The 54,936-nt window shown below is 47.4% G+C and carries 53 protein-coding genes and 13 tRNA genes (1 of these 66 running past the window's edge); 51 read left to right on the top strand and 15 right to left on the bottom strand.

From position 1 onward, the window contains the following. The first annotated feature begins 11 nt into the window (after positions 1–11). The 19 genes from PJK55_RS07230 to PJK55_RS07140 all read left to right on the top strand — a co-directional run bounded on the left by PJK55_RS07230 (position 12) and on the right by PJK55_RS07140 (position 6,247). Positions 12–102, top strand: a tRNA-Ser gene (locus PJK55_RS07230). A 20-nt stretch (positions 103–122) separates the two neighbouring features. After that, positions 123–197 (top strand) — tRNA-Glu (locus PJK55_RS07225). Positions 198–213: 16 nt separating this feature from the next. Continuing rightward, positions 214–287, top strand: a tRNA-Met gene (locus PJK55_RS07220). A gap of 9 nt (positions 288–296) precedes the next feature. After that, positions 297–372: transfer RNA gene (locus PJK55_RS07215), tRNA-Asp, on the top strand. 31 nt (positions 373–403) lie between these two features. After that, a tRNA-Phe gene (locus PJK55_RS07210) sits at positions 404–479 on the top strand. Positions 480–484: 5 nt separating this feature from the next. After that, positions 485–568 (top strand) — tRNA-Tyr (locus PJK55_RS07205). Between the two features lie 3 nt (positions 569–571). Next, positions 572–642, top strand: a tRNA-Trp gene (locus tag PJK55_RS07200). Between the two features lie 16 nt (positions 643–658). Further along, positions 659–734: transfer RNA gene (locus tag PJK55_RS07195), tRNA-His, on the top strand. 7 nt (positions 735–741) lie between these two features. After that, positions 742–816 (top strand) — tRNA-Gln (locus PJK55_RS07190). Positions 817–820: 4 nt separating this feature from the next. Then, positions 821–895 (top strand) — tRNA-Gly (locus PJK55_RS07185). Between the two features lie 10 nt (positions 896–905). Next, a tRNA-Cys gene (locus tag PJK55_RS07180) sits at positions 906–979 on the top strand. Between the two features lie 9 nt (positions 980–988). Then, positions 989–1,069 (top strand) — tRNA-Leu (locus PJK55_RS07175). A 66-nt stretch (positions 1,070–1,135) separates the two neighbouring features. Next, on the top strand, positions 1,136–2,059 hold the full coding sequence (locus PJK55_RS07170) for a HEAT repeat domain-containing protein (RefSeq protein ID WP_271305250.1): 924 nt from the start codon (positions 1,136–1,138) through the stop codon (positions 2,057–2,059). Between the two features lie 336 nt (positions 2,060–2,395). Further along, a tRNA-Gly gene (locus tag PJK55_RS07165) sits at positions 2,396–2,466 on the top strand. A 67-nt stretch (positions 2,467–2,533) separates the two neighbouring features. Beyond that, positions 2,534–3,682, top strand: coding sequence for a tRNA epoxyqueuosine(34) reductase QueG (gene queG, locus PJK55_RS07160; RefSeq protein WP_271305249.1), 1,149 nt, complete (start codon positions 2,534–2,536; stop codon positions 3,680–3,682). Then, positions 3,663–4,103 carry a methylated-DNA--[protein]-cysteine S-methyltransferase gene (locus PJK55_RS07155; RefSeq protein ID WP_271305248.1) on the top strand — a complete coding sequence of 147 codons (441 nt, stop codon included), beginning with the start codon at positions 3,663–3,665 and terminating at the stop codon, positions 4,101–4,103. The genes queG and PJK55_RS07155 overlap by 20 nt, the downstream gene beginning before the upstream one ends. 12 nt (positions 4,104–4,115) lie before the next feature. After that, positions 4,116–4,589, top strand: coding sequence for a tRNA (uridine(34)/cytosine(34)/5-carboxymethylaminomethyluridine(34)-2'-O)-methyltransferase TrmL (gene trmL, locus PJK55_RS07150; RefSeq protein WP_026826698.1), 474 nt, complete (start codon positions 4,116–4,118; stop codon positions 4,587–4,589). Between the two features lie 228 nt (positions 4,590–4,817). Then, the gene (locus PJK55_RS07145; protein WP_074032604.1) at positions 4,818–5,375 is read left to right on the top strand and encodes a DUF5366 family protein; all 558 of its coding nucleotides are present in this window, start codon (positions 4,818–4,820) and stop codon (positions 5,373–5,375) included. Beyond that, positions 5,372–6,247, top strand: a complete 876-nt coding sequence (locus tag PJK55_RS07140) for a hypothetical protein (protein ID WP_271305247.1) — start codon at positions 5,372–5,374, stop codon at positions 6,245–6,247. The genes PJK55_RS07145 and PJK55_RS07140 overlap by 4 nt, the downstream gene beginning before the upstream one ends. Positions 6,248–6,295: 48 nt before the next feature. On the opposite strand, the gene PJK55_RS07135 is transcribed toward PJK55_RS07140, so the two are convergent. Beyond that, the gene (locus tag PJK55_RS07135) at positions 6,296–8,083 is read right to left on the bottom strand and encodes a transglycosylase domain-containing protein (protein WP_271305246.1); all 1,788 of its coding nucleotides are present in this window, start codon (positions 8,081–8,083) and stop codon (positions 6,296–6,298) included. A 154-nt stretch (positions 8,084–8,237) separates the two neighbouring features. Between PJK55_RS07135 and PJK55_RS07130 the strand changes: the two genes are divergently transcribed. The 4 genes from PJK55_RS07130 to PJK55_RS07115 are packed head-to-tail and all read left to right on the top strand — an operon-like array spanning position 8,238 to position 14,426. Then, positions 8,238–9,392, top strand: coding sequence for a glucose-1-phosphate adenylyltransferase (locus tag PJK55_RS07130; RefSeq protein WP_271305245.1), 1,155 nt, complete (start codon positions 8,238–8,240; stop codon positions 9,390–9,392). Continuing rightward, complete coding sequence (glgD, locus tag PJK55_RS07125; RefSeq protein WP_271305244.1) at positions 9,334–10,527, top strand: glucose-1-phosphate adenylyltransferase subunit GlgD; 1,194 nt, start codon at positions 9,334–9,336, stop codon at positions 10,525–10,527. Before PJK55_RS07130 ends, glgD begins: the two co-directional genes overlap by 59 nt. Before the next feature lie 10 nt (positions 10,528–10,537). Continuing rightward, a complete protein-coding gene (gene glgA, locus PJK55_RS07120) occupies positions 10,538–11,971 on the top strand; it encodes a glycogen synthase GlgA (RefSeq protein ID WP_271305243.1) in 1,434 nt (477 codons plus the stop codon). Between the two features lie 22 nt (positions 11,972–11,993). Next, positions 11,994–14,426 carry a glycogen/starch/alpha-glucan phosphorylase gene (locus PJK55_RS07115; protein ID WP_271305242.1) on the top strand — a complete coding sequence of 811 codons (2,433 nt, stop codon included), beginning with the start codon at positions 11,994–11,996 and terminating at the stop codon, positions 14,424–14,426. 53 nt (positions 14,427–14,479) lie between these two features. On the opposite strand, the gene PJK55_RS07110 is transcribed toward PJK55_RS07115, so the two are convergent. Continuing rightward, on the bottom strand, positions 14,480–15,295 hold the full coding sequence (locus PJK55_RS07110; RefSeq protein ID WP_271305241.1) for a sulfurtransferase: 816 nt from the start codon (positions 15,293–15,295) through the stop codon (positions 14,480–14,482). A 100-nt stretch (positions 15,296–15,395) separates the two neighbouring features. Between PJK55_RS07110 and PJK55_RS07105 the strand changes: the two genes are divergently transcribed. The 3 genes from PJK55_RS07105 (at position 15,396) to PJK55_RS07095 (ending at position 18,655) form a co-directional block, all read left to right on the top strand. Further along, complete coding sequence (locus tag PJK55_RS07105) at positions 15,396–17,123, top strand: phospho-sugar mutase (protein ID WP_271305240.1); 1,728 nt, start codon at positions 15,396–15,398, stop codon at positions 17,121–17,123. Positions 17,124–17,249: 126 nt separating this feature from the next. After that, complete coding sequence (locus tag PJK55_RS07100) at positions 17,250–18,008, top strand: transporter substrate-binding domain-containing protein (protein WP_214696234.1); 759 nt, start codon at positions 17,250–17,252, stop codon at positions 18,006–18,008. Further along, positions 18,005–18,655, top strand: coding sequence for an amino acid ABC transporter permease (locus PJK55_RS07095; protein WP_015880920.1), 651 nt, complete (start codon positions 18,005–18,007; stop codon positions 18,653–18,655). The genes PJK55_RS07100 and PJK55_RS07095 overlap by 4 nt, the downstream gene beginning before the upstream one ends. Positions 18,656–18,697: 42 nt before the next feature. On the opposite strand, the gene PJK55_RS07090 is transcribed toward PJK55_RS07095, so the two are convergent. Together PJK55_RS07090 and PJK55_RS07085 are read right to left on the bottom strand one after the other, a co-directional pair. Continuing rightward, a complete protein-coding gene (locus tag PJK55_RS07090; RefSeq protein ID WP_271305239.1) occupies positions 18,698–19,795 on the bottom strand; it encodes an ABC transporter ATP-binding protein in 1,098 nt (365 codons plus the stop codon). 104 nt (positions 19,796–19,899) lie between these two features. Further along, on the bottom strand, positions 19,900–20,751 hold the full coding sequence (locus tag PJK55_RS07085) for a PucR family transcriptional regulator (protein ID WP_271305238.1): 852 nt from the start codon (positions 20,749–20,751) through the stop codon (positions 19,900–19,902). 69 nt (positions 20,752–20,820) lie between these two features. Between PJK55_RS07085 and PJK55_RS07080 the strand changes: the two genes are divergently transcribed. The 3 genes from PJK55_RS07080 (at position 20,821) to PJK55_RS07070 (ending at position 24,226) form a co-directional block, all read left to right on the top strand. After that, positions 20,821–21,912: a DUF445 domain-containing protein gene (locus PJK55_RS07080; protein WP_442899496.1), complete on the top strand. Its 1,092-nt coding sequence runs from the start codon at positions 20,821–20,823 to the stop codon at positions 21,910–21,912. Between the two features lie 36 nt (positions 21,913–21,948). Further along, complete coding sequence (locus tag PJK55_RS07075) at positions 21,949–22,320, top strand: YlbF family regulator (RefSeq protein ID WP_074032614.1); 372 nt, start codon at positions 21,949–21,951, stop codon at positions 22,318–22,320. Positions 22,321–22,447: 127 nt separating this feature from the next. Continuing rightward, entirely contained in the window at positions 22,448–24,226 is a 1,779-nt protein-coding gene (locus PJK55_RS07070) for an SLC13 family permease (RefSeq protein ID WP_271305236.1), read from the top strand. A 50-nt stretch (positions 24,227–24,276) separates the two neighbouring features. On the opposite strand, the gene PJK55_RS07065 is transcribed toward PJK55_RS07070, so the two are convergent. Genes PJK55_RS07065 through PJK55_RS07055 form a run of 3 tightly spaced genes read right to left on the bottom strand, consistent with a single transcriptional unit; the run spans position 24,277 to position 26,586 of the window. Continuing rightward, positions 24,277–24,495: a YhzD family protein gene (locus PJK55_RS07065; RefSeq protein ID WP_074032616.1), complete on the bottom strand. Its 219-nt coding sequence runs from the start codon at positions 24,493–24,495 to the stop codon at positions 24,277–24,279. Between the two features lie 40 nt (positions 24,496–24,535). Then, complete coding sequence (gene dinB, locus PJK55_RS07060) at positions 24,536–25,627, bottom strand: DNA polymerase IV (RefSeq protein ID WP_271305235.1); 1,092 nt, start codon at positions 25,625–25,627, stop codon at positions 24,536–24,538. 35 nt (positions 25,628–25,662) lie between these two features. Further along, positions 25,663–26,586, bottom strand: a complete 924-nt coding sequence (locus PJK55_RS07055) for a magnesium transporter CorA family protein (RefSeq protein WP_271305234.1) — start codon at positions 26,584–26,586, stop codon at positions 25,663–25,665. A gap of 81 nt (positions 26,587–26,667) precedes the next feature. Between PJK55_RS07055 and PJK55_RS07050 the strand changes: the two genes are divergently transcribed. Beyond that, complete coding sequence (locus tag PJK55_RS07050) at positions 26,668–27,627, top strand: HD domain-containing protein (protein WP_271305233.1); 960 nt, start codon at positions 26,668–26,670, stop codon at positions 27,625–27,627. A gap of 54 nt (positions 27,628–27,681) precedes the next feature. On the opposite strand, the gene PJK55_RS07045 is transcribed toward PJK55_RS07050, so the two are convergent. Continuing rightward, positions 27,682–28,671 (bottom strand): peptidylprolyl isomerase, encoded by a 990-nt coding sequence (locus PJK55_RS07045; RefSeq protein WP_271305232.1) that lies wholly within the window; start codon positions 28,669–28,671, stop codon positions 27,682–27,684. 153 nt (positions 28,672–28,824) lie between these two features. Between PJK55_RS07045 and PJK55_RS07040 the strand changes: the two genes are divergently transcribed. Further along, on the top strand, positions 28,825–29,163 hold the full coding sequence (locus tag PJK55_RS07040) for a DUF1878 family protein (protein WP_271305231.1): 339 nt from the start codon (positions 28,825–28,827) through the stop codon (positions 29,161–29,163). Here the strand turns inward: PJK55_RS07040 and PJK55_RS07035 are convergent. Next, entirely contained in the window at positions 29,147–29,710 is a 564-nt protein-coding gene (locus tag PJK55_RS07035; RefSeq protein WP_015880933.1) for an HTH-type transcriptional regulator Hpr, read from the bottom strand. The genes PJK55_RS07040 and PJK55_RS07035 overlap by 17 nt on opposite strands. 61 nt (positions 29,711–29,771) lie before the next feature. Further along, complete coding sequence (locus PJK55_RS07030) at positions 29,772–30,128, bottom strand: hypothetical protein (protein ID WP_074032623.1); 357 nt, start codon at positions 30,126–30,128, stop codon at positions 29,772–29,774. A 168-nt stretch (positions 30,129–30,296) separates the two neighbouring features. Between PJK55_RS07030 and PJK55_RS07025 the strand changes: the two genes are divergently transcribed. Further along, entirely contained in the window at positions 30,297–30,632 is a 336-nt protein-coding gene (locus PJK55_RS07025; RefSeq protein WP_214819204.1) for a hypothetical protein, read from the top strand. Between the two features lie 38 nt (positions 30,633–30,670). On the opposite strand, the gene PJK55_RS07020 is transcribed toward PJK55_RS07025, so the two are convergent. After that, on the bottom strand, positions 30,671–31,099 hold the full coding sequence (locus PJK55_RS07020; RefSeq protein ID WP_271305230.1) for an HIT family protein: 429 nt from the start codon (positions 31,097–31,099) through the stop codon (positions 30,671–30,673). A gap of 128 nt (positions 31,100–31,227) precedes the next feature. Between PJK55_RS07020 and PJK55_RS07015 the strand changes: the two genes are divergently transcribed. Further along, the gene (locus PJK55_RS07015) at positions 31,228–32,277 is read left to right on the top strand and encodes a hypothetical protein (protein ID WP_271305229.1); all 1,050 of its coding nucleotides are present in this window, start codon (positions 31,228–31,230) and stop codon (positions 32,275–32,277) included. A gap of 49 nt (positions 32,278–32,326) precedes the next feature. On the opposite strand, the gene PJK55_RS07010 is transcribed toward PJK55_RS07015, so the two are convergent. Further along, complete coding sequence (locus PJK55_RS07010) at positions 32,327–32,578, bottom strand: GlsB/YeaQ/YmgE family stress response membrane protein (protein ID WP_214789707.1); 252 nt, start codon at positions 32,576–32,578, stop codon at positions 32,327–32,329. 170 nt (positions 32,579–32,748) lie between these two features. On the opposite strand from PJK55_RS07010, the gene PJK55_RS07005 reads away from it, so the two are divergent. Continuing rightward, positions 32,749–33,486 (top strand): ABC transporter ATP-binding protein, encoded by a 738-nt coding sequence (locus PJK55_RS07005; RefSeq protein ID WP_271305228.1) that lies wholly within the window; start codon positions 32,749–32,751, stop codon positions 33,484–33,486. Further along, positions 33,483–34,616 carry an ABC transporter permease gene (locus PJK55_RS07000; RefSeq protein WP_271305227.1) on the top strand — a complete coding sequence of 378 codons (1,134 nt, stop codon included), beginning with the start codon at positions 33,483–33,485 and terminating at the stop codon, positions 34,614–34,616. The genes PJK55_RS07005 and PJK55_RS07000 overlap by 4 nt, the downstream gene beginning before the upstream one ends. Before the next feature lie 351 nt (positions 34,617–34,967). Here PJK55_RS07000 and PJK55_RS06995 read toward each other — a convergent pair whose 3' ends face one another. Further along, the gene (locus PJK55_RS06995; RefSeq protein ID WP_224860203.1) at positions 34,968–36,272 is read right to left on the bottom strand and encodes an ammonium transporter; all 1,305 of its coding nucleotides are present in this window, start codon (positions 36,270–36,272) and stop codon (positions 34,968–34,970) included. A 121-nt stretch (positions 36,273–36,393) separates the two neighbouring features. On the opposite strand from PJK55_RS06995, the gene PJK55_RS06990 reads away from it, so the two are divergent. From PJK55_RS06990 to PJK55_RS06965, 6 genes are all read left to right on the top strand, one after another. Further along, a complete protein-coding gene (locus PJK55_RS06990; protein ID WP_074032630.1) occupies positions 36,394–36,699 on the top strand; it encodes a MerR family transcriptional regulator in 306 nt (101 codons plus the stop codon). 116 nt (positions 36,700–36,815) lie between these two features. After that, a complete protein-coding gene (hemE, locus tag PJK55_RS06985; protein WP_074032631.1) occupies positions 36,816–37,865 on the top strand; it encodes a uroporphyrinogen decarboxylase in 1,050 nt (349 codons plus the stop codon). Next, the gene (hemH, locus tag PJK55_RS06980) at positions 37,862–38,791 is read left to right on the top strand and encodes a ferrochelatase (protein ID WP_214696193.1); all 930 of its coding nucleotides are present in this window, start codon (positions 37,862–37,864) and stop codon (positions 38,789–38,791) included. Before hemE ends, hemH begins: the two co-directional genes overlap by 4 nt. Next, positions 38,784–40,169: a protoporphyrinogen oxidase gene (gene hemG, locus PJK55_RS06975; protein WP_271305226.1), complete on the top strand. Its 1,386-nt coding sequence runs from the start codon at positions 38,784–38,786 to the stop codon at positions 40,167–40,169. The genes hemH and hemG overlap by 8 nt, the downstream gene beginning before the upstream one ends. An 87-nt stretch (positions 40,170–40,256) precedes the next feature. After that, entirely contained in the window at positions 40,257–41,144 is an 888-nt protein-coding gene (locus PJK55_RS06970; RefSeq protein WP_271305225.1) for a Cof-type HAD-IIB family hydrolase, read from the top strand. Positions 41,145–41,215: 71 nt separating this feature from the next. After that, entirely contained in the window at positions 41,216–42,205 is a 990-nt protein-coding gene (locus PJK55_RS06965) for a lipoate--protein ligase (protein WP_074037667.1), read from the top strand. Positions 42,206–42,266: 61 nt separating this feature from the next. Here the strand turns inward: PJK55_RS06965 and PJK55_RS06960 are convergent, their stop codons facing one another. Then, positions 42,267–43,130 (bottom strand): aminoglycoside phosphotransferase family protein, encoded by an 864-nt coding sequence (locus PJK55_RS06960; RefSeq protein WP_271305224.1) that lies wholly within the window; start codon positions 43,128–43,130, stop codon positions 42,267–42,269. A 190-nt stretch (positions 43,131–43,320) separates the two neighbouring features. On the opposite strand from PJK55_RS06960, the gene PJK55_RS06955 reads away from it, so the two are divergent. The 10 genes from PJK55_RS06955 (at position 43,321) to PJK55_RS06910 (ending at position 54,791) form a co-directional block, all read left to right on the top strand. After that, positions 43,321–43,794, top strand: a complete 474-nt coding sequence (locus PJK55_RS06955; RefSeq protein WP_214696184.1) for a PTS sugar transporter subunit IIA — start codon at positions 43,321–43,323, stop codon at positions 43,792–43,794. Between the two features lie 100 nt (positions 43,795–43,894). After that, the gene (locus PJK55_RS06950) at positions 43,895–45,442 is read left to right on the top strand and encodes a long-chain-fatty-acid--CoA ligase (protein ID WP_271305223.1); all 1,548 of its coding nucleotides are present in this window, start codon (positions 43,895–43,897) and stop codon (positions 45,440–45,442) included. A 91-nt stretch (positions 45,443–45,533) separates the two neighbouring features. Then, entirely contained in the window at positions 45,534–45,836 is a 303-nt protein-coding gene (locus PJK55_RS06945; protein WP_214739359.1) for a metal-sensitive transcriptional regulator, read from the top strand. An 11-nt stretch (positions 45,837–45,847) separates the two neighbouring features. Continuing rightward, positions 45,848–47,959 (top strand): heavy metal translocating P-type ATPase, encoded by a 2,112-nt coding sequence (locus tag PJK55_RS06940; RefSeq protein WP_271305222.1) that lies wholly within the window; start codon positions 45,848–45,850, stop codon positions 47,957–47,959. Next, complete coding sequence (copZ, locus tag PJK55_RS06935; RefSeq protein WP_074032640.1) at positions 47,956–48,162, top strand: copper chaperone CopZ; 207 nt, start codon at positions 47,956–47,958, stop codon at positions 48,160–48,162. Before PJK55_RS06940 ends, copZ begins: the two co-directional genes overlap by 4 nt. Positions 48,163–48,470: 308 nt before the next feature. Continuing rightward, positions 48,471–49,133, top strand: coding sequence for a response regulator transcription factor (locus PJK55_RS06930; protein WP_015880954.1), 663 nt, complete (start codon positions 48,471–48,473; stop codon positions 49,131–49,133). Further along, positions 49,133–50,500, top strand: a complete 1,368-nt coding sequence (locus tag PJK55_RS06925; protein ID WP_271305221.1) for a sensor histidine kinase — start codon at positions 49,133–49,135, stop codon at positions 50,498–50,500. Before PJK55_RS06930 ends, PJK55_RS06925 begins: the two co-directional genes overlap by 1 nt. A 127-nt stretch (positions 50,501–50,627) precedes the next feature. Then, positions 50,628–51,098 (top strand): competence protein ComK, encoded by a 471-nt coding sequence (locus tag PJK55_RS06920; RefSeq protein WP_224860218.1) that lies wholly within the window; start codon positions 50,628–50,630, stop codon positions 51,096–51,098. Positions 51,099–51,184: 86 nt separating this feature from the next. Next, on the top strand, positions 51,185–54,253 hold the full coding sequence (locus PJK55_RS06915) for an efflux RND transporter permease subunit (RefSeq protein ID WP_271305220.1): 3,069 nt from the start codon (positions 51,185–51,187) through the stop codon (positions 54,251–54,253). A 127-nt stretch (positions 54,254–54,380) separates the two neighbouring features. Further along, positions 54,381–54,791, top strand: coding sequence for a hypothetical protein (locus tag PJK55_RS06910; protein ID WP_015880958.1), 411 nt, complete (start codon positions 54,381–54,383; stop codon positions 54,789–54,791). A gap of 32 nt (positions 54,792–54,823) precedes the next feature. Here PJK55_RS06910 and PJK55_RS06905 read toward each other — a convergent pair whose 3' ends face one another. Next, positions 54,824–54,936, bottom strand: partial view of a hypothetical protein gene (locus PJK55_RS06905; protein WP_214761089.1) — the 3' portion only. Its footprint extends 277 nt past the window's final position; the window shows 113 of its 390 coding nt (coding positions 278–390); its start codon lies beyond the right edge, outside the window; it ends in the stop codon at positions 54,824–54,826.

Raw genomic sequence — 54,936 nt, 5'->3', positions numbered from 1 at the left:
CTTTCTCTTTTGGAGAGCTGTCCGAGTGGCCGAAGGAGCACGATTGGAATTCGTGTAGGCGGCAAAACCGTCTCAAGGGTTCGAATCCCTTGCTCTCCGCCAGTTTTTCAAAATTCAAAAATGGCCCGTTGGTCAAGCGGTTAAGACACCGCCCTTTCACGGCGGTAACACGGGTTCGAATCCCGTACGGGTCACCATTTAATTTTATATCGTCGCGGGGTGGAGCAGTCTGGTAGCTCGTCGGGCTCATAACCCGAAGGTCGTCGGTTCAAATCCGGCCCCCGCAATTAATGTCCGGTCTCGTGGTGTAGGGGTTAACATGCCTGCCTGTCACGCAGGAGATCGCGGGTTCGAATCCCGTCGAGACCGCCATTTTTATTTTTAGAAAATCAAGACTACATATGGCTTTGTAGCTCAGTTGGTAGAGCAAAGGACTGAAAATCCTTGTGTCGGCGGTTCGATTCCGTCCAAAGCCACCATATGTGGGGGGGTAGCGAAGTGGCTAAACGCGGCGGACTGTAAATCCGCTCCCTCGGGTTCGGCGGTTCGAATCCGCCCCCCCCCACCACTTAGGGGCATAGTTTAGCGGTAGAACTACGGTCTCCAAAACCGTCAGCGCGGGTTCGATTCCTGCTGCCCCTGTTTTAATTTAATCATGGCGATTGTGGCGAAGTGGTTAACGCACCGGATTGTGATTCCGGCATTCGAGGGTTCAATTCCCTTCAGTCGCCCCATTATTATTGGGCTGTAGCCAAGTGGTAAGGCATCGGATTTTGATTCCGACATGCGAAGGTTCGATCCCTTCCAGCCCAGCCATTTTGCGGAAGTAGTTCAGTGGTAGAATACGACCTTGCCAAGGTCGGGGTCGCGGGTTCGAATCCCGTCTTCCGCTCCAATGACTTTTTGGCGCCATAGCCAAGTGGTAAGGCAGAGGACTGCAACTCCTCTATCGTCGGTTCGATTCCGACTGGCGCCTCCAACATAATATGCCGGTGTGGCGGAATTGGTAGACGCGCACGACTCAAAATCGTGTTCCTCTGGAGTGTCGGTTCGACTCCGACCACCGGTATCCGTATGACTCTAACTGAGGTTAGGGTCTTTTTTGTATATAAAAATGTATTGAGGTGATCTTGATATGACGGAGCAACAATTACTCGATTTAATCGAACGAATGAATCACCAAGGTGATACAGATACGAGTGATGACTCCATCTCGTGGCATGCATTTCGTTATGCCGAGACGCTACGAGACCGGACTATCATTCCTCTCGCAATCGATTTGGTCGAGCGATTAGAATCGCATGAACAACGTGACTCACTATATTTTATCCTCTACCATATTGGGCGACACCTAGGTGATCGTGATGTCTTTTTATTTCTCGTTGATCGGTTAGGTCTTGAATCGAACAAATATGTACTGTCGAGTTTATTAGGGCATCTCGCAACACTAGACGATGGGTATCAAGGGATTGTATCTGTAAAACAATTGGTTCCGTATGCGACACACTCCGCTTGGCAGGTTAAATATGATGCTATTCAGGTATTTCATCTTTGTGATCCAATTGAAGCCGAATGTTTCTTACGTACCCAATTAACGGTTCAAGCTCATGATGCAATGGCTCTTCAATATCTTGTTGGAGAACTGTCGTACGTAGGAAACAAGGAAACGATTCCGTCTCTTATCAAGCTAGCAGAACATCAGAACGGAGGCGTAGCATCATCTGCGATTCGAACACTTACACAACTCAGCGATGAGTCGCTATTACCTCTATTTATTGAATGTATGAGTCGTCGGTCGATTGAAGTGAAGTATGAAGCAATGTATGCGATTAGTGTTCATGGGAATGAAAGTGCTATCCCGGTCATCATCCAACGTGTCCGGCAACTGATTAGTCGAAAGCGAATCGTTAAGGATGATGCTTTAATTGTGGCGATGACTTTTCTTTCTCGCTATCCTGATCACGTAGACGTGATTCGAATATTTGACTGGACGATTAAGAAAAAGTGGGATTTCTTGTTTTCTTATGAACAAGAGTGGCTGCGGCGACAGAATATTTGATCTTAGAAAGAGCATCCTGAAACTTACTTGAATGAATCTCCATTGTGAGAAGGAGTGAGGGCAAAATAACCATACCTAAGATTCCTTCCTTTAGATCAATATGTATCAATCAGGACGCTTGATGGAGTTGACATATGCCGAGACAGAAGGGCATGGACGAACATTTCGTGTAATCAGACCACTTGAATCGTTATTTGTACAGGCATAATATTAGTGATTAAGGTATATTGAAATATTTTTTTCGGTGATTCCAGAAAAACTTACGAATACTTGTTGACAGTTTAATGGTATAGGTGTATATTAACTGTAGTCGCTTGAACGACAACAATATTTCATGCGGGTGTAGTTTAATGGTAAAACCTCAGCCTTCCAAGCTGATGACGAGAGTTCGATTCTCTTCACCCGCTTCATATCTCTCTGCCGAGTGGCGGAGAGATTTTTTGTATGCGAAAATATATAAAGGAGGTGAACGGAATGGACCCGTACACAATAAAACAACAAATCCTTGAGTATGCCGAAACCATCGGAATCGACGAGTTGAAAGTGACGACGGCTGATCCGTTCATCGTCATGAAACAGCGACTCATTCGACAGCAAGAGAAAGGGTTTGCCTCTGGGTTTGAAGAGCCCGACCTAGAGAAGCGTACAAACCCGGAACTCTTACTCGAAGAAGCCCAGTCAATCATTGCGATTGCGATTGCCTATCCAAGTAAGTTGAAGGACGCACCCCGTAGTGTCGCTGGAGAGAGGCGAGGGCTATTTGCCCGAGCCTCATGGGGTCTAGATTACCATCGCGCCGTCGGTAATCGATTAGAGCAGCTTCAAACGTATATTGAAGAGCTGGTTCCTGGAGTGCGTACGCGCTCGATGGTCGACACGGGTGAGCTCGTAGACCGGGCCGTCGCTGAACGAGCCGGAATCGGCTTCAGCGGAAAAAACTGCTCCATCATCTCACCTGAGAAGGGATCGTACTTATATTTGGGGGAAATGATTTTAGACGTTTACTTGCCACCGGATGAAGCGATTGAAGATGGGTGTGGCGACTGTAATAAATGTATGACGGCCTGCCCGACGACAGCACTCGTTGAACCGGGCGTACTAGATGCGAAACGCTGCATCGCCTATTTAACTCAAATGAAAACGTTGATGCCACGAGAGTTTCGTTCGAAACTTGGAGGGCGCCTATACGGATGTGATACGTGCCAGCAAGTCTGCCCGTACAACCGTAAAAAGGATTGGCGTCACCATGAAGAACTGTTACCGGAAGCAGAAATCGTCAAACCGCTCTTAGAGCCGCTCTTGACATTGAGTAACCGAGAGTTCAAACAAAAATTCGGACATTTATCTGGCGCATGGCGTGGAAAGAAACCGATTCAGCGAAATGCGATTTTGGCACTAGCACATTATCGTGAACCATCTGCGATTCCGATTTTACGTGAATTTATTAGGAATGATGAACGAGAGGACATGCGAGCGACTGCGGTATGGGCGATCGGTGCAATTCTTGGTCCTGATGCCGAATCGATTTTTGAAGAAATTGAACGTAAAGAAGTGTCTGACATGGTACATGAAGAGATTCGTATCTATCGAGAGGAGTGGACACATGAAGATCGTGTCGTCTAAATGGGGACCGTTAGCGTATGAATTAAACGCAGCAGGCAAACTGACAGCTCTTGAGTTCACCACACATGAACCGTCAGAAGAAGCTCCTGACTGGTTACAACATCTTATGATGCGCGTCGAGCAGCATGGGTTCCATGAATCAGATCGTGCCTACATTGAAATGAAGGGAACACCATTTCAACAGGAAGTATGGGATGCGTTGTTGACGATTCCATACGGTGAGACACGGACATATAAACAAATTGCAGAACAAATCGGTCGACCGAAAGCTGTTCGTGCCGTCGGCCAAGCGCTCAACCGAAATCCGTTACCGATTTTATTTCCGTGTCATCGGGTGATTGGAAGCAGTGGAAAGCTTGTCGGCTTTGCAGGAGGGTTGTCTGAAAAGCAACGCCTACTTGAATTTGAAATGAAAAAGTGAGGGAAATGAACTATGGCGATTCATGTCGTAATGTTTCAACCAGAAATACCAGCAAATACAGGAAACGTCTCACGTACGTGTGCGGCGACAAACTCGGTTCTTCATTTGATTCGTCCGCTCGGCTTCTCGACGGATGATAAAATGTTGAAGCGTGCAGGGTTAGATTACTGGCAATTTGTCGATGTACGCTACCATGACTCGTTAGAGGAATTGTGGGAGAAGCATCCGGACGGACAGTTCTTCTATATCACGAAGTACGGAGAACAATATCCGAGCGATTTAGACGTTTCGGACGTAGAAGGCGACTACTTCTTTGTGTTCGGTCGTGAAACGAAAGGATTACCGATGGAAGTGATTGAGAACAACTTAGACCGTTGTATCCGTCTTCCACAATCGAACCTCGTCCGTTCATTGAACGTGTCGAATACAGCTGCCATTATTGTATATGAGGCTCTACGCCAACAGGGATATGCAGGGTTGAAATAAAAAAAGAGCCGGATTCTTACGAATCCCGGCTCTTATTCGTTACCCTCAGGTTTACGGTTATATCCAGCTGTCAAAATCGCTGCGAGGAAGACGACGCTGATTCCAACCATCAATAATAGGCCCATCCAAAAATCCCCCTTTTAATCTCCATAACTATAAATAGTATAATATACTTGGTAGTAGAATTGCACTGAATATAAGAAATTACTGTGAAATTGGAGAAGGAACATGAAAACGAATGTGTACTTACTGAGCTATGCACCACTCATCGGAATTATTTTGTTTTCCATGTCACTTGCGATTGCGACGTCCGAGTATGTGATCCAGTGGCTGAATCAAATTGGCGTATATAGTGAAATCATTGAACTGTTATCCGTGCAAGAAACGAAAGTATTCGTACTCGTCGTGTTCTTCACCATCTTCTTTATGTTGTTTAGTGCACTCAAACTGGTCGCCGATACGTTCAATCAACTCGGCTTCGCTTTTTTTGCGCGAGAAACAAACGGGACGTCACTCCATCGACTTAAGCCTGGAGCGATTATCTTCCTCATCGGTTCTGGGATCAGTTTTCTGTTTCTGAATACATTACTTGCTGTCATGGCCGTCCTTGTCTGTACGTTATTGATGTATCTCTTTTACTACGTCTGGCAAGTGAGTCAATCGATGTCCGTTCCCCGTGCAATCGGCTTGTTGCTCATGCAAGGTGTCATGTGGGCGACATTGATCAGTGGATTAGGGTGGTCGATTCTGCGGCTGTTTAACTCTGTCGGAGATATCATCTTATGAGAGAAAAATTTGAGCCGACGTTTGATGAAATAGAGGCGTGGTGTCAGACGTTTGTTCCAAAAGAAACGTTGTACTGGATCGATGCTACTTTCTTTGAAGATTTGCCGAGTAGTGTCCTCATTTTACCGAGAGAAGAGTTTTCCCGTCACCCCGCTTATAAAAATCCGCATCTTTCGAATGCCTATCTGACATGGATGATGGGAGAAGGCGTCACACATGTTGTGCATGCCCAGTCAAACGCGATTGATGGTTTACGTCAGGACGTCAAGTCCCGTATTCTTGAATATCAGGTGAAGGCGAATCGTGGGCTTGTTTTACCTCTTACGGTTGAGCAGCGGAATGAGGTATCCGATGACGCGGTCGTGGAGAGGGATGGGCAATCTTTCATTGTCTTACATGAATCGAATTGGAATGAACTTTCATCGAAAACTCGTCATTCCCTTGTATTCAGTTATGCGAAAGAATGGGATGCATGGGAAGGGGAACGATGTGATGAACGGACACCAGCTCATCTTGCTACATATGCGAACACATTTCCGATACATGAGGGGAGTAACTGTCTGGCTGCGACATTATATGCAACCACACAAAGCGAGTGGATGATTCATCAATGGGTTCATCCAGAGACGTTTCTTCAAACGATTTTACAGAGCAGTTTTGAAACGGTGACGGATGCTGTGCCGGAAGCAGGTGACGTCCTTACTTTTTGGAACGAACAAGAGCAACTAGTTCACGCCAGTTACTGTGTTCGAGAAAACCTATATTTCAACAAGCACGGTCAAGTTCGTTTTAACCCATGGAAACTCATAAATCACGATGAATTATTGAAACACTGGGGGAATTATCATATGCGAATCGAACGCAGAGTGTGAGTCATCAAAAAAAGAGTCAGCTGATAAAATTCGGCTGACTCTTTTTAATCAATGTGCCTCTGTCCAGACGATTGCCGGGTAAGCACGGTTGGCAAGTTCGGGGAACGGTCGAGGCGTGTCGGCCCCAAGCCAAATGGCGGTGATCGTTTGATCTGTAAGTCCGACGTACCACATATCTTTATTATCGTTCGTCGTCCCTGTCTTTCCTCCGAGGTACTCATAATCACGTTTCACCTTACTCGCGTAACGTCCCGTCCCGTATGTCGTGACGGTCGTTAAAGCCTTCTTCATCGTAGTCATCGTATCGGGAGACCAGACTGCCTCCTCGGTCAAGATAGGAGTCAATGCGGGCTCGCCAGACTTGAATGTAATTTCTTTGATCGTATGACCGGATGTATAGACGCCTTTGTTTAAGAACGGTGTGTAGGCGGCAGCAAGCTCTTTCGGGGAGACCCCTTGCGTGAGACCGCCGAGCGCGCTCGCCAAGTTCTCGTCCTGTTCATCCCATTGACTGAACATCATATCGGCGGTCTCATAGGCGCGTGGTTGATCAACGACAGAGAAAGCAGCCAAGGCCGGCGTGTTGTAGGAATAGGCGACCGCATCTTTCAATAACACATCGCCTAACACACGATTATGACTGTTACCTGGACAATAAGAACCATAGCAAGCTGGTCGTCCATCGAGAACCGTCTCAAGCGTCGCCCCCGTCTCTTCAATGAATGGGGCGAACACAAGAATCGGTTTGATTGCGGACCCCGGTTGACGATAGGCTTGCGTTGCGCGGTTGAATTCACCGACTTGTGTCATTTCCGAATCAACCATCGCCACGATTCGTCCTTGTGGTGTCACTTCCGTATATCCTCCGTTTAACCCGGATGGAAGCTGACTCATCACGCGCTTCGCATTCGTCTGTTTGGCTGTCGATAAATACGTCTCGATCGTTGCTTCATGCGTCGATAAATAATCTCGTGCTTCGGCATCATCCAAATCGTATCGAGAGCGTACTAACTGAATCGCTTCACGAACGACCGTATCCATATAGTCCGGATATTGAATCGTTTGACTTCGATAAGCGGCTTGCAGTTTCACACCATGATATTGATCGTAGGCGCTTTTTGAGATGGCGCCCGCCTCGAATAGTTGTGTCAAAATCCGGTCTTTTCGCTCGAAATAAGCATCTGACGGATTGAGCGGATCATAGAGTGACGGATTGTTCGGTACCGTCAACAAATACGCGAGTTGATTCCAGTTGAGGTCGGCGAGCGGTCTCGAGAAGTATGTATCGGCCGCAGATTGAATGCCATATACGTTATGTCCGAAGAAAATGACGTTGCTATAAGCAGTTAAAATTTCTTTCTTGCTATAGTTTTCTTCCAATGCTCGTGCAATCAATAATTCCTTCACTTTTCGTTCATATGTCCGTTCATGCGTGAGATAAACATTTCGTGCGAGCTGTTGGGTGATTGTACTTCCACCTTGAACAGATGTCTCGTTCGCGTTATTAATAAATGCCCGGGCAATCCCGCTCAAATCGTAGCCGGGATGGGCATTAAATTTTCGGTCTTCAATGATCATGATGGCTTCTTGAATGTGCTCAGGTAATGCCTTTGGGGAGACATCATTTCGGCGACCTGCCAAGTAAATCTGCTGTTCGCCACCGTTGTACGCGAGCGTGATCGCATGCTTCGACGAGAGTGGTTGTTCTGACACTAGTTCTTGTCCCCAAGATAAAATTTCATCTGTCTTTTCGATTTCTTCTTTCAATGCATTCGCAAGCGTCAAAGAAGTTGCTAATAGTCCTGCAAAAAACAAGATTCCAATCCAAGCTCTCATCGTTTCACCTCTTTCTATTCATTATATCGTCAAATTTACAAAAAAATAAAAATGTAAACGTTATCATATAATAATTCGAGAAGGAATACTTTAGGAAAGAGCGAAAAAGGGTAAAAGGGATTGTATATTACGATTTTGAGGAGGCTTATTATTTATGAAGCAAGAAATGGTTGCGATGCTCCTTGCGGGAGGAGAAGGGAAGCGATTGGGGCCTCTCACGCGAAAAACGGCTAAACCAGCCGTTAACTTTGGCGGAAAGTACCGAATCATCGATTTCCCATTGTCAAACTGTACGAACTCGGGAATTACAACAGTCGGGGTGTTGACACAATACGAGCCACTTGAATTGAATCGTTACTTAGGAATTGGGACGGCATGGGATTTAGATCGTCGTAACGGGGGCTTAGCCATTCTCCCACCTTACCAAGCACAGTCGGGGAAAAATTGGTATGAAGGGACAGCGAACGCGATCTATCGTAACTTGAGCTACATCGACGATTACGAACCGGATTACGTCTTGATCCTTTCAGGAGACCACATCTACAAGATGGACTACGAGAAGATGCTCGAAGCCCACAAAGAAAAACAAGCTGATGTGACAATCTCCGTCATGGAAGTTCCATGGGACGAAGCGCCGCGTTTCGGGATTTTGAACACGGCGGATGATCTTCGCATCAATGAATTTGAAGAGAAACCTGAAGAGCCGAAGAGCAACTTGGCATCGATGGGGATTTATATCTTCAACTGGAGCGTCTTGCGCGAGCATTTGATTAAAGACGCTGAGGATGAGACGTCAAGCTTTGACTTCGGAAAGAACATCATTCCAAACACGCTTCTCCAAGGACTTGATGTTTTCGCCTATAAATTTAAAGGCTACTGGAAGGACGTTGGAACGATTCAATCGCTTTGGGAGGCGAATATGGACCTTCTTGAGGAAGATCCACCATTCGATTTGTATGACCCGAACTGGAAAATCTATTCGGTCAACCCGAATCAGACGCCGCAATATATCGGTAAAGATGCCTGCGTCGAACAGTCTGTGATCAATGAGGGTTGTCATATCGAAGGAGAAGTCCAACATTCGGTCTTGTTCTATGACGTTCGTGTCGGAGAAGGGTCGCTCGTGAAAGACTCGGTCATCATGCCCGGGGCTAGAATCGGGAAAGATGTAACAATTCACAGAGCCATTGTCGCAAGCTGTGCAGTCATTGAAGACGGCGCGACAGTCGGTGAGCCAGGTGGTGAAATCGTTGTTATTGAACCACACGAAAATATTGAAAGCGGAACCGTCTTCAAACAACGAGTTTGAAACGAGTAAAGATCGACGCAAGGAGGCGTTACTGTTGACGAACGATTTATTAGGAGTCATTAACTTAGGAACGGAGCAAGGTCTGTTTCCGGAATTTACAGGACATCGTAATATGGCATCGGTCCCATTCTCAGGGCGTTATCGTCTGATTGATTTCACATTGACGAATATGATCACACAAAACATCAGTCAAGTCGGAATCTTCACGTTAGATAATTATAGCTCTTTAATGGATCATCTCGGCTCGGGTAAAGATTGGGATTTGGACCGTTCACAGGGGGGGCTTCACATTTTCCCTCCTGCCTTAAAACCTGACGGAGAGGCATATCTTGGCGATTTAGCGAACTTCTCGATACACCGAGAACACTTCGTTCGCAGCAAACAACCGTATGTCGTCATTACAGGATCGAACGTGTTGACAACGATTGACTATAACGACATGCTCGAACATCATAAATCGATTGGTGCGGACATCACGCTCGCCTATACGACGCACGAACAGAAGTGTGGCTACTGTCGTCCGATTCGCCTTGGTGAGAACGACCGTGTCGTCGGCGTGTCAGAACGTGGCTTTTCACCAGATGATGAGTACGCTTATACCGAAACCATCATCATGTCGAAAAATCTCTTTATGCGTCTCGTCGACGAAGCGACGTCAAAAGGAGAATATGATTTATTAGATGGTGTTATTCGTCCGCAGCTCCATCGGTTGCATGTTCACGGTTACCATTATGTCGGGAAAATGCAAGTCATTCACTCGGTGCTCTCTTACTATAACGAAAGCATGCGATTGCTTCGTGGGGAAGGAATCATCTATGATTTCCCACATATTTATACAAAGATTAAACATGAACCACCGACTCGTTATTTGAAAGGTGCGAAAGTGAATGAAGCACTCGTGGCGAACGGGTGTAAGATTCATGGTGAAGTTCAAAACAGTATTCTCTTCCGTGGTGTTCAAGTGAGTAAGCACGCACGCGTGAAAAACTCAATTATTTCGTCGAAGTCGATCATTGAAGAAGGAGCTGTCGTCGAAAATGCGATCCTTGATAAGGAAGTCGTCGTAAAACGAGGGCAGGTCATCCGAGGTACAATCGACGAACCGATTGTCATCGCGAAACGAACAGTGGTGTGAGGAGGATTTTATGAAAATTTGGTATGTTGCTTCAGAAGCGGCACCGTTCATGAAAACGGGGGGGCTCGCCGACGTTGTCGGTTCGCTCCCTCAAGCGGTGGCGGATTTAGGAGAAGAAGTGAGTGTCGTCATGCCGAAATATGGCTCGATTGCTGCTGAATATGTGGACGAGATGGAGTATTTATTTGACCTCATCGTTCCGGTCGGTTGGCGGAAGCAATTCGGCGCGGTCTTGAGATTAGAGCGAGATGGCATCACATATTACTTCATCGATAACGAATACTACTTTAAACGTGACGGTGTCTTATATGGGCACTTTGATGATGCGGAACGCTTCGCCTTCTTCTCACGGGCGGTCCTTGAGATGATTGGAAAGATGGAAGAAGTGCCTGATGTTCTTCATTGCCACGACTGGCAGACCGGCATTTTACCGGCCTTTCTACGAATTCACTATCAACATATTGAAGCGTATCAACACATTCGCACGGTTTATACCATCCATAACCTGCAATACCAAGGGATTTTCCCGGAAGAGATTCTCGGCGAACTATTACAGTTCGGTCATGAACATTTTACGGCCGAAGGGATTCAACATAACGGTCTCGTCAACTATATGAAAGCTGGAATTGTGCATTCCGATCAAATTACGACCGTCAGCCCGTCTTATCGGGATGAAATCATGGAACCGTATTATGGGGAAGGTTTAGACGGGGCACTCCGTCATCGCGCGGTTGACGTGCGAGGGATTTTAAATGGCATCGATTTAGCGACGAATGATCCAAACACAGATGCGCGAATCGAACAGACGTATAACCTCGATACGTACAAAGAAGGAAAGCTCGCGAATAAACGAGTGTTGCAAGAACGACTCGGTCTAGAAGTGCGAGATGATGTCATGCTCATCGGGTTTGTCAGCCGCCTTGTCGACCAAAAAGGGCTCGATTTAATTAATGGTGTATTTGAAGAACTTGGTCAACTGCCATGCCAATTTGCATTCCTTGGTTCAGGACAACCAGAATATGAAGGAATCGTTCACGAGATGACAGCAGCACATCCAGGTAAAGTGGGCTCTTATATCGGTTTTGACATCGAACTCGCTCACTTGATTTACGCTGGATCGGATGCTTTTTTAATGCCGTCACGTTTTGAGCCGTGTGGACTCAGTCAATTGATTTCCATGCGCTACGGAACATTGCCGATTGTCCGTGAGACGGGTGGACTTCGTGACACGGTGAAGCCGTATAACGAATTCACACAGGAAGGGACCGGATTCGGGTTCATGAACTATAATGCTCATGAGATGCTAGCAACGATCGAAAAAGCGATTCGTGTCTTCTATGAGAAAGAAAATTGGCATGCCCTCGTCCATCAGGCGATGACCGCGGACTTTAGCTGGAAACAATCCGCCAAGCAATATCGTGAGTTATATCATTTATTCGCATGAGTGGAAGGAGCTAACTTGATTTATGTTCACAGATAAACAGAGCTTTGTCGACGCGTTTAAAGAACGATTCATCGCATTAAATGGGAAGTCGATTGAGGATGGGACAGAGCAGGAAGTGTATCAAACCTTGGCAACGATGGTACGCGAACAAGCCATGCCAAAATGGATTCACACGCGAGACCGTCAAGAAGAAAAACATAGTAAACAAGTCATCTACTTCTCGCTTGAGTTTTTATTAGGCCGTTTCTTGTACAACAATTTGTTGAGTCTAGACGTGTTAGAACTCGTCAAAGAAGGACTTGAGGATCTCGGATACGACTTCACGGACATCACGGAGTTAGAACCAGAACCGGGACTTGGGAATGGGGGACTTGGTCGCTTAGCAGCCTGCTTCCTCGATTCATTGGCTGCGCTCAGTCTGCCTGGGCACGGAAACGGCATCCGTTACCGCTATGGTCTTTTCAAACAAAAGATTGTCGATGGATATCAAGTCGAGTTACCGGACAACTGGCTCCGTGACGGAAATATGTGGGAGACGAGACGTCAGGATAAAGCAGTTGATATCAACTTCGGTGGATGGATTGAGATGAAGCAAATCGGAGACCGATTACGCGTCGTCCATCATCCGGATGAAGTCGTAAGAGCGGTACCGTACGATATGCCGATCATCGGCTACCAAAATGACGTCGTGAATACGTTACGTCTTTGGAACGCGGAGTCACCGCTTGATGATGAGACATATTTGGAGAAAACGAAGGGCACGTACAAAGACTTGTTGCGACACAAACAATCGATTGCGACCATTTCGGAATTTTTGTATCCAGATGATACGACGTATGAAGGAAAAGTACTACGTTTGAAACAACAGTACTTCTTTGTGTCTGCGGGGATTCAATCGATGCTTGCTTCCTATGTGAAGCGCAATAAGTCGCTTAAACAATTAGGCGATCACTATGCGATTCATATTAACGATACACACCCGGTTGTCGCGATTCCTGAATTGATGCGAATCTTGATGGATGAGCATGGGTATGGTTGGGATGAGGCGTGGCGCATCACGAAGAGCGTCATGTCGTTCACGAACCATACGCTACTCGCTGAGGCGCTTGAGAAATGGCCGGTCGAGATGTATCAACGTCTATTACCTCGCGTATATCAAATTATCGAGGAGATCAATCGTCGCTTCTGTCGGGATGTATTGGTCAACTATCCTCACCTTGAATCACATATGGGTGAAATCGCAATCGTGTCGAATGAGCATATCAACATGGCCAACTTGGCTGTCGTCGGCTCTCATTCCACGAACGGGGTTGCCCAAATCCATACCGATATTTTAAAACAGCGTGAGATGCGTTACTTATATGAGATGTTCCCACTGCGCTTCAACAACAAGACGAACGGGATCACGCATCGACGTTGGCTATTGAAATCGAATCCGCGACTGTCTGACGCAATCACGGAAGCGATTGGACCATCATGGATCGAACATCCGAACGACTTGGAAAAGTTGATGGGTGTCTCGAAAGATAAGAGCTTCCAAGAAACCGTGATGGATGTGAAACAACAAAATAAATTTGATTTGGCTGCTTATATTCAGGAGGAGACGGGAGAAACGATTGACCCGCATTCTATTTTTGACGTTCAAGTCAAACGTCTCCACGCCTATAAGCGTCAGCTCCTGAATGCCCTTCATATCCATGCACTTTATTTGAAGATTCAAGCGGATCCGACGTTTACGATGGTTCCTCGTACATTTATTTTTGGCGCCAAGGCGGCACCGGGGTACTATTACGCGAAAGAAATCATTCGCTACATCAATGCCCTTGCCACGTTGATCAATAAAGATAAGCGGGCGAGCCAATTCATTAAAGTCATCTTCCTTGAGAACTATCGTGTCTCGATGGCAGAACGTATTTTCCCAGGCTCTGACTTGAGCGAACAAATCTCGACAGCGAGCTACGAGGCGTCGGGTACCGGAAACATGAAGTTCATGATGAACGGTGCGTTAACAATCGGTACGTTAGACGGTGCCAATATCGAGATTCGTGACGCGGTCGGAGACGACCATATCTTTATTTTTGGATTATCCCCACAAGAAGTCATGAACTATAAAAAGTTCGGGGGATACCATGCGGCGGAAATTTATCATGCCCACCAAGAAATTAAAGATGTGGTCGATGGTCTCGTCAACGGTACATTCGATAAGGTCGGTGAATATCAATTCCAGTCGATCTTCGACTCACTCCTCGTCTATAACGATGATTTCCTCGTATTGAAAGACTTCATCTCCTATATGCGAGCACAGCGACGCGTCGACGAAGTCTTCAGCGACCGCTCGCGTTGGGCAGAGAGCTCAATCGTCAACACGGCAAAATCGGGAATCTTCTCGAGCGACCGTACCATTACGGAATATGCAAACGCAGTCTGGAACATTAAACCGACGAGCGTCAAATAAAGATTATTTTGGAATAACATTAACTTCGGTGTAAAATAAAAACGATCCACCCTTTATGGGTGGACCTCGTTTTCTGGATAGCTGATCCAGTCAGAATAGGATCCGGGGTAAAGTCGAACATCGTCTTTCCCAAGAGCGTGAAGCGCCAAAATGTTGACGCAGGCGGTCACGCCGCTACCGCAATAAAAGATTGGATTGTCGACGGAAAGAACATCCTTGTAGAGTTCTTTTAAATCGTGAAAGTCTTCTAATGTACCTAGCTCTGTGATGGCCTCGGCATAAGAACAGAGCAATGCGTTCGGGATATGACCTGCTTTTTTGTCAATCGGCTCATGTGTCCCGTTAAACCGATCTTCTGTTCGCGAATCATAGAGTGTACCGCTCGTGGCGGCTTTCACTTCTTCGAGTGTCGCGATCATGTCGTCTTTAAAATCTGGAGCATAGTCACTCGCTGGATAGTTCGGTACCTCAGTCGTGGTCTCACCGCAATAAGTGATGCCAGATTGAATGCCGCCTTCTAGGACGACGACCCGTTCGTGACCGGCCCATTTGAAGAGCCACCACGCACGAGCGGCGAATGGGAAGCCGTCATCATAAATGACGACCAAATCTTCTTTTTTCAAGCCGATGCGACGGAGTGTTTCCGTCCACGCCTCTTTTGAAGGGAGCGGGTGACGCCCGCCATGTTCGCCAAGCGGACCGGACAAGTCTTCCATCAAATCGAGAAAGACAGCGTTCGGAAGGTGTCCCTTTCGGTAGACATATTTACCATAGGACGCGTCGTTTAGTGAATATCGGCAATCGATGAAACGAATCGAGTTCGTATGCACGATTTGTTTTAATTCTTGGGCACGCATTGTTGGAAACATTAATATCACCTCGAGGTTTCGTTACTCTCATCGTATACAAGATGGAAGCAATTGGCGAGTACTTCGATTGAATTTTTTGAGGGTGAAAGGGGAATGAATCATGACATGGCAACAAACGTATGACCGTTGGAATCAATTTGAAGGACTTGAGCCTCATTTACGTGCGGAACTTGAGGAGCTCGCAAAAGATGAGACAACGTTAGAAGACGCATTTTATAAGACGCTTGAGTTCGGGACAGGCGGGATGCGCGGAGAAATCGGACCGGGTGCGAACCGAATGAACGTATATACGATTCGAAAAGCGTCACAAGGCTTTGCTGACTTTATCGCAGCTTCGGGAGAAGAAGCGAAACGTCACGGCGTCGTGATCGCCCATGATTCGCGCCACTTTTCACCAGAGTTTGCATTAGAGGCGGCAAGGACACTTGCGTCAAACGGAATCAAGACATACTTGTTCCCAAGTTTGCGCGCCACACCGGAACTCTCGTTTGCCGTACGTCACTTGAATGCGTTCGGTGGTATTGTCATCACGGCGAGTCATAACCCGCCTGAATACAACGGGTTCAAAGTGTATGGGGCAGACGGTGGACAGCTTCCGCCAGCAGAAGCAGATGAACTCGTCAGTTACGTCAATGCGATTGAAGATGAGTTGAAGATTGATATCGAAGATGAGGCGGCGCTTCGTCAAACAGGACTACTCGTCACAGTGGACCCATCTGTCGATGAGGCTTATATGGAAGCACTCCAGTCGATTCGAATTCATCGTGACGTACAGGACAGTCCCCTTCAAATCGTGTATTCGCCACTCCATGGGACGGGACGCCGTCCGGTTATGGAAGGATTGAAAGCGTATGGGTTTGACCATGTGACGATTGTAGAGGAGCAAGCAGAACCAGATGGTGCTTTCCCAACCGTCAGTTATCCGAACCCAGAAGAAAAAGCTGCGTTTAAACTGGCGATGGAATATGGGGATCGTGTCGGGGCCGATTTGCTCATGGCGACCGACCCGGATGCAGACCGTGTCGGCTTGACAGTACGTGGACGTGACGGGGAATGGTTCGTCTTGACCGGTAACCAGACAGGTGCGCTCTTGATGGATTATATCTTGTCACAGAAGAGTGAGACGGGGACACTCCCATCGAACGGTTTTGTCGCCAAGACGATCGTCACGTCGGAACTTGGGGCCGAGATTGCGAAAGCATACGGCGTGCATCTTGAGAACACGTTGACGGGATTCAAGTTCATCGGTGAGAAAATCAAGCAATATGAAGAATCAGGCGAATATGAATTCCTCTTTGGCTATGAAGAGAGCTACGGCTATTTAATCGGTGACTTCTGCCGTGACAAAGATGCCGTTCAGGCTTGTCTACTCGCAGCGGAAATGGCTGCATACCATAAACAGCACGGTCGAACGCTTTACGATGCGTTGCAGTCGATTTATGAAAAGTACGGTTTCTATGAAGAGTCATTACAGTCGATGACGTTGAAAGGGAAAGCCGGTCTCGAACAAATCGGGCGTATGATGGAAGCGTTCCGTGCCAATCCACCGAAAGAAGTCGGGGGATATGAAGTCGTGCGTTTCGAGGACTATAAGAAGCAAGTGGCGACTGACTTACGGACGAACACGTCTGAAGCGATCGAATTGCCATCATCGAACGTATTGAAATTCGTCTTTGCCGACGGGTCTTGGTTCTGCCTTCGCCCATCTGGCACAGAACCGAAAATCAAGTTTTACTTTAGTGTGCATGCGGATCGCGCCGAGAAGACGACAGCGAAACGTGAAGCGATTGAAGCGGACGTCATGAAACAGGCGAAAGCCATCGATTGATGGGAAACATCACTCTAGCGATAGGGTGATGTTTTTTGTTTGACATGAAGACATCACCCCAGTATGATGAGGATATTGTTTAAAACCGTGTAATCATATAAGGATTATAGGAAAGGCGGAATCATCATGAAAAAGACATTAACAAGCGTACTCGCAATCGGAGCTTCAGTCGGGCTTCTCGCAGCTTGCGGTAACGAGACAGACAGTGGAGCGGACGAAGCAGTCATCACTGTCGGGACAGAGGCGACATATCCACCATTCACATACAAAGATAAAGGTGAATTGATGGGATATGATATCGACGTCTTGAACGAAGCGGCAGAACGTGCCGGATATAAAGTAGAGTATGAGGCAATGGACTTCAAAGGACTCGTTCCAGCACTTGATGCAGAACGCATCGATATGATTGCCAACCAAATGAGCATCACACCTGAGCGTGAAGAGAAGTATGCGTTCTCTGACCCGTATGCGGTATCAGGAGCTCAAGTCATCGTTGGTTCGGATAACAACGACATCCAAGGCGTAGACGACCTCGACGGTAAATTAGTCGGATCGACACAAGGTTCAGTCTATGCGCAAATGGCTGAAGAAGCTGGCGCTGAAGTGAAATACTACAAAGGGGCGAACCAAGTGCTTCAAGACCTCGAAGTCGGTCGTCTTGATGCAGCATTGAACGACCGTCTCTTCATCTTGACAGAGCTTGAAAAAACAGGCTATGACGTTAAAGCAGTCGGTGACATCTTCAATACGAGTGAAGCTGGATTCATGACACGTCAAGATAGCGACGTTCTTGAGAAGTTGAACGATGCACTTGCGGAAATGAAAGAAGACGGTACGATGCAAGAAATCGGTGAGAAGTACTTCGGTGAGGACATCAGTCAATGAATGAACTGATCACGACCGTCATAGATAACCGCTCGGTCTATCTTGAAGCCGTCCAGCTCACGTTGATCGCCAGTGTCCTGTCGATTCTTCTCGCCTTGGCGCTCGGTCTGATCATCGCTTTACTTCATAGTAGCCCGATTAAAATCGTACGGTTGTTCACGCGGACGTACATTTCGTTCTTCCGTGGAACACCGCTCTTACTGCAACTTTTGATTTTGTATGTCGGTCTCACTGGGTTCGTGCAACTCAGTGGGATGCAGGCGCTCATCTTTGGACTCGGATTCCACTTTGCGGCCTATATCTCGGAAGCGTTCCGGGCAGCCATCAACTCTGTCGACAAAGGACAGGTTGAGGCGAGTGTCGCGTTAGGCATCCCGAAAATGAAGCGTTTCAAAGACATTATTTTCCCACAGGCGCTTTCGCGCGCCATCCCGCCTGTCTCGAACTCGGTCATCGACATTATCAAGTCGACGTCACTCGGTTCGGTCATCGCGGTTCAGGAATTAACGTATGTGTCTGACCAAATTGCCGCAACGACGTATTTGGTCATGCCGTTACTCTTGTTCTCGGCTTCGATTTATTGGATTTTATCGACCTTGATTCAAGCCGGTCAACACAAACTCGAACAGCGTTACGCGATTCGATAAGAAAAAGCCTCGATTCAGACGAATCGAGGCTTTTTGTATGGCTTAACGGATGACTTGTTCAGTTTCTCCGTCGAAGAAGTGTGCTTTTGTCATATCGAGTGCGAGTTCGACATCGTCGCCCATGTGGATGTTCGAGCGGCCGTCAACGCGTGCTGTGAACTGGTGTCCACCAAGCTCTGCGTAGAGGTAAGACTCTGAACCCATGAGCTCAGCGACGTCGATGTGCGCTTTGAACGTGTGTGTTGTTGGTGAATCGATGTAGATTGGCTCATCATGGATCGATTCTGGACGAATCCCGAGGACGAGTTCTTTTCCGACGTAGCCACGATCACGAAGCGTCTTCATTTTTCCTTCTGGAACGTTGACTTCTTCACCATTCGTGATGAATTTACCTTCAGCGAGTGTGCCGCGGAAGAAGTTCATCGAAGGTGAACCGATGAAGCCAGCGACGAAGATGTTGTCTGGGTTGTCGTATACTTCTTTCGGCGAACCGACTTGTTGGATGAGACCATCTTTTAAGATGACGATGCGCGTTGCGAGTGTCATCGCCTCTGTTTGGTCATGGGTAACGTAAATTGTCGTTGTGTCCAAACGGTTGTGAAGTTGGATGATCTCTTTACGCATTTGTACACGAAGTTTCGCATCCAAGTTTGAGAGCGGCTCATCCATCAAGAAGACTTTTGCATCACGAACGATGGCACGGCCGATGGCGACACGCTGACGCTGTCCACCTGAGAGCGCTTTTGGTTTACGTTCGAGGTACTCTTCCAACCCGAGAATACGAGCAGCGTCTTGTACGCGACGGTCAATCTCGTCTTTCGGGAACTTACGAAGCTTCAAGCCGAATGCCATGTTGTCATAAACACTCATGTGCGGATAGAGCGCGTAGTTTTGGAAGACCATGGCGATATCACGATCTTTAGGAGCGACGTCGTTCATTCGTTTCCCGTCGATGATAAAGTCACCGTTTGAAATCTCTTCAAGACCTGCGATCATACGAAGTGTCGTCGATTTACCGCAACCAGACGGTCCGACGAAGACGATGAACTCACGGTCTTTGATGTGTAAGTTGAAATCGCTGACGGCTTTGACGCCACCATCGTAAATTTTATCAATGTGTTCTAAACGAATTTCTGCCATGTCGTTAGCCTCCTAAAGAATCTGTATGTTTATAATAGCGCTTACAAGAATGATTATATGATGAAACCGCTTGCATTGAATATGGACAAGTTGCACAAAAACCGTTAATCGGATTTGTGCAACGTGACCATTAGTTGAAGGAGACTCGCGTCATAGAACTTCCGTGCATCATAACCGGTCGTCTCGAACAGACGATCAAGTCGGTAATTCAGCGTGTTTCGGTGCATGAAGAGCGCTTTGGCCGTATGGGAGACGTTTAATGAATGACTGAACAATGCCTCAAGCAGTTCAATCGTCGATAGATCAAGCATCTCCATGAGTGAGGCCGTAATATGGTTCCGCTCTTTTAAGTCCTGCTCTTGTAGTAAATAATGGTATAATAATTGACTAGCAGGGTAAGTTTTAGTAGATAGACGAGCGTATGGCATGAGCAGTTGATGTTGACGATATACACGGGCGAGAGGACCTTGAGAACGCTCGCTATAGACAGCGTGTGCTTCGATAAAGCAATCGCTCGCGATGGCACGCAAGACGTCCTCGAACTCCTGAAGGTCAACAAACGTATCTCGTTCGATGAGTTCGATATGTTTGGTTGTGATCAACACGATTTCTGCATGTGGCATGAAATCGTGGATGATGCTGATGAATGATTCGATCGCTTCCTCTTCCGCTTCTTGGAGCGAAAGAGAGATGAGTCGAAACGATTGTTCAAGACGGTACGTCTCATCTTGAAGGCGTTCTTGCCATTTTCGCTGATGTGGGTCGGACTGAAGGAACGGGGTCGCCCACATGCGGAGCAATTGCTGTTCACGTTCGGTCAATTCGAACGCCGGGAGCCCAAATATGGTACCATCTTGCGTCTCGAACCAGTCAAGGTCACCAGATGCATCTTCCGACCGATGGACAGCAGTCGGAAAAATCGCTTTAATACGATCAAACGTATTCAATACTATCACCTCATCAACAATGTATCATATTTCAGATCGGAGGCTTGCAGTTTGGACGGGTTATTAAAGATTTTACTCATGATTGTGATTGGGGCGACGATTGGTGGCGTGACGAACTTTCTCGCCATCAAGATGTTGTTCCGACCACATGAACCGAAATATATCGGTTCATTCCGGATTCCTTTTACACCAGGTCTCATTCCAAAGCGTCGGGATGAATTGGCATCTAGCTTAGGGAAAACGGTCGTCAAACACTTATTGACGCCGGAAGGCATGCGAAAACGATTATTGGATGATCAAGTGACGACGCATATTACACACTTTGCGCAACAAGAAGTTCAGGCGATGCTACGCTCGGATAAAACCGTTCGAGAACTCGTAGAACCTCTCTATCCGAATGCAGAGGCACGCATCCTCACGTCGGCGGATGAAAAGTTACGTGACGAGCTAACGAGCGTCATGGCCGAGGTGAAAGAACGGAAGTTGTTTGAATTGCTTGGAGAAGAAGGAATGGACCGCGTACGAGCAGTCATTCCTGAAATTGTTGACGCACTTCTCGTCAAATCGGAAGAGTATTTTTATTCTCCTGAAGGTGAGGCGCAACTTCGTCATATGGTCGATTCGTTCGTTCAACGTCGACTTGGGTTTATCGCAGGATTTATTCAAAATATGAATTTTGTTGAGATGGTTCGTCCAGAAATCGTCAATATTTTACGAGGTCAGTCGACTCGTGACGGCATGACGACGATGATTACACGTGAGTTCGAACGATTCAGTGAAAAGACGGTCGATACGTTGATGGATGAACGATTAGAAGCTCGACTCATCGATGGCATCACCGAACAAGTCGTCACGCGTTTGCCAATCGGACAATTGTTGGATCGACCGGTCTCGTCGTATACCGAGTCCATCGAATCTCGTGTCGTCGATGAACTCGTGCCTCAAGGGGTCACCCTTGTCATTGAGCGCTTCACGAATCAAATGGAGACGATTATGGACCGCTTAAAAATCGATCAAATCGTACAGCAACAAGTCCAGTCGCTCGACACCTCGTACCTCGAAGAGATCGTGTTATCGATCTCGAAACGAGAGTTCCGGGCAATAACATGGCTTGGAGCGCTGTTAGGTGGTATGATTGGGTTGATTCAAGGGTTAATTGCCATCTTATGATGAGCTAGACCCTAATAGCATTTAGGAGGACGTTACATGTCACAAACAAACTTGTACGACCAAGCTTACCAATTGGAGAAAGCACTTCGCGATTCTGAAGAGTTCACAACACTCTCTTCTTTATACGATCGTGTCAATGCGGATGCGGAAGCGAACCAGTTGTTCGCTGACTTCCGTAACATCCAAATGACGCTTCAACAAAAGCAAATGCAAGGAGAGGAAATCTCTGAGCAGGAAATGATGGATGCGCAAACGAAAATGATGAGCGTTCAACAGAACGAATTAATCATGGAGCTCATGCAAGAAGAGCAACGCATGCACCAGCTCGTTACAGAAGTAACGAAAATCATCATGAAACCACTTGAGGAGCTTTACGCGCCGATGGTGAATGAAAACGAAGTTCAATAAGATGTGAGAAGCGGATGGCGATTGAGCCATCCGTTTTTTTGTTGATGAGATTGTCACAAGATTGGAGTAAGCGTTTTCATAGGGGGTTTATAATGAAAGTAGAATGATAGGGAAAGGGTGAACTGGCATGTGGACCGTGCTCATTCTATTCGGGATGATTATCTTTTTCATAACAGGTTGGCTCCGAGCAGACTTGGTCGCATTGATTGGTCTTTTATGTCTCGTCCTAACTAATCAATTGACGCCGGGTGAGGCGATGGCGGGATTCTCAAATTCAGTCGTCTTGATGATTGCTGGACTGTTCATCGTTGGAGCAGGGTTGTTTCATTCCGGTTTAGCGGAACGATTGGCATCTGCACTCATTCCGTACGCGAACGGAAGTGAGACACGACTCTTTTATTTGTTCATGTTGACCGTCGCCTTGCTTTCAAGCGTCATGTCGAACACAGGGACGGTCGCATTGCTCATTCCTGTCGTCATGGCGATGTCACGACAAATCAAACGATCCGCAAAGACGTATCTGATGCCGCTTGCTTTCTTCTCGAGCATCGGAGGGACGATGACATTGATTGGGACACCGCCGAACCTTGTCGCAGCTGAATCGCTACGAGGTCTAATTGATGTGCCGATCGGCTTCTTTTCTTTGTTCCCAATCGGTGCGGTCGTGATGATTGTCGGCTTGTTCTATTTTCGTCTCGTCGGAAATCGCTTGCTCGAAGATAATCGTTCAAGGGAATGGGATGGAGGCGGTGCAATCGAGACGATCAACCCGAACGTGTATGTCCTGTCGATTGACGAGGTACATCCGTTGATTGGCAAACGACTAAGTGAATTGAAATGGTCGCGTGACGGTATCATCGTACTAAAGGAACGAGTGAAAGGGATAGGGCGGCATTACGAAACTGCTCGCGCTGACACCGTATTGCGTGCCGGGTCGATCCTCGTCAGTGGGGATGAGCAGCGAGTCCGTTCTCTCTCGGAACAACAACACATTCCGTTTCAGCAGGTTGAGGCAACGAACGTCTATGACAAGACCGGTGGCATCGTCATGTTCACGATTCCAGGGTCGAGTCAACTTGTAGGGAGATGTCTTCATGAGAGCCAGTTACGGAATGAATTTCATGTGAACGTCTTGCGTGTCATCCGCCCACAAGAAGAAATTGCACAAGTACGTCTGAAAGATACGCCGCTAAAACAAGGGGACTTGTTGATGGTACAAGGGAAGTGGGAGGATTTAGAGCGAGTTGAACAAGAGGCACGACTTCTCCTCTCGAACGAGCGGGTGACGGACGTAGCGAATCGAACGGTGTCGAGTCATCATCAACTTGCGGCAGGTGTGATCATGGTTATGATGATGACGTTGTTCGTGTTTGAATGGGTTGATCCGACCGTTGCGGTTTGGCTAGCGGCACTGGCGATGGTGATGAGCGGAGCCGTGCGCCACCTAGACATTGCGTATCAATCGATTCAATGGTCTTCACTCGTCTTGATTGCCGCGATGATCCCGGTAGGAACGGCGCTTGAGAAGGCGGGCATCATGACGTGGCTTGTCGACTGGATTGGGTGGTCGTTCGCGGGCTTTGGGCCAGCCTGGGTCCTCGTCGTTTTATTTCTTGCGACGATGGTCCTCAGTCAAATCATCTCGAACACCGCGACCGCTATCTTGTTCATTCCGCTAGCCATCGCTCTATCGGAATCCATGGCGGTCAGTCCAGTCCCGTTCGTCATCGCTGTCGCCATTTCAGCATCCCTTGCTTTCATGACACCGTTCGGTTCTCCGACGAACGCGATGGTGTTTAGTGTAGGAGGCTATCGATTCATGGATTTCGTCAAAGTTGGTGTGCCGTTGCAACTACTCACCGGCATCGTCGGAATCCTGATGATTCTGTTTCTCTTTCCATTCTAACGTTGTGTTGAATAGAGAAAGGCAGACCGTTTATGTCGGTCTGCCTTGTCTTATGATGCCGTTCCTTTTAATTTCCCCGGTAATTTGCAACGTTCGAAATAGATGAGTTGTCCCCGGCGAACGATGCGCGCGCCTTTATGTTCATGCCCTGCTGCTCGAAGCATGTCGAGCCCTTGCTGTTTGGCTGATTGATCATCGCTTGCTTCGAACATTTCGTTCAACACGAGCGTGCCATCATTCTCGAATCCTGTCACCGTGTATGTCTCCATTCACACGACCCCCTTTTTCTCTATTTTAATGAATGGTCATTCATTCTTCAAGAGAAGGTTTCGTCAGTTCGTCAAATGTCAGTTGACGTGTGGATTCATTTCGAGGAATCAAGTCCGATACGGTCAGTCCAATCAAGCGAACGGGCTCGGTGACATTCATCTCATCGAAGAGGCGTCTTGCCAGTCGTCGAATCTCATCATGGTCATGCGTCGGATGATTCAATTTGATTTGATGACTTCTAGCCTGAAACTCGCTCGTCTTTAATTTGATGGTGACGGTTTGGCAACTTAGTTCGCGGCGATCGAGCTGACGCAACACGTCTTCCATTTCGGGAATGACCCGTTCGAATACTTCTTCGGGGTCGTCGATGTCAAACGCAAACGTCGTTTCCGACCCGATTGACTTACGCTCGCGCGTGGCGACGACAGGACGCGTGTCTCGTCCATGTGCTAGTTCATACAGTTGTTGCCCGCGATCATGTCCAAAGATGGCCTTCAGTTGTTCGGGACGAGCTTGTTGAAGGTCACCGATTGTATGATAGCCACTTTTGTTAAGCGTTTGGGCGGTCACTTTCCCGACACCGTGCATTGCTTCGATGGAGAGGGGAGAGAGAAAATCAGCGACTTTCTCAGGTGAGACGACGGTAAGACCGTTCGGCTTCTCAAAGCCGGACGCAATTTTTGCGACGAATTTTGAAGGTGCGACGCCAGCGGATGCCGTGAGACCGGTACGACGTTTGATCTCTCCTAGAATATAGCGGGCGATATACGGACCTGATGTGCTCAACAGCGTATTTTCGGTCACGTCCAAATAGGCTTCATCAAGGGATAAAGGTTCGACGAGAGGAGTGACCGACTTAAAGATGTCCATGACCTGTGTGCTGACTTGTCGATAGGCTTGGAATCGTGGTTTGACAAACGTGGCGTGTGGACACAAGGCAAAAGCGCGACGTGATGACATCGCGCTGTGTACGCCGTACTTCCTCGCTTCATATGAACAAGTGGCAACGACTCCACGACTGTGGGGTGGTCCACCAACGATGACAGGTTTTCCACGTAAATTTGGACGATCCCGTTGTTCGACGGAGGCATAAAAGGCATCCATGTCCACGTGAATGATGAGTCGTTCCATAACATCACCTTTCCTGTGCAAATCTCTTTTCTTTATTATAACGAACTTTTGTTCGTTTTTTTAGATTTTTGTTTCACTTTATTCTTTGATGGAGTGGTTTGATTCGGGAATTGTAACAATGAGCCAATCCAATTCTTCCGTTTCAACCATACTTGAATGATAAGAGTGAAGAATAGAATCATTAACCAGGCGAACGCGTAACCAAACGGCCAATCCAGTTCAGGCATTGCTTTAAAGTTCATTCCCCATACGGCACCGAACGCGACGACAGGGGTCGTAAGTGCTGTGAAGACGGTGAGTGCCTTCATGATTTCATTTCCTCGAAAGTTAGAAAGTGTCGAGGCGAGGTCTGTCATCGCGATGACGTCACCTTGATAATGATTGATGAGCGTCAATAGTCGACTGACTCGATAATCCGCGAGTTGGTAAGGTCTCAACGTTTGTAGGTCGATATCGAGAAAGGCCTCACGTCCTGCCATGACGAGTTCTTTATAGGGAGTGACGGTGTCGGACCAACGTTCAATTTCACTCCGAAGACCAAAGATTTCATTCATGAACGTGGCAGGAACTTGTCCTGCCATTTCTCGCTGTGCCACGAGAAGTCGTTCTTCGAATTCATCGATTCCGTGAAAGTAATTGTTCATCCGTTCGGCAAGCAATTCATAGAACGCTTCAATCGGTGAGTTGCAGGATTTCGCAAGGACCGACTTGTGATGTAAATCGTCAAATCCAATCGTCCATAGAAAATCTGGACCGATAAAATAATGCCCAATCTTCTGGGGCTCACGTTCTAACTGTTCGTAGTCGAGTGTGAGTGACCCGTACATATAACCATCCTCGACCACAATTTTTGTGACACTTGCGGTCGTTAACTGCTCGAGCCAATACGTATAGGCCAGTGCATATCGAGAATCTACTTCCACATAATCCTCGGGGCGCGTATACCAATCCCATTCCATCGTCTATTCCTCCAATTCGCTATAGTAGTAGTATTCCCAAATTGTCAGGAATGTTGGCATCTGTCGCAAAGTTTCGATAAGATGAAGGTATTGAACAAGAGAGAGGTGCTTTCATTGACGACAAAAATCGGTCAGCTCAAAGTGGGCGACACGCTAGACCAATATGTCATGATCAAACAATCGTATAAGGGACTTGCCGGGAACGGAAAGCCTTATTTAACATTAATCCTTTGCGACGAGAGTGGCGAAATTGAAACGAAGTTATGGGATAGTTCGGATACCGAAAAGTATGCGACGAAAAAAATCGTCCATGCGGCCGGTGAAGTGATGGACTATCGTGGACGGACGCAATTGAAGTTGAAGCAAATTTCAATCATCGAGCAAGAAGTCGATATCGCCCCGTACGTTCGGTCGGCGCCGATTCCGAAGTCAGAACTTGAAACGACCATCCGTGGGTTCATCACGTCACTGCAACACGATGACATTCGTCGTCTCGTTGAAGAAGTCGTCAGTCGTCACGAAGAGGCATACTTCACGTATCCAGCTGCTGTGCGACATCATCACGCGGTCTATTCCGGACTCGCATTCCACGTCATGTCGATGCTGAAGCTTGCGGACACGATGTGTGAGCTGTATCCGTCGTTGAACCGAGACCTGTTGATTGCCGGCGTGATCTTGCATGACTTGGCGAAAGTCATCGAGTTGTCGGATGCGATCACACCAGAGTATACGCTTGAAGGCAAGTTGCTCGGCCATCTCTCACTCATGGCATCTGAAGTAGAAGTCGTGTCACGTGAGCTCGGGACGGACCGAGAAGTGACGACGTTGTTGCAACATCTTGTCTTAAGCCATCACGGGAAACCGGAGTGGGGGTCGGCGAATACGCCGCAACTCCCTGAAGCGGAGATGCTGTTCTTCATCGACAACATCGACGCGCGGATGAACATGTTCGAGAAAGCGTATGAAGGCGTCGAGCCGGGTACGTTCACCGAACGTGTCATGGCACTCGATAACCGTGCATTTTATCGTCCGAAATTATAATGTGTTACATGTCCATAAAAAAATGGCGCTCCATTACGGAGTGCCATTTTTGTCTTATTGTTCAGTCGACTCTTCAGAAGACTCGTCTGCGTTTTTGATGGCTTCTTTGACAGCGTCAAATTGTTGCTCTGCTTTTGCATCTTTTACGTCAACGTTGTATTTTTCAATCAACTCCGCGTAAACTTTGTTTGCATCGACAGAAGCTAATTTTTCTGTAGCAACCTCTTCACGAATACGATCTTTCTCGTCCTCGAGTTTCAAGTCTTTCTCTTTACGGTCTGTTACTTTGATGACGTGGAATCCATATTGCGATTGGATTGGCTCAGAGACTTTTCCAACCACATCTTCTTGGAATGCATATTCTTCGAATTCAGGTACCATCTGACCTGTAGAGAAGAAACCGAGCTCTCCACCTTTTTCACCTGAACCTGTATCTGTTGATTTTTCTTTCGCGAGTTCTGCGAAGTCTGCACCGTCATTCAATTGTTTGATGATGTCTTGTGCTTCTTCTTCTGACTCGACGAGGATGTGGCTAGCTTCCACTTCCGTGTTTTCTTTCGCGAACTGTGCTTCGATATCTTCATCGGTCACGTCGACGAGTTCAGATTTTGCAGCATCGACGAGCATTTGCCCGCGGAGTGCTTCTTTGAACTCTTCTGTCCCGCTCATACCGGCTTGTTGGATCGCTTGTTCAAATTCTTCTTCTGAGTTGAATTGTTCCTCTGTCTTGCTGAACTCTTCATCTACTTTTTCTTGCTCGACTTGATCACCGTATTCTTTTTCAAGAAGTGCGTTCATTGTCTCTTGGAATGCAAGTTGTGGCACCATGCGGTCATAACTCATGTCTGTGATTTCACCGCGTGTGATTTCGCCGCCTTTATATGTGACGACTGCTGAATTATCTGATTCTCCGCCGCCTGCGCTTGTCGCTGCGTATGTGCCGCCAGCACCGATGATCAGTGCAAGTGCAGATGCACCGACGAGAGCGCCGGTTGAGAATTTTTTATCTTGCTTTTTTGGTTCGTTTGTCATTCCGTTTGACATGTATTCCACCCCTAATAATTCTTTAAAGTTTCTAAGTCCGACTATATCACATTTTCCTAATCATGACAGCTGTTCTCTTGTCTGTACAGTATCATAGCACACAATCCTGTCGTATAATGATGTAATAGAATGTGAAATGATGGGGTGAGGGTAGTGTCACTAGAAGAGAAGGTCGAGCATTTATCATATCAGATGAAGATCTTACTCGAGATTGTTGATTGGACAGAACGTCCGTTTGAATATGAAGTGATTCGAGCGAACTTGACGAAGCAGGATGTAGAGGCGTTTTATCAGTTGCTTGAGGACATTCGGGTACGACAAAACGAGCAAATGCGCTATGGGTTTACGTCCATAGAGCCGTTGCTCGTCCATTTTGTGGGCATGTTAGATTCAAGGCTCGACGTGAAAACGATTCTTGGGGCATGCGTCCGTCAAGGAATCGAGTTAGACGTCACAGAGCCACTCTATCGGCAGGTTAGGCTTCTTGGCTGAGTTCATCCTCATCAGGACGTCTGCCTGCCTCTTCTGTGATCATTTTTGATGTTTCAGCAAAGATGTCCATGAAGTTGTCCCCATATAAACGACGTACGATGGCCGTCATATCTGTTAAGTCAGGGAACTTGCCATAAAGTTCTTGGAGCGGAAGTGAGGCGCGGAATACGCCGTTTCCTTCTGGGTCAAACGCGTGAATCGTTTCAAGCAACAACGATTCTCCTTCAGGGGTCAATTGAACATACGTATTTCGCTTGTCCGTCTCTTTTTTCGAAAACGTAAGTAATCCACGATCTTCTAACTTCTTCGAGAAGTTGAAAGCGGTCGAGACGTGCATGACGCCATATTTTGCAATTTCAGAGATCGATGCGCCGCCTAACGCGTGGGCAATCCATAAGATATGGTGCTCATTGATGTTTAAATCAAATGGTTTAATCCAGTTTTGCCAGTCTTTTTCGACGGTTTTCCACAAAGCCTTACTCAATTGAATAATTTTGTGGCTATAGAGCATGGCCTCAGGGCCAGTGAATTCTTTTTCGTGTTCCATTTCGATCCATCCTTTCCGGATAAAAAATCAAAAGTAATCGACGGACGATGACCTCAAACACTCACTGTGTTTGATTGACGGTGTTGTCAGTCATAGCAGACTGTACGTTCGAGAGTTCCTGAAGGTTCCCTTGAATTCGCTCGACTGAAGGCTGAATGTCTTGTTGATAGCGTTCGACTTCGGCTTTCACTTGATCAGTCAATTCTTTTCCTTGCAGTTTCCCTGCGGCGGCAACTTGCGATGCATGTTTCGCCACATTCCCAAATTGTTCTTTTAGCGTAGTGATTGTGGATGCTCGATGTTGTTGAGCAGCAGCATCATTTGCGGTACCTCTCGCCAGTTTTTTAAACGTGGCAACTCCTAAAAATGCTAAAACAAAGCCGAAAGCAATCCAATCTCGACGTTGGCGACTCGACAAAACATTCCCCTCCTCAAGCTCGGATAATCCGAATTACATTCTTTTCATATTATTTTACCAAAAAAGAGTGATTAAAAACCTATATCGCAAATAAAATTTTTCAGAACATTCAATTTTGACCGAAAAATCATTTTATTTTAAAATACAGGTAAAGGAAGGTGATCCTCAGTGGAGAAAGCGAAGCGTTGGGTAGATGACATGCTTGACCTATATCTCGCTGCGAAACGACTGGGAGATGACACTTGGGCCGACTCCATTATGAACACACTAGAGGCGGGGTATGAAGCGTCGAAACAAACAGAGCAGGCACGCGAAGAATCGATACGAGAAAAACGTGTGCTTGAAATAGATACCCGTCTAACCGAATTACGAAAAGAATTTGAACAAGCGACATCTGTTAAGACGCGTCAACAGTTATACGAAGTGGCAATCAAACTTCAGGTCGAGCGAGCGCAATTAGAAGAAGAACGGAAACGTCACCTTGATTCAATCAATCAATCATAAAACGAGACCCGTCATCGATTGACGGGTCTCGGTCTGTCTTAAACGTGTGATTGAATATTCGATGCGAGGGTTGTGAGTTCTTCAGATGTGAACGCATCATTTTGTGTAATCCATTTTGCTCCGAATCCATCTTCGTGTCCGAAGCGTGGAATTAAATGAATGTGGAAGTGATAGACCGTTTGTCCGGCAACTTCCTCAGCATTCGACAAGACGTTCATGCCGATTGCCCCTGTCTCGCGTTGAATGGCCTTCGCGATGGTCGGGACGCGTTTGAAGACGTCCGCTGCGACATCTTCAGGTAGCTCGTAAACGTTTTTCGCATGGTGTTTCGGAATGACGAGCGTGTGACCTTTTGTCACTTGCGAGAGGTCGAGAAAAGCGACGACCGCCTCATCTTCATATACCCGGTATGACGGGATTTCTTGTTGAGCGATTTTGCAAAAGATACAGGTTGGATCGGTATGCATCTTCATTCCTCCATTCTAAAAGTCATTTCTGTTTCATCATACCACGGAAATTCAGGCGCAAGAACGATTGGAAGGGAGTTTGATTCCTTTTATACTTGAAGTAAGCACTGAAGAAAGGAGGCGAAAAGATGTCGTATACAAGAAGTAGAAAAAAAGAACGTCATCCCATAATGATTCTTCTATTATCTATTTTCACCATTTTAGTCGGAGCCATTGTCTTCTATATATATGGATACAAGCCAGCGGCGGAGCAAGATAAGATTCACGTCGCATTTAAAGAGGCCTTATTAGAGGAAGACCGTGCTTTCTTTGAGCAGAAAGTAGAGTATCAAGGCGAACCGTTAACGCGTGCGGAAGCACTACGGTTTATGGGCTGGTTGAACGATGAAAAATCCATTCGTGGCGATGCCATCGCCGAAGTCGCACAAGATCGCGCGAATCGGACGAAAGGCATGGAAGCGGAAGGGCTGTTTCGATTGATTGATACAGGAGAAGGGCGCTTTGGCTTTTCAGATTATCGGATTGAGTTATTGCCACAACGAATCGATGTCACTTCAGACGTACCGTTGACGAATATTTGGGTCGATGGGCAGCGCGTCGGTCGGATTGATGAAGCGAACGGACGATTCACGTTCGAGAAGATGCCAGGAAGTTATGATGTGAAGGCGGTCGCCGTGGCGAATGGTGAGACGGTGTCCGAAACAGAGACGATTCAATTGATCACGTCCGAATCGATTGATTATGCACTCATGCCGGAATCGAGCGAAGCGATTGCGGGGCAATTCGATTTGAAGCGGGCAGAGCTCATTGAGATTGAAGTAGAGGCGCAAACCGGTCATCCGTTAGAAACGATTGATTCATTAATCGGGCAATCGGAAGGAAAGGTTCAAGAAACGTTAGGAGAGCCAAATGGGAAACGTGATGGGAAATGGGATTATGAACGTTTGACCATCGTGTTTGAAGAGGGGGACGTGCAGTCAGTTTTAATCGATCTTGATAAACGACCAGACGACTTGGTTGCATTACTCGGCGAACCGAAAGAAAAGACGGAACACAAACTCGGCACAGAGTGGGATTACGGTCAATCCTTCTTCGAATCATTCTTCACGTTCTTTGGTCTTGAGACGGAGAAGCAGTTTATTGAAAAAAATGACGCGATGTATTTATTGATTCAATGAAAAAAAAGAGGGACATTCCATTACGGAAGCCCCTCCTGTACATAAATAATTATTTCTTACGCATTGATTTCATGACGAACGACACGATCAAGATAAGAAGAATCGCACCGATAAGAGCTGGGATAATCGCGATATCCGCTACGATTGGTCCGAAATCACCGAAGATGAGTCCACCCAACCAAGCACCGATAATACCCGCGATGATGTTACCGATGATTCCACCTGGTACGTCCTTACCTAAAATTAATCCTGCTAACCAACCGATGATACCTCCGATAATCAAATAAAGAATAAACCCCATAATTCATTTCTCCTTCCTCTGTTTGCCCATTGTTCTTTTCAACGATTTTGTGGAACAATGGGAGTATTGATGTTTTATTTTAAAATGCCTTACAGTTCAGATTATTCCCATGTGACAACATTTAAAACATATATCACGAAAAAAAGTTGAAAATGAAAGGTGTGGTTTTCATGCTGCACGTCAGTCGATTGAACGGCGGATATATTGGAAAACAAGTTTTGCACGACGTTTCGTTTGAAGTGAACAAAGGAGAGCTCGTTGGGTTGATAGGGCTAAATGGAGCTGGTAAATCGACGACGATCAAACACATTTTGGGTCTGTTGTCACCACTATCCGGAAAAATCGAAATTGATGGAGAAACATTAGAGTCTTCAGAAAAAAGATATCGTAAGAAAGTAAGTTACATACCGGAGACACCGATTTTATACGAGACGTTAACCTTACAAGAACACATCGAGTTGATGGGGAAAGCATATGACGTAAGTCCTGAAGAATTGACCGAACGAACGAAGCGTTTAGCAAAAGAAATGCGAATGGAAAAACAACTTACTTGGTTCCCGTCCGTCTTTTCAAAAGGGATGCGACAAAAGGCGATGATCTTATGCGCCCTTGTGACGAAGACGCCGCTCCTCATCGTCGATGAGCCGTTCGTCGGTCTTGATCCACTAGCGATTCGTCAGTTGCTCCAACTGTTTGATGAGTACAAACAAGACTGTGCGATTTTGATGTCGACCCATATTCTTGAGACAGCAGAGCGGCATTGCGACCGTTTCGTCTTCCTTCATCAAGGTGTCGTCATCGCGAACGGGACGGCCGCACAGTTGCGAGACAAATATGCATTGTCACCTGGGGCGACACTCGATGACATTTATGTCGAGGCGATTGCCTCAGAGGAGCGGTCGTCATGAATCGATTTACTTCAAGACTCGGGAACTGGATGGAAGAGGTCGTCAAATATAGTCGCTACGTTGCGAACGGAGGGCTCTTGTTTACGCTTTATTTCACCTTGATCTACGGGGCGTTCGTCTACAACAACTTTTTAGAACGAATCGATGGGTCGTTTCCGGGGGCGTGGATTGCTGTGGCGGTGCTTCTGTTGATGCCACTCGGTCATCGTCCGCGGACGTTTATCCAGGAAGCGGACCAAGTGTTCCTCCTACCTGAATTAGGTACGATTCGTTCATATATGATTGGTGTTCGCTTGTTTAATATCGTATTCGCTACGTTACGAGCGCTCCTCGTCTTGCTCGTGTTATTGCCGCTTCTCGTGCGGACAGAGACATATTCGAGCTTCGAGGTGCTGTCCTTCGTCGTGACGATGGTCTTACTGTCAGCCGCAGGGCGTTTGGCGAAAATTGAGGGTGTTCGTGAATGGATGATTTTACCGTTCGCGCTTGGAAGTGCTGTCTTGATCTTGATGGCTTGGACAGAGTGGGCATGGATTCCCGCGTTCATGCCGTTCATTTTCTTACATGTAAAACGAAACGAACGAATCCCACTCTTACACTGGTTGGCGCTTGAGGAGAAGAGTCGGGCTCAGTTTGAACGAGTCATCAGCTGGTTCGTCGACTTGCCGACCTTGAAAGAAGAGGTGCGCGAACGACGACTGCTGACAAAACTTCTCGAAAAGCGAGTACTACAACGTGTCGATGCTTCCCGTTACGTGTACGGCCTTCGCATTCTTCGTTCGAACGACTCGCTCGATTTGATTCTTCGATTGACGGCGGTCGCGCTCATCGTCATGTGGATGTCGGGCGGGTGGTATGTCGGATTCGTCACACCACTATTTGTAGGACTGACAGCGTTACAGCTCGTTCCACTGTTTAAACGATTAGAGGCGATCTCGATCGTCTCCTGGCTTCCGATTACCCGTAACGAACGAATTGAGGGCTATTCATGGTGGGCGATGCGATTGCTTATTACCCAGTCGATCGTTCTCGTGCTTGCCTCGATTGGGTTTGGCGCGACATGGGATGCGGCGGTTGGATTGGTTTTATCCATCGTAGTCATTCGTTATTACTTGAGACGGTTGACGTAAAGAGTGACGAATAGATATACAAAAAAATAGACGAACGAGATGGTTCAAACAACATCTCGTTCGTCTTTCATTTTGTATTAAGCGATAGATGATTTTTTGACATGCTAATTGTCGTTCACCTTCTTTTCGGTCGATTGATGAACTTTACAAAGAAGAAGATCATAACGGAAATGAAAACGAGTAAGAATAGTGCGAAATCAAGAGCGTTTATAAGTCATACCTCCAGTGAATGTGATGATGCGTAAAAATTTCACGACTTCATTTTACCGTTATTTGAATTGGTGTAAAGCGAAAAAGGGTTAGTCACCATATTTTGGTGAATAACCCCTCCTTATCAATCGAAAGTTCAAATTATTTTTTTGGAGACATGACCGATACGCTCGAACCGAGAATCTTAGGAAGGCGTCCTGGTTTCTCTGTAGTTTCTTCAACTTCACCATATGCTGATACACCATGCTCTGCGATATCGAGACCGACATCTTCTTGTTCTTCTGTGACACGAAGGCCGATCGTGACGTCAAGGAGTTTTAAGAAGGCATAGCTGCCGCCACCGGCGATGACCATGGCGATCAATACGCCGAGTGTCTGAACGCCAAGTTGTGTCAATCCGCCGCCGTAGAAGAGACCGGCAGAACCGATTCCTGTAATCTCGACGAGTCGAGGAGAAGCGAAGAAGCCGAGTGCGAGTGTCCCGATAATACCAGCCACGCCGTGTACAGAGAAGGCGCAGAGTGGGTCGTCCACATATTTTGCCATCAAGATGCTCGTTCCGTATGTTGCAATCGATGCGAGGGCACCGATGACGACTGCTGCCCAAGGCTCTACAAACGCACAAGCTGCTGTGATGGCAACGAGTGCTCCGAGAACACCGTTGACGATCGTCGGGATGTCTGCCGTTTTACGGTGGAGCATGACGATGGCAAGGGCACCAAGCGCACCAGCTGCTGTTGCGAGCATTGTTGTCAACGCCACGTAACCGAAGAATCCGTCAGCGACCGACATCGTAGAACCGGCGTTGAATCCGAACCAGCAAAGCCAAAGTACGAGACCGCCAACGACAGTCAACACGTGGTTGTGACCAGCGAGTGATTCCGTCTTGCGACGTGGTTTCAAGATGATGGTTGCCATGAGAGCCGCCATCCCACCTTGAAGGTGAACGACCGCCGAACCTGCGAAGTCTTGCATCCCCATTGATCCGAGCATTCCGCCAGCCCATACTGAGCGTGCAACGATCGGGTAGAGGATGGCAACGAAGAAGATACCGAAGAGAACGTAGGCAGAAAGCTTAGCCCGTTCCGCAAATCCACCCCAAGCGATGGCGAGGGATACCGCAACGAATGATAACTGGAATAAGAATTTAATGTCGATTGATACGTTCGCCCAATCGAGGCTTGTGAACGATCCGCTTAAGAAGAATCCTTCTGTCCCAAACCAAGTCGTTCCGTCACCGAATGAGAGGCCGAATCCGACCGCCCAAAAAGCGAGTGCCGCCACAGAGAGGCTGATAATTTGTTTGACCGCGACGTGACCGGCGTTTTTCGCCCGGAGCGTCCCTGTCTCGAGTAGTCCGAAACCTAATTGCATCGTCAATACGAGCAATGCAGCGATGAGTACATACAGCGTGTCCATATAATAGAGAATGTCTTCCATGTTCATGCCCTCCTTTTTCTTAGGTGCTTTCCAAAAGTTGACTTCAGTGTAAAACGAAAATTTGATGTTGGATTGCATTTTGTCAGATTATCTGACATAGTTTTTTTATTAAGGAGGGCGAGGGTGAATGGACTATAAATCGAAGAAAGTAATCGGGATGGGCGTCGTGACAGAGTTGACGGGACTTTCTGAGCGTCAGGTCCGTTATTATGAAGAAAAAGGTCTCGTCTTTCCTGAACGTACGAAAGGCGGTTCGCGTAAATATTCTTTCCATGACGTGGAGCGTTTGGTGGAAGTGGCGACTAAATTGGAAGATGGATGGCGAATTCAAGATATTAAAGAGCGCGAGCGTCGATTATCGGCGAAGCAGCGTGATGATTTGATTCGCGGTCAGTTGAATTCGGCCTTCCGAACATTTCCGACAAAAAAATGACACAAAGAAAACACAATGAAAATGCTTCACATTAGCATAATTCTAATTAATTTCTGTATAATGTTTTTGAGTTCACAAACACGAGAATAAAGAGTGTAGGAGAAATTTAGAGGGGAATGACGCGACGTATGAACGATACTATTTTAAAAGCGTTTAAAGGAGAGGCGACAGATTATGTACCTGTATGGTATATGCGCCAAGCCGGACGCTATCAACCGGAATATCGAGAGATTAAAAAGACGAGGTCACTATTCGAGATCACGCATGATCCTGAACTTTGTGCATATGTCACGGAACTTCCGGTGAAACAACTCGGAGTCGACGCGGCCATTCTATATAAAGACATCATGACGCCACTTCCGTCGATGGGGGTAGATGTCGAAATTAAGAGCGGAATCGGACCGGTCATCGACAACCCATATCGAACGATGGAAGATGTGGAACGCTTAAAGCCATTAAACCCAGATGATATCTCATACGTCTTCGACACGATCCGTTTACTTCGGGAACGATTAGAAGTACCGCTCATCGGCTTTTCAGGAGCGCCGTTCACATTGGCGAGCTACATGATCGAAGGTGGTCCATCACGGAACTACCATCGCACGAAAGCGCTCATGTATGCAGAACCGGATGTCTGGAATGCATTGATGGAAAAACTCGGTGACATGGTCATCACGTATGCGAAAGCGCAAGCGGATGCTGGCATTCAAGCTTTCCAATTGTTTGATTCGTGGGTCGGGACGCTCAGCCGTAAAGACTACGCGCGTTACATCAAGCCGACGACGGAACGTATTTTCAAAGAATTACGTTCCCTCGACATCCCGCTCATTATGCATGGAGTCGGAGCGAGTCATCAAATCGAAGAATGGCACGACCTTCCACTTGATGTGGTCGGACTCGATTGGCGTCTATCGGTACAAGAAGCGCGCGACCGCGGGATCACAAAGGCTGTCCAAGGAAACTTGGACCCGTCGTTCTTACTGGCACCGTGGCCGGTCATCGAAGAGAAAGTAAAAGAGATTTTGGATGAAGGAATGAAGCAACCAGGATACGTCTTCAACTTGGGACATGGGGTGTTCCCAGAAGTCGATCCAGCCGTACTCGTCAAATTGACAGCATTCATTCACGATTACTCACGCGAAAAAATGGGAGGCAATGAATCATGAAAACAGTCGGACTACTTGTCATGGCGTACGGGACACCGTACAAGCCGGAAGATATCGAACGCTACTACACGCACATTCGGTACGGACGTAAACCATCGCCAGAAGCGCTCCAAGATTTAACGGAACGCTATGAAGCGATTGGCGGCGTATCTCCGCTCGCAAAAATCACGATCGATCAAGCGGAGACGCTTCGTGACATCTTGAATGAGCGCCATGTAGGTGAAATCGAGTTCAAACTGTATATCGGATTGAAGCATATCGAACCGTTCGTAGAAGATGCGGTCGCGCAAATGGCGAACGACGGCATTAAAGAAGCGGTATCGGTCGTCTTGGCACCTCATTACTCGTCATATAGCGTCAAGTCATATAACGGTCGTGCTCATGAAGAAGCAGCGAAGTATGGCATCGACATCCGTTCAGTCGACTCATGGTATGACGAGCCGAAGTTTATCAATTGGTGGGCAGAGGCGATCAAAGAAACGTTCGCGAACTTGCCTGTACCGGCTGAAAAAGCATGTCTCATCGTATCAGCACATAGTCTTCCTGAAAAGATTTTGGCTGGGGGCGACCCGTATCCAGATCAATTGAAGGAGACGGCAGATAAGATTGCTCAGGCGACAGGTGTACCGAACGTTGAAGTCGGTTGGCAGTCAGAAGGAAACACACCGGATCCATGGATTGGACCGGACGTGCAAGATTTGACGGCTGAACTTTATGAAAAACATGGCTACGAAGCGTTTGTCTACACGCCGGTTGGCTTTGTCGCAGACCATCTCGAAGTATTGTTCGACAACGATGTCGAATGTAAAGTCGTCTGTGACCGCCTCGGTGTCCACTACGCACGTCCAGCTATGCCAAATGCAGAGCGAAGCTTCATCGAAGCCATCGCGGATCGAATGGAAAGCGTGATCGTGCATCATGCGTAATTTTACGATTGTCGGTGGTGGGATCACAGGTCTCACCGCCGCTTTTTATGCGGAGCGTTATTTGCCGGAAGACGTATCAATCACATTGCTCGAGGCGACAGACCGTCTCGGTGGAAAGATTGACACGTATGAGACGGGCGAGTTTGCGGTTGAACGCGGACCAGATTCGTACGTTTTTCGAAAGACAGCCATGACAGAATTGATTGAAGATGTCGGTTTAGGTGATGAACTCGTTCGAAACGGCGTCGGACAGGCTTACGTTCTCCATCATGATGGACTCCATCCAATTCCAAAGCAGACAGTGATGGGAATTCCGCTTGACGTCAACGCGTTTCGTGAGACGACGTTGCTCTCGGAAGAAGAGCACGAAGACTTGAAACAGATGTTACTGACACCACCTGATGTAGAAGCGCCAGATTCGGACGTTTCCCTTGGTCTGTACCTTCGTGAGCGTGTCGGAGACCCGATTGTCGACCGTCTGATTGAGCCGTTACTCTCTGGCATCTATGCAGGGGACATCGATCAAATGAGTGCGATGTCGACATTCCCACAGTTTATTGAGGGAGAAAAGAAATACGGGAACTTGTATGAAGGGATGCGTCATCTACGTCCCGAACAACGGGTCGCTGAAGTCGGGGCGAAAAAAGTAGGGCAGTTTGCCTCATTAAAACGAGGACTCAAATCGCTCACGGATCGTCTGGCCGAACGATTAGAACGGACCGAGGTCGTATTGAACTGTTCTGTCGAGCAAGTGTCCGAGCGTGAGGACGGGTATCGGTTATTCACGAATCGCGGAGATATCGACACGGATCATCTCGTATTGACGGTCCCACCACGCCTCATTCGTCAGTTCCTCCCGAAAGTCGACAGTGACTTTTTGGCGGATATGAAACCGCATGCGACAGCAACTTGCTCGCTTGTCTTTAAAGAAGAAGATATTGAGCTTCCGTTCGTTGGAACAGGATTTGTGACGAGTCAGGAAGCGGACGTGACGATAACGGCATGTACGTTCATCGACCAGAAATGGCCACATGCTGTGCCGGAAGGGTATCACGTCCTCCGTGTCTTTTTAGGTCGTCCGGGGGCAGATGACATCGTGGAAGCGTCCGATGAAGAAATCATCGAGACAGCGTTGCATGATCTTCGAGGTCTCATGCAAATTCACCGTGATCCGATTCAGACAGTCGTCAGTCGACTTCGTGACGGACTGCCACCGTATGCCGTCTTTCATGCGGACCGCGTCAAAGCGCTCCGTGCCGAGATGAGCCGGGTATATCCTGGAGTCATTCTGGCTGGAATCGCCTATGACGGAATCGGGATGCCGGACTGTGTGAAGAGTGTGCGGGAACAAGTGAAAGCATTGCGTGAAAAAAATTGAGATTTGATGAAGGGAGGGTTCGGATTGTTCCGAATCCCTCTCTTTTTGTTATAGTTAGAAGCGAAAGAGAAAAAGGAGTGATGGAAGATGGCAACGTATAAACTTTTTGTATCAGACATGGACGGTACGATTTTGCACAACCACACCAAAATTGCGAACGAGACGGCAGAAATCGTTCGTGAAGCAGAGGCAGCGGGCATTCGATTCGCAATTGCGACGGGGCGCAACTATGTGAATGCGAAACAAATCCTAGATGAGGTCGGCCTTTCTTGCCCAATCGTATCGTCGAATGGGGGACGCGTGCTCGACACATCAGGAGAAGTCCTTCATGAGATCGACTTGACGATTGAAGAGGCTCTTCAGGTCATTGATGTCCTTCATCAAGATGATAAATATGCGGACGTCTTTTACGAGATGTACACGGAGGCTGGACTCGTGGCAAGCCGTGGTGACTTGATTGAGGCATCGATGAAAAACTTGAAAGCGAATGGTGACGATCGCTCGCTTGAGATGTATGAGTTCTTTAAGAATCGCTATTACGTCAATGAAGACGTCAAAATTGTCGACGACATCGAGAGCTTCATTCGTGAGGAAGCGGGGCGTGTCTATAAGTTCATCGCGTTCTCAAGCCATCTCGAGAAAATGACGGCGCTTTGGAAAGAAATCGAAGCACAAGTCGAAGGTGTGTACGTCACATCTTCAGGTAATGACAACATTGAAGTGATGGCACACGGCGCAGATAAAGGAAACGGTGTGACGAAGCTTGCTGAACATTACGGCATCGATTTATCAGAAGTCGTCGTCATCGGTGATAACTTGAATGACGTACCGATGTTCAAAGTGGCCGGAAAAGGGATTGCGATGGGGAACAGCCATGAGGACTTGATTGCTATCAGTGACCACGTCACAGAGCGTCACGACGAGTACGGGGTCGCGAACGCCTTGAAACGAGTGATGACAGGTGAGTGGAAGTAAAAGATTTGTCGAGTCATCGTCTCGTCTCGTATAATACGAGTAACGAACATCCGACTAGGAGGAAATAGACTGTGAAATTTATTTTTAATCCAGATATCCGCGACCCGAAGCTTAACTTGGCGGTCGAAGAGTATATCTTAAAACACTTGAACGTAGACCATGAAGACTACTTCTTGTTTTATATCAACGGTCCATCGATTATCATCGGGAAAAACCAAAACACGTCTGAAGAGGTCAACTTGAAGTACATCGAAGAGAATGGCATCGATGTCGTACGTCGCCTCTCTGGTGGCGGTGCCGTCTATCACGATGAAGGAAACTTGAACTTCAGCTTCATCACAAAAGACGATGGCAACTCGTTCAATAACTATAAGAAGTTCACGCAACCGATTGTGGATGCCTTACGTAACCTCGGTGTCGAGGCGGAGCTGACTGGCCGCAACGATATTCAGGTCGGTGAACGTAAAATCAGCGGGAACGCACAATTCACGACGCGCGGACGTATGTTCAGCCACGGGACGCTCATGTTCAACTCGAACATTGAAGAAGTCGTCAACTCGCTCAACGTCTCGGAAGAGAAAATGCGTTCAAAAGGAATCAAGTCGGTCCGTAGCCGTGTGGCGAACATCACTGAATTTTTAGAGCGTGAGATGGAGATGGAACATTTCGTCGAGGCGTTGCTCCATTCGATTTACGATGGAGAGCAGCCAGAGCGTTACGTGCTTCGTGATGAGGATTGGGAAATTGTCCATGATATTTCGAAAGAACGTTATGCGAACTGGGACTGGAACTTCGGGAAATCGCCGAAGTTTGATGTCGAGTCGAAGCGTCGTTTCCCAATCGGGACAATCGATGTCCGCTTGAACGTCAACAAAGGAACGATCACTGAAGCGAAGATTTACGGTGATTTCTTCGGTGTCGGTGACATCCAAGATGTCGAGCAGGCGCTCGTCGGGACTCGTTTCGAACGTGCGGCCATTCGCGAGCAATTGATGCAACTCGATCTGAAGCACTACTTCGGAAATGTTGAGCTCGAGGAATTGGTTGATTTGATTAGTTAAAAGTAAAAAGGTGTTTCGGGATGAATTTCCGAAACACCTTTTTGATGTGATTCAAGAAAGGTTAACTTATTTCTGCTTTAAGGATGTCTAGGTTTCTCTCATAAAAATCTATATTTTGTTCAAGTCCTCTACGGTTACACCACCCAATACTGTTAAAAGCATCAGTAAATTGATAAAACGGAAGAACGCGTTCGAGATCGATCAATGGTCGAATACTTGTGTAACCTTCTTGGTAGGCTTCATATAACTGTAAGTCATGACTCAGATAGTCCCGATAAATCTTAGTGAAATCAACTTCTGTTGAACCAAAACGAACGGTTTCAAAGTCAATCAAACTTGAGACTTCAGATGATGTGACGAGGATATTACCTGGTCTAAAATCCATATGTATAAAACTAGGTCCATCAGGTTCTGGGAGCTGTAGTTTCATTTTTTCAAAAGTATGAATGGCTTTGTTATATAATGATTCCTCCAACAAAGGCTTTGCATCTGTCGCAAAACTATAAAATTGACGATCTAGAAATTGTGGCCACTCTTGAAAAACATTTTCGATATATGCGATTTTTTGATTAGTTGGTGGTGGAATGGAATGCATCTTAGCATGCACTTCTCCCACCTGAAAAGCGATAGTGGCCGATGAATCTACAGAAAGTTGTACACCGGTTGATTCTTTCAAGAGCAGGGCACCGTTTGAATGTTCATCACCGGTCCAAAAGTCTAGCAATGTCGGGATTGGAATGTGAGCTTTTAAAAGTCGGTAAGCTTCAAGTTCACGAAATAATTTCACTTTCGAGAATGGGATTTTGATATAGACAGTCTCACCATTAGTTTGCACACATCGATAAACAGTTGAACTAAATGAATTTTCAGCAGGAGCGGAATGTTGGATGTCCAAATCAAAGATATGAATAAGTTTTTCGAGCAATGTTCTCCCCCCTCAACACGAAAATCTATACATCTGACTAAAATACTTCACTCCAAAGTATAGCAAAGGATTATAGATGTTTGGCAGTTTCGTGAACGATGATGCTACGGATTGCACCTAGAAAAAATAAGGCGTATCATAATTTATGCAAACGCTTTCGTAGAGGCTGATCAAAATAGGAGGAGTAACGATGTATCGAAAGCTCAATGAATGGATGGATCCAAGTCGGATGTGGGTGACGGAACAAGCGACGTTTGAACGGGCTGTCATGGCGATAGGGCTAGAGTTGGAACGTAAAGAAATTGTCGATTCTTCATTTACACGAGTGATCCTGGATCAAGAAGCGATTATTCCGTCCGGAGTGAGTGACGTGGCCGAGCCGGTTGCTGTCATCGACGTCCCGCTCTCGATTTCAAAACGAGACGGCATCTCACTCCTTCATCTGTTGAATCCATGCGAGATGAAGACGATCACTGGTGAAACGATTCACGCGAAAGCCATCTTATTGATTACAGCTACGACGGAACCGAAAAAGCAGGCGTATCACAAATTGATTGATGATTTACTTATGGATGATGAGTCGCTCCAAGCGCTCGTTCACGTTCAAAGCCGAACGGGATTATATCACTTACAAACGAACTTTTTGGAAGCGTTTTCTTATTGAAACATTTCATGTACAATAGAAGTAATTGAAAAGAGCGCGGACAACGTGCTCTTTTTTATGGCTCAAAAGTGAATCATCATTCATTTAAAGGGGGATTACCATGGCAAACTTAGTCAAGTCACTACAAGAAGTGGTGACCGCTCACCCGCAAAAGGCTGCGTACGTGTTTGGGGAAGACACGGTGAGTTACGAACAGTTTTATGGGCAAGTCAAGGCGATGGCATCGACGCTTGAACAAAAAGGGATTGGACAAGGCGATCACGTCGCCCTCGTTCTCGGCAACAGCCCAGCGTTCTTGATCGCGTACTTCGCCGTGTTGTCACGTGGAGGGGTCGTCATTCCGATCAACCCTACATACACGCCTGATGAAATGGCCTACATTCTACTTGATGGAGACGTCAAAGGAATTGTTGGCTTGTCACCGCTCGTCGCGCAGGCAGAAGCGGCACTCTCGAAGTTACCTCAGTTGAAACTCGTCATCTCTGTCCCATATGCGGACGTACCGGCATTGAAGCGTGAAGGCGAAATTGAGTTTATCCCTTTCGCGGAAGCGTTCGCTGCGACAGAAGGAACGTTCATTGAAGTCGATGAAGAAGAGGTTGCCGTCATTCTCTATACGAGTGGGACGACCGGGAAGCCGAAGGGCGCATTATTGACGCACCAGAACCTGTTCTCGAATGCGCATTCAATCGGGGAGTATTTGGACATTACACCAGAGGATAAAGCGTTAGCCGCATTGCCGATGTTCCACGTCTTCTGTTTGACGGTCATCGTCAACGCGCCACTCCTTCGTGGGGCGACGATTGTCATCTTACCGAAGTTCTCACCACAAGATGTATTTGACTTGGTGCCAAAGCATCGCGTGACGTTCTTTGCAGGAGTACCGACGATGTACAACTTCTTGCTGCAGACGGCGATGAAAGTACCGGCCTATACGTCCGCGTTGAAACATGTCCGCGTGTTCGTCTCAGGAGGGGCAAGTCTACCGGTCCAATTGCTCGAGTCATTTGAGCAGATGTTCGAATGTAAAATTCTCGAAGGGTATGGTCTGTCTGAGGCGTCACCGGTCACTTGCTTCAACCCGCTTCACGGCGAGCGAAAAGCGGGATCGATCGGACCTTCAATCGTTCATGTCGAAAACAAAGTCGTCGACGAGCTAGGGGAAGAAGTCGGCGTCGGTGAAGTCGGGGAATTGATTGTACGTGGACCGAACGTCATGAAAGGGTATTACAAGTTGCCGGAAGAGACGATGATGACGCTTCGCGACGGCTGGCTCTATACAGGGGATTTGGCTCGACGTGACGAGGACGGTTATTTCTATATCGTCGACCGGAAAAAGGATATGGTCATCGTCGGAGGTTATAACGTATACCCTCGTGAGGTAGAAGAAGTTCTATATCAACATCCTGATATCGTGGAAGCAGCGGTGATTGGTGTGCCGGATGCTGAGCAAGGAGAAGCGGTGAAGGCGTTCGTCGTCACGAAACATGAAGACGTGACAAAAGAGGATATTCGTGCGTACACACAAACAAAGTTGGCGAAATATAAGCAACCGACTTATATTGAGATCATCGAAGAACTTCCGCGAAATACGACTGGTAAGATTTTACGAACCGTCTTGAAGAGCGAGGCATTCCAAAATAGTTGAGTAGAGAGGGGCGACTACGAGTCGTTCCTTTTTTACCTTTTCGTTTGACACTGTTACGGGGTAGGGGTATATTAATGGTGAGGTGATCAACATGGATGAATTTTTGCATGACCAACCACTCGTTCCGCGTGATGATGCTGAGCGGGAGGCACTCGGAAAGCGTCTCAAACGAATCGAGGGACAAGTCCGGGGGATTCAAAAGATGGTCGAGAACGACCGCTATTGTGTCGATATTTTGACACAGACGTCAGCCATTCAGGCCGCACTGAAGCAAGTTGAGATGCAACTGTTAGAACGTCATATGCGCAAGTGTTTGGTTCACGCAAGTGAGACGGAAAACATGGAACCTTACATTGATGAATTGATGACGATTGTCAGCCGCATCAAAAAATAAGGAGGGATTTCATGAAAACCGTTGAGTTATCCATACAAGGAATGACTTGTGCGGCTTGTTCGGCACGAATTGAAAAAGTGTTGAACAAGATGGACGGTGTCGAAGCGACGGTTAACCTGCCGCTCGAGACGGCAACCATTCGTGTCGATGAAGGCATTACAGAAGAAGAACTGATCGCCCGAATCGAAAAAATCGGATACGGAGCTGAACCAAAAGTGGAGATGGCGCCACCGCATGACTTACGTCCATTACAGCGGAAAGTCATCATCTCTGCCTTGTTGTCGGCACCTTTACTCCTCGTCATGTTGACGCATATACCAGGACTCGGATTTCATGCACCGTGGCTGATGAACCCATGGTGGCAACTCGCTCTTGCCACACCCGTCCAGTTTTGGATTGGGGCACAGTTTTATCAAGGGGCCTATAAGAGCTTGAAGAGCGGCTCGGCGAACATGGATGTGCTTGTCGCAACGGGAACGTCGGCCGCATACTTTTATTCCATTTTTGAAATGATTGTGCACCCGATGAATCCACATCTTTACTTCGAAACGAGTGCCGTCCTCATCACGCTCGTCTTGCTCGGGAAATGGTTAGAAGGACGAGCGAAAGAGAAGACGACCGATGCATTGAAATCACTCTTATCGCTTCAGGCGAAAGAGGCGATCCTTTTTGTCGACGGAGCAGAACGGTCTGTCGCTGTTGAACTCGTCAAGGCAGGAGATGTTCTCGTTGTTCGTCCGGGAGAGAAGATTCCAGTAGACGGACGAATTATCGAAGGGGAGACGGTCATCGATGAATCGATGTTGACCGGTGAATCGATTCCTGCCGAGAAAACGGTCGATGCTGAAGTCGTCGGCGGTACGATCAACCAGTCCCATCGGATCCTCATGCGGGCAGAACGAGTCGGGAAAGAGACGATGCTCGCTCAAATCGTACGTGTCGTCGAGCAGGCACAAACAGATAAGGCGCCGATTCAACGGCAGGCCGACCGTATCTCTGGCGTGTTCGTGCCGATTGTCGTAGCCATCAGTGCCGTCACGTTCGCTGTCTGGGCGTTTCTCTTGAATGATATCGATACGGCCATTCGTGCATCGATCGCAGTACTTGTCATTGCTTGTCCGTGTGCGCTCGGTTTGGCAACACCGACATCGATCATGGTCGGAACGGGACGAGCGGCCGAACAAGGTGTATTGTTCAAAGGGGGCGGGCAACTCGAATCACTTAATGAAGCAAACATCGTCGTTTTTGACAAAACAGGAACATTGACGAACGGAACACCGGAAGTGGTAGAAACGTTCGGAGATGAAGCGGCGCTCCGCCGTGCCGTCATGGCAGAACGGCAATCAACACATCCTTTGGCGGCAGCGATCGGTCGAGAACACGGTGATGGTATCGTGACGAAAGTGGAAGAGCTGGCGGGTCGTGGTGTCAAAGCGGTCGTTGATGGGAAAGAACTTGTCATTGGGTCTGTTCGGATGATGGAAGAGCTCGGATACAACTTGCCAGATTGGTCGATGCGGGCGATGACCCCGGTCTATGTCGCAGATGTGAGCGGGATTGTCGCGGCGTTCGGACTACAGGATCAATTGAAACCGAAAAGCCGCGATGTCGTGCAGGCACTTAGCCAAACACGTGACGTATATGTCTTGACGGGTGACCGAAAAGAAGTCGCTTATGCGATTGCCGACGAACTTGGCCTTCCACACCATCAAGTCATTGCCGAAGTCCTTCCGGTCGAGAAGGCGGACCAAATCGAACGCTTGAAGCAATCAGGCCGTGTCGCCATGGTGGGGGACGGTATGAACGATGCTCCTGCCCTTGCGGTCGCAGACGTCGGGATTGCTTTTGGGAGCGGTACAGATGTCGCACTCGAGGCGGCAGATGTTACAATTGTAGGGCATGACATTGAAGGTGTGAGCCGGGCGATGAATATGAGCCGTTTGACGATGAAAAACATTCGTCAAAACTTGTTCTGGGCGCTCGCTTATAACAGTCTTGGCATACCGGTCGCTGCAGCGGGGTTACTTGCCCCATGGATTGCCGGTGCGGCGATGGCGTTCAGTTCGGTGTCTGTCGTCTTGAACGCATTACGATTAAAAACACAAGGAGGATCATCATCATGAAAGAAACAACATTGACAGTAGAAGGCATGACATGTAATCACTGCAAAGCTGCCGTTGAGGGAGCGTTGAATGAATTGAACGGTGTCGAATCAGCAACCGTATCACTCCAAGAGCATCGGGTCGACGTGATTCACGAAGATTCTGTCTCACGCGAGGCGATGGTCGAAGCAGTCGAAGAGCAAGGATACGACGTAAAGGCATAATGACGAAGGGTCCCGAGTAAAATCGGGACTTTTTTTGTTGTATTCAACAAATAGGATGTGTGCTATATTTAAGATGATAATGAGAATCGGTATCAACGGGAGGCGGACATCATGGAAATCATCATGATCAGTGGAGTGTTGGCGTTGATTAGTGGGGGCACAGCGTTTTTGGCGCAACAGCTACGAACAAATTCAGTACGTTGAAGAAGGTGCGATTTCGTTGCCTTCTTTTTTTGACTCTAAACCTTTCCCATCATTTCACGACAATTGTTTGATATGATGAGAAAAAACGTGTTGAGGTGACTTGAATGTATACAATCTACTTAGTCGACGATGAAGCAAACTTGAATAAAATGCTCGTCACGTATCTAGAACAGGAAGGATACAACGTTCGCTCATTCGCGGACGGGACATCCGCGCAAGAAGCGATCCCGGATCAGCCAGACTTATGGGTGCTCGACATCATGCTGCCGGACTTGGATGGTTTTCAATTGCTGAAACAAATTAAGGCCGTCAATGCCAATACACCGACCATCTTCATTTCAGCCCGAGACGAGGACATCGACAAAATCATTGGTCTTGAGATGGGATCGGATGACTACATTGCGAAACCTTTCCTCCCGAGAGAACTTGTCATTCGCGTCAAAAAACTGATTGATCGTGTCTACGGATCGAAGTCGAATGAACATATCGAGTACGGAGAGTATACAATCTATCCGGACAAACGACTCATCAAACACGGGGATGAAGAGATTGATTTGACTTCGAAAGAATTCGACTTACTCCTTCTCTTCCTCGAACATCCGGGTTCGGCTTTATCGCGTGAACAGATTCTTGAAGGAGTTTGGGGGAACGATTATTTCGGTTCGGACCGAGTCGTCGATGATTTGGTGCGCCGCGTTCGTAAGAAATTGCACCGTCTCGAGCTCGAAACGCTTTACGGTATCGGCTACCGTCTCGTCAGACCATGATGAACGCCATCAAGCCGAAGCGTCTCATGTGGAAGATATGGGTACTCATCCTTCTCATCATCGTGACCCTCGCGCTCATGATTTTGATTACGGTCCGCTCTTCTATCACCCAGTTCATCGATGAACAAGTATATGAGACGTTACGAGATGTAGACTATTATTTGGGCAATACGAATGAGTTGGAGAATTATCCGCAAAATCCAATCGAGTATGACCGACGTCAGCAAGAGTCGCGTTCGGTCAATCAATTGATCTTTCTTCCGAACGGACGAATCATCTACGGATCGGCACCGCTCGAATTGACGAATCGCATGTATCAGGAGGCGTTGAACCAAAGTGGGCAAGTCGAGCGATATCAGACGACGATTGACGGGGAAGACGTCTATTACATCATTCGTCAAAATGAATATGATGGTACAATCGTCTATCAAGCATCCTACGCTTGGGATGCGTACCGTCGTGAATTAGTCTCGACGTTGTATTTGCGCATTTCAATTCTAATTGGTGTCATCAGTCTCTTGTCGCTCATCCCGGCACTGCTCATGTCTCGCCAGTTGACGAAACCGATCGTCGAGATGGAACGTGCGGTTGAGAAAATTTCGAATCGCCAATGGGAGACGGCTCTTCCGCTAGATCGACAAGATGAACTTGGACAATTGGCCCACTCGATTGATGCGATGCGCAAAGAATTGAAGGAACAGGATCTCGCTCAACAAGCGTTACTCCAAAACATCTCACATGATTTGAAAACGCCAATTATGGTCATCCGTGGATATGCCCAGTCGATCGGTGACGGGATCTATCCGACAGGAGACTTGAAAGGGTCTTCTGAAGTTATTGACGAAGAGGCATCTCGACTTGAAAAGAAAGTTGTCGACTTGCTGTACGTGACGAAGCTCGAATATTTCAAAGGACAAGAAATGAAACTTGAACCAATCAATCTGGATAAATTGATGGAACTCCTTGTCGCGCGCTTTAAACTGAGAGGACAGCTTGATTGGGAAATCAATGGAGAAGGCGGAGAGATGCTCGGGGACGGGGAACAGATTCGGGTCGCATTCGAGAACGTTCTCGACAATGCGCTTCGTTATGCGGAGACATGCATCCGAATTGACTTAAACCGAGATGAATCTGGCGTGGAAATCATCATCTTTAATGATGGGCCACCCGTTGACGAGAGCCTTGATTTATTCCATCAGTTCTCTCGTGGCAAACAAGGAAAGTTCGGACTCGGGTTATTTATCGTCCAACGGATTGTGACACTTCACACAGGGGAAGTCTCCCTTCGAAATACAGGAGACGGAACTGCGGTGAGATTTTATTTTCCACGACTCAAACCAAACCATGCTTTAAAATCTAACGCTTGATTTTGAAAACCAGCCAGGAAACGGCTGGTTTTTTTATGGGAAATGTCAAAAAGTCGATTTGCGGTGTTTGTTGAATCTTGGTATGAATGACATGTAAGTCATTACATACGTTATGGGGGATGAAAAGATGAGTAGATTGACCAATGAAACGAGAGCTTTAATTCCTGTATTTAACGAGTTTGGCGAAGCGGAGACGCTTGTGTATCAACCGGAAGGCGTGATGCGAGTGAAAGGGTCACCCATCGACCTATTAGAACATGCATGTTTGTACTATGGATCGAGCATTCAAGGCAGAATCGAAGCCGCACGTCACGTCCTGGGTCCACATCGGAAGACACCTGTCGTGATGGATTGGCACGCTGACGCGGTCTTCTTTCCGACGATTGCAAAGGAGAGTCCAGACTGTGCGTGGATCAATTTTCAGCACGTGACAGCCATCAAAAAAGACGGACATCAGACACTCATTCAGTTTTTGACAGGTGAATCGGTCAAGGTTCACGTATCCGACCATACGGTGGCAAGGCAAAAACAACGGTCAATCGAATTATCATACGCATTTCAAAAACGTTTCCATGACAGCACATTGCAACACGCTTAAGGATTGAATTCAATACGAAACCCCTCTATGATGAAGAAGAGATATCATATGTGTATTTGCACATCTTCCGAAAGTGAGGGGTTTTTATGTTTTTTGAAAAAATGATTGAGCGAGGGAAACTGGTCATCGTGTTTCTTCTCGTCGCAATCGTCGTAGGTGTGCTGACGTTCTTCCAGCTTCCTAAACGTGAGATTCCGGAAACGGGAATCAATATCGTACTCGTTCAAACACCATATCCTGGTGCGACTGCCGAAACGGTTGAACGTAGTGTGACCGGCGTGTTAGAAGAAGAACTACGTAGTCTAAAAGGAGTAGAGAACGTGACGTCGATTTCGGCTTCAGAGTTCTCCAACATTACGGTCGAGTATGCAGATGGAACTGACCAGGCAGAGTTTCAGGCGAACGTACGCCAAGCTTTGTCTGACGCGACACCAAAGCTGCCAGAAAATGCACTCGCACCGACAGTCAATGATTCGCTCGGTCAATTACCGGTCGCCTCTTACTTGTTGACAGCGGATGATCGTGAATCATTCGAAGATGTTCGTGCAGACATCGAGGAATTAGAATCGAACCTTCTGCGAACAGATGGTGTGACTGGAGTCACCATCAAAGGTCTACCGGAGCAAGAGTATGTCGTCTCACTCGACTCCGAAGAACTCAGTGCACGGCAGCTCGCCTTCCCTGACGTGTTGACAGCAATCAACGAAGAGTATAAAACGACACCACTCGGTCGCCAATCGACCGATGAAGGCATCTATCAACTGGCGATTGATAACTTGACAAATGTGAACGACATGGAGCAAGTCATCGTCGGTTCATTCAATGGAGAGCCTGTCTTGTTAGAAGATGTCGGAACGGTTGAAGAGACGGCGAAAAGTGAGACGGACCTCGTTTCATTAGACGGAAAACCAGCCGTTTCCATCACTGTACCGATTGAGTCAGGTTTGGATATCCCAACGATGCAAGATCGTGTCAATGAGGTAGTAGAAGACGGTCTTGGAGATTTGGACGGTTTTGAGCTTGTTCCGTATTATGAACAGGCGAAGGCTGTCGATGCAATCTTCTCATCGCTGACGCGTGAATTCATTATCGCAATCATCGCCGTCATCGCCGTGACAACGATTGGTCTCACGTTCTCTGGGTCAATCATCGTCAGTTTGGCAATTCCATTGTCATTCTTGATCGCGTTGATCCCGTTACAGTTCACCGGGGTCGACTTGAACCAGATTTCGATTATCGGAGCAATCATCGCCTTGGGAATTTTGGTCGATGACGCGATTGTCGTCAACGACAATATTTTACGACGGTATCGTAGTGGTGATTCCGCGATGCTCGGAGCAGTTCGCGGAACGAAAGAGGTATGGGGCTCGATTGTCACGTCGACACTTGCGGTCGTCTTCGCCTTCCTTCCGCTCACGCTACTGTCTGGCGCGAACGGAAACTTCATTCGTGCCTTGCCGACGGTGCTCGCGCTCTCTGTTTTGGCCTCAATGGTCATCAGTTTGACGCTCGTCCCAATCGCACAGTATCGCTTGAACCGAAAAGAAGTGAAAGTATCGAAGCGTGAACCAGGTTGGCTCGGCGGACCGCTCAATCGTCTCAGTAACTTCTATGCCGACCGTCTGTTACCGAGTGTCGCGAAACGTCCATGGACGTTCGGGATTGTCGGTTTCGTCATCACGACAGCGTTATATGGTTTGATTCTTCTCACGCCGTTTGAGTTCTTCCCGGCGGCGAATCGTCCGGAAGTGGTAACGAGTGTGACGTTGCCTGTGCAGACAGATTTAGAAGAGACAGAAGCACGTCTTGAAGAAATCGAAGAAAGGTTCCAAGAAGAAGAAGGGGTCGTTGAAACATCGATCTTTGCAGGGGGTGGACTTCCTGGTCTATTCACGGGTGGACTCGATCAGTCCGGTGAAAACACAGGGCAAGTCGTCGTTCGTGTCGATAATGAATCAATCGATGCCATCGAGTTGATTGATCAATACACGAATGAATTGCGTGAAGCATATCCTGATGCAGAAATCTTCTTAGATACGCAACAACAAGGACCACCGGCATCGGCTCCTGTCGAGTTCACGATGCGTAGCGAAACGATTGATCAGCTCGTCGCTGCACGGGACCAAGTGAAGGCCGACTTGGAAGAAATCGATGGTGCCATCGTCCTTGATAACATCAAAGAGCCGTTCCAAACGCTCACGTACGAGCTAAATCGTGAGGAGATGGCCCAAGCAGGTGTCACTGCGAAAGCCATCAGTGATCAAATCCGACTCGTCACAGACGGGATTCCAATCGGCACGTTCGATGACGGTGTGGAACAGCGTGACGTGAAGATTGTTATCGATGCGGAAGCGAACCGTGAGGCACTTGCGCTTGATGACATTTTAATCCCGGTCGAAACGGAAGCCGGTCCACCTGTTGCACCACTTAGCACGTTCGTGACAGAAACGACAACGGAGCAAATTCAACAGATTCCTCGCGAGAACGGAGAACGTTCGGTCACACTCCAAATTTATGCGAGTGAAGGCATGGATGAAGATGCGTTCAAGCAAGATGTCGAGCAAGTGTTGGATGACGCGAAGTCTGGGTTAGAAGATGAAGGAATCACGTTCGACCAGTCCGGAGCGAGTGATACGCAGAATGAGTTTTTCTTAGAGCTTGCGACATTGTTCGTCGTCGTCTTGTTCTTGATTTACTTGATCATCGCGTTCCAGTTCAACTCATTGTCATTACCACTTCTCGTGTTGTTCACAATCTATCTCGCGATTGCTGGAGCGGTCGTCGGGTTGTTCGTGACACAGACGCCGTTCAGTTTCATGGCATCGATGGGGATGGTATCGCTTGCGGGAATCGTCGTCCGGAACGCAGTCGTCCTGTTCGAGTTTATCGAACAGCGCATTCGTGAAGGCTTACCGGTCACGACCGCCGTGTACGAAGCCGGACGTGCTCGGATTCGTCCGATTCTCTTGACAGCACTTACTGCAGTCGTTGCCCTCCTACCGGTTGCACTTGGAGAAGACCCGCTCTTCAAACCGCTTGCGATTGGAATTGTATCGGGTATTCTATTCTCGACTGTGTTGACTCTCGTGCTTGTCCCGGCATACTACCTGATTTTGGCGAAACGCCGTCACAAGGACAAACCGTTTACAGAATGATTCAGCTTGAAGATGTGATGCCGTATGGTGTCACATCTTTTTTTGAACCATTTGTCACATGTTTTGGGTGATGTTGTATGGGTATAATTAGAAGAGAGGTTTTGAACAGTATGGGAGGGAATTGAAGATGAACGATTCATATACTTGGCTTAATCGCCGTAAAGTACGACCCGCATACAGTGTGACTGGGAGCCGTTCTTGGTCGAGTGAGCGTGTCGTTCGACCAGACCGTGCGCGTGGAAAGATGGTACGCGACGTGAAACGTGTACGTCGTCCATATGTAGACGAATACGGCAATCGTCGTTGGACGACGGGACGTGTCGTCGTCACGGATGCGTCACGTAAGGCACGGGCGCATGGACATGGCGATACAGCCGTACAGTTAGAATTCTCGACACCAACACCGTATGAGCGTGTGAAAGAGATGATTCCGACAAAACGTGTGCTCGTTCCGGTTGTCGCCGGACTTGCCGTTGTCGGTGGGATTGCTGGTGTTGCATATGCACTCCGTAAAAAGAAACGAAATAAGAAGAACTAATAAAAAAATCGCCGAATTTTTCGGCGATTTTTTTATTTGAAGCGTTCAGCGAGGATGCGCTCGAGTTCACGTTGCCCGAGTTCACGCATTTCTGCCTCATTTTCTTCGTCGTATGCATCGTCCGTGAAGCGTCCGACAAATTCGA

Origin of the sequence: Exiguobacterium sp. MMG028 (genome assembly GCF_027947425.1) — a bacterium.
Classification (GTDB): Bacteria; Bacillota; Bacilli; order Exiguobacteriales; family Exiguobacteriaceae; genus Exiguobacterium; species Exiguobacterium aestuarii_A.
This window is presented reverse-complemented; position numbering and strand designations above follow the sequence as displayed.

Coding starts and splice junctions, on each gene's coding strand:
- queG (WP_271305249.1), top strand. CDS start 2,534: ATGGACCCGTACACAATAAAACAACAAATCCTTGAGTATGCCGAAACC.
- PJK55_RS07105 (WP_271305240.1), top strand. CDS start 15,396: ATGACATGGCAACAAACGTATGACCGTTGGAATCAATTTGAAGGACTT.
- PJK55_RS07130 (WP_271305245.1), top strand. CDS start 8,238: ATGAAGCAAGAAATGGTTGCGATGCTCCTTGCGGGAGGAGAAGGGAAG.
- PJK55_RS07020 (WP_271305230.1), bottom strand. CDS start 31,099: ATGCATACCGATCCAACCTGTATCTTTTGCAAAATCGCTCAACAAGAA.
- glgA (WP_271305243.1), top strand. CDS start 10,538: ATGAAAATTTGGTATGTTGCTTCAGAAGCGGCACCGTTCATGAAAACG.
- PJK55_RS07055 (WP_271305234.1), bottom strand. CDS start 26,586: ATGGAATGGGATTGGTATACGCGCCCCGAGGATTATGTGGAAGTAGAT.
- PJK55_RS06950 (WP_271305223.1), top strand. CDS start 43,895: ATGGCAAACTTAGTCAAGTCACTACAAGAAGTGGTGACCGCTCACCCG.
- PJK55_RS07155 (WP_271305248.1), top strand. CDS start 3,663: ATGAAGATCGTGTCGTCTAAATGGGGACCGTTAGCGTATGAATTAAAC.
- PJK55_RS07045 (WP_271305232.1), bottom strand. CDS start 28,671: ATGTCAAACGGAATGACAAACGAACCAAAAAAGCAAGATAAAAAATTC.
- hemE (WP_074032631.1), top strand. CDS start 36,816: ATGACGCGACGTATGAACGATACTATTTTAAAAGCGTTTAAAGGAGAG.
- PJK55_RS07140 (WP_271305247.1), top strand. CDS start 5,372: ATGAGAGAAAAATTTGAGCCGACGTTTGATGAAATAGAGGCGTGGTGT.
- PJK55_RS06990 (WP_074032630.1), top strand. CDS start 36,394: ATGGACTATAAATCGAAGAAAGTAATCGGGATGGGCGTCGTGACAGAG.
- PJK55_RS07070 (WP_271305236.1), top strand. CDS start 22,448: ATGTGGACCGTGCTCATTCTATTCGGGATGATTATCTTTTTCATAACA.
- PJK55_RS06970 (WP_271305225.1), top strand. CDS start 40,257: ATGGCAACGTATAAACTTTTTGTATCAGACATGGACGGTACGATTTTG.
- PJK55_RS06925 (WP_271305221.1), top strand. CDS start 49,133: ATGAACGCCATCAAGCCGAAGCGTCTCATGTGGAAGATATGGGTACTC.
- dinB (WP_271305235.1), bottom strand. CDS start 25,627: ATGGAACGACTCATCATTCACGTGGACATGGATGCCTTTTATGCCTCC.
- PJK55_RS07015 (WP_271305229.1), top strand. CDS start 31,228: ATGTCGTATACAAGAAGTAGAAAAAAAGAACGTCATCCCATAATGATT.
- PJK55_RS07005 (WP_271305228.1), top strand. CDS start 32,749: ATGCTGCACGTCAGTCGATTGAACGGCGGATATATTGGAAAACAAGTT.
- copZ (WP_074032640.1), top strand. CDS start 47,956: ATGAAAGAAACAACATTGACAGTAGAAGGCATGACATGTAATCACTGC.
- PJK55_RS07170 (WP_271305250.1), top strand. CDS start 1,136: ATGACGGAGCAACAATTACTCGATTTAATCGAACGAATGAATCACCAA.
- trmL (WP_026826698.1), top strand. CDS start 4,116: ATGGCGATTCATGTCGTAATGTTTCAACCAGAAATACCAGCAAATACA.
- hemH (WP_214696193.1), top strand. CDS start 37,862: ATGAAAACAGTCGGACTACTTGTCATGGCGTACGGGACACCGTACAAG.
- PJK55_RS07075 (WP_074032614.1), top strand. CDS start 21,949: ATGTCACAAACAAACTTGTACGACCAAGCTTACCAATTGGAGAAAGCA.
- PJK55_RS07035 (WP_015880933.1), bottom strand. CDS start 29,710: ATGGAACACGAAAAAGAATTCACTGGCCCTGAGGCCATGCTCTATAGC.
- PJK55_RS06910 (WP_015880958.1), top strand. CDS start 54,381: ATGAACGATTCATATACTTGGCTTAATCGCCGTAAAGTACGACCCGCA.
- PJK55_RS06945 (WP_214739359.1), top strand. CDS start 45,534: ATGGATGAATTTTTGCATGACCAACCACTCGTTCCGCGTGATGATGCT.
- PJK55_RS07135 (WP_271305246.1), bottom strand. CDS start 8,083: ATGAGAGCTTGGATTGGAATCTTGTTTTTTGCAGGACTATTAGCAACT.
- PJK55_RS07095 (WP_015880920.1), top strand. CDS start 18,005: ATGAATGAACTGATCACGACCGTCATAGATAACCGCTCGGTCTATCTT.
- PJK55_RS07000 (WP_271305227.1), top strand. CDS start 33,483: ATGAATCGATTTACTTCAAGACTCGGGAACTGGATGGAAGAGGTCGTC.
- PJK55_RS06930 (WP_015880954.1), top strand. CDS start 48,471: ATGTATACAATCTACTTAGTCGACGATGAAGCAAACTTGAATAAAATG.
- PJK55_RS06915 (WP_271305220.1), top strand. CDS start 51,185: ATGTTTTTTGAAAAAATGATTGAGCGAGGGAAACTGGTCATCGTGTTT.
- PJK55_RS06940 (WP_271305222.1), top strand. CDS start 45,848: ATGAAAACCGTTGAGTTATCCATACAAGGAATGACTTGTGCGGCTTGT.
- PJK55_RS07090 (WP_271305239.1), bottom strand. CDS start 19,795: ATGGCAGAAATTCGTTTAGAACACATTGATAAAATTTACGATGGTGGC.
- PJK55_RS07050 (WP_271305233.1), top strand. CDS start 26,668: ATGAAGGTATTGAACAAGAGAGAGGTGCTTTCATTGACGACAAAAATC.
- PJK55_RS07100 (WP_214696234.1), top strand. CDS start 17,250: ATGAAAAAGACATTAACAAGCGTACTCGCAATCGGAGCTTCAGTCGGG.
- PJK55_RS07080 (WP_442899496.1), top strand. CDS start 20,821: ATGATTGTGATTGGGGCGACGATTGGTGGCGTGACGAACTTTCTCGCC.
- PJK55_RS07065 (WP_074032616.1), bottom strand. CDS start 24,495: ATGGAGACATACACGGTGACAGGATTCGAGAATGATGGCACGCTCGTG.
- PJK55_RS07110 (WP_271305241.1), bottom strand. CDS start 15,295: ATGTTTCCAACAATGCGTGCCCAAGAATTAAAACAAATCGTGCATACG.
- PJK55_RS07010 (WP_214789707.1), bottom strand. CDS start 32,578: ATGGGGTTTATTCTTTATTTGATTATCGGAGGTATCATCGGTTGGTTA.
- PJK55_RS06995 (WP_224860203.1), bottom strand. CDS start 36,272: ATGAACATGGAAGACATTCTCTATTATATGGACACGCTGTATGTACTC.
- PJK55_RS06920 (WP_224860218.1), top strand. CDS start 50,628: ATGAGTAGATTGACCAATGAAACGAGAGCTTTAATTCCTGTATTTAAC.
- PJK55_RS07145 (WP_074032604.1), top strand. CDS start 4,818: ATGAAAACGAATGTGTACTTACTGAGCTATGCACCACTCATCGGAATT.
- PJK55_RS06955 (WP_214696184.1), top strand. CDS start 43,321: ATGTATCGAAAGCTCAATGAATGGATGGATCCAAGTCGGATGTGGGTG.
- PJK55_RS07115 (WP_271305242.1), top strand. CDS start 11,994: ATGTTCACAGATAAACAGAGCTTTGTCGACGCGTTTAAAGAACGATTC.
- hemG (WP_271305226.1), top strand. CDS start 38,784: ATGCGTAATTTTACGATTGTCGGTGGTGGGATCACAGGTCTCACCGCC.